At 72.9% G+C, this 55,130-nt stretch carries 54 protein-coding genes and 1 pseudogene (1 of these 55 running past the window's edge); 26 read left to right on the top strand and 29 right to left on the bottom strand.

Features of this window, described 5'->3' with window-relative positions; all coding sequences use genetic code 11:
- Positions 1-333, top strand: partial view of an MFS transporter gene (locus ABZ862_RS25505; RefSeq protein ID WP_360962197.1) — the final stretch only. It extends 1,176 nt beyond the left edge of the window; the window shows 333 of its 1,509 coding nt (coding positions 1,177-1,509); its start codon lies off the left edge, out of view; the stop codon is at positions 331-333.
- A gap of 235 nt (positions 334-568) precedes the next feature.
- Positions 569-1,000, top strand: coding sequence for an STAS domain-containing protein (locus tag ABZ862_RS25500; protein ID WP_360962195.1), 432 nt, complete (start codon positions 569-571; stop codon positions 998-1,000).
- A 667-nt stretch (positions 1,001-1,667) separates the two neighbouring features.
- On the opposite strand, the gene ABZ862_RS25495 is transcribed toward ABZ862_RS25500, so the two are convergent.
- Both ABZ862_RS25495 and ABZ862_RS25490 read right to left on the bottom strand, forming a co-directional pair.
- A complete protein-coding gene (locus ABZ862_RS25495) occupies positions 1,668-2,057 on the bottom strand; it encodes a toxin Doc (protein WP_360962192.1) in 390 nt (129 codons plus the stop codon).
- Positions 2,058-2,060: 3 nt separating this feature from the next.
- Positions 2,061-2,306 carry a hypothetical protein gene (locus ABZ862_RS25490; RefSeq protein WP_360962189.1) on the bottom strand — a complete coding sequence of 82 codons (246 nt, stop codon included), beginning with the start codon at positions 2,304-2,306 and terminating at the stop codon, positions 2,061-2,063.
- Between the two features lie 203 nt (positions 2,307-2,509).
- Here ABZ862_RS25490 and ABZ862_RS25485 point away from each other — a divergent pair, with 203 nt between their 5' ends.
- The 5 genes from ABZ862_RS25485 to ABZ862_RS25465 all read left to right on the top strand — a co-directional run bounded on the left by ABZ862_RS25485 (position 2,510) and on the right by ABZ862_RS25465 (position 8,285).
- Positions 2,510-2,911 carry an SHOCT domain-containing protein gene (locus ABZ862_RS25485; protein WP_360962443.1) on the top strand — a complete coding sequence of 134 codons (402 nt, stop codon included), beginning with the start codon at positions 2,510-2,512 and terminating at the stop codon, positions 2,909-2,911.
- A 116-nt stretch (positions 2,912-3,027) separates the two neighbouring features.
- The gene (locus ABZ862_RS25480) at positions 3,028-5,409 is read left to right on the top strand and encodes a SpoIIE family protein phosphatase (RefSeq protein ID WP_360962186.1); all 2,382 of its coding nucleotides are present in this window, start codon (positions 3,028-3,030) and stop codon (positions 5,407-5,409) included.
- A 345-nt stretch (positions 5,410-5,754) separates the two neighbouring features.
- Positions 5,755-6,471, top strand: a complete 717-nt coding sequence (locus ABZ862_RS25475; protein ID WP_360962184.1) for a DUF4232 domain-containing protein — start codon at positions 5,755-5,757, stop codon at positions 6,469-6,471.
- Positions 6,472-6,526: 55 nt separating this feature from the next.
- On the top strand, positions 6,527-7,783 hold the full coding sequence (locus tag ABZ862_RS25470; protein WP_360962441.1) for an SLC13 family permease: 1,257 nt from the start codon (positions 6,527-6,529) through the stop codon (positions 7,781-7,783).
- Between the two features lie 4 nt (positions 7,784-7,787).
- Positions 7,788-8,285 (top strand): universal stress protein, encoded by a 498-nt coding sequence (locus ABZ862_RS25465; protein ID WP_360962181.1) that lies wholly within the window; start codon positions 7,788-7,790, stop codon positions 8,283-8,285.
- Between the two features lie 106 nt (positions 8,286-8,391).
- Here the strand turns inward: ABZ862_RS25465 and ABZ862_RS25460 are convergent, their stop codons facing one another.
- On the bottom strand, positions 8,392-10,275 hold the full coding sequence (locus ABZ862_RS25460) for a ricin-type beta-trefoil lectin domain protein (RefSeq protein WP_360962178.1): 1,884 nt from the start codon (positions 10,273-10,275) through the stop codon (positions 8,392-8,394).
- Positions 10,276-10,784: 509 nt separating this feature from the next.
- Complete coding sequence (locus ABZ862_RS25455) at positions 10,785-11,756, bottom strand: aldo/keto reductase (protein ID WP_360962175.1); 972 nt, start codon at positions 11,754-11,756, stop codon at positions 10,785-10,787.
- Between the two features lie 204 nt (positions 11,757-11,960).
- Between ABZ862_RS25455 and ABZ862_RS25450 the strand changes: the two genes are divergently transcribed.
- Complete coding sequence (locus ABZ862_RS25450) at positions 11,961-12,953, top strand: endo alpha-1,4 polygalactosaminidase (RefSeq protein ID WP_360962173.1); 993 nt, start codon at positions 11,961-11,963, stop codon at positions 12,951-12,953.
- A 10-nt stretch (positions 12,954-12,963) separates the two neighbouring features.
- Here the strand turns inward: ABZ862_RS25450 and ABZ862_RS25445 are convergent, their stop codons facing one another.
- From ABZ862_RS25445 to ABZ862_RS25435, 3 genes are read right to left on the bottom strand one after another with little or no spacing between them, the layout of a single operon-like run.
- Positions 12,964-13,488: a flavoprotein gene (locus ABZ862_RS25445; protein ID WP_360962170.1), complete on the bottom strand. Its 525-nt coding sequence runs from the start codon at positions 13,486-13,488 to the stop codon at positions 12,964-12,966.
- A gap of 23 nt (positions 13,489-13,511) precedes the next feature.
- The gene (locus ABZ862_RS25440) at positions 13,512-13,724 is read right to left on the bottom strand and encodes a ferredoxin (RefSeq protein WP_360962167.1); all 213 of its coding nucleotides are present in this window, start codon (positions 13,722-13,724) and stop codon (positions 13,512-13,514) included.
- Between the two features lie 11 nt (positions 13,725-13,735).
- Complete coding sequence (locus ABZ862_RS25435; protein ID WP_360962164.1) at positions 13,736-14,944, bottom strand: cytochrome P450; 1,209 nt, start codon at positions 14,942-14,944, stop codon at positions 13,736-13,738.
- A gap of 445 nt (positions 14,945-15,389) precedes the next feature.
- On the opposite strand from ABZ862_RS25435, the gene ABZ862_RS25430 reads away from it, so the two are divergent.
- The gene (locus ABZ862_RS25430; protein ID WP_360962161.1) at positions 15,390-15,839 is read left to right on the top strand and encodes a nitroreductase family deazaflavin-dependent oxidoreductase; all 450 of its coding nucleotides are present in this window, start codon (positions 15,390-15,392) and stop codon (positions 15,837-15,839) included.
- A 125-nt stretch (positions 15,840-15,964) separates the two neighbouring features.
- Here the strand turns inward: ABZ862_RS25430 and ABZ862_RS25425 are convergent.
- Positions 15,965-16,489: pseudogene (locus tag ABZ862_RS25425) on the bottom strand (cation diffusion facilitator family transporter); the annotation flags it as partial.
- Between ABZ862_RS25425 and ABZ862_RS25420 the strand changes: the two are divergent.
- Both ABZ862_RS25420 and ABZ862_RS25415 read left to right on the top strand, forming a co-directional pair.
- Complete coding sequence (locus ABZ862_RS25420; protein ID WP_360962438.1) at positions 16,476-17,498, top strand: glutathione S-transferase C-terminal domain-containing protein; 1,023 nt, start codon at positions 16,476-16,478, stop codon at positions 17,496-17,498. The pseudogene ABZ862_RS25425 and the gene ABZ862_RS25420 overlap by 14 nt on opposite strands.
- A 62-nt stretch (positions 17,499-17,560) precedes the next feature.
- Positions 17,561-17,893 (top strand): DUF4235 domain-containing protein, encoded by a 333-nt coding sequence (locus ABZ862_RS25415; RefSeq protein ID WP_360962158.1) that lies wholly within the window; start codon positions 17,561-17,563, stop codon positions 17,891-17,893.
- A 58-nt stretch (positions 17,894-17,951) separates the two neighbouring features.
- Here ABZ862_RS25415 and ABZ862_RS25410 read toward each other — a convergent pair whose 3' ends face one another.
- Positions 17,952-18,344 carry a VOC family protein gene (locus ABZ862_RS25410; RefSeq protein WP_360962155.1) on the bottom strand — a complete coding sequence of 131 codons (393 nt, stop codon included), beginning with the start codon at positions 18,342-18,344 and terminating at the stop codon, positions 17,952-17,954.
- Between the two features lie 378 nt (positions 18,345-18,722).
- Between ABZ862_RS25410 and ABZ862_RS25405 the strand changes: the two genes are divergently transcribed.
- Complete coding sequence (locus ABZ862_RS25405) at positions 18,723-19,754, top strand: 7-epi-alpha-eudesmol synthase (RefSeq protein WP_360962153.1); 1,032 nt, start codon at positions 18,723-18,725, stop codon at positions 19,752-19,754.
- A 187-nt stretch (positions 19,755-19,941) separates the two neighbouring features.
- Here the strand turns inward: ABZ862_RS25405 and ABZ862_RS25400 are convergent, their stop codons facing one another.
- From ABZ862_RS25400 to ABZ862_RS25380, 5 genes are read right to left on the bottom strand one after another with little or no spacing between them, the layout of a single operon-like run.
- Positions 19,942-21,195 (bottom strand): cytochrome P450, encoded by a 1,254-nt coding sequence (locus ABZ862_RS25400; protein ID WP_360962150.1) that lies wholly within the window; start codon positions 21,193-21,195, stop codon positions 19,942-19,944.
- Positions 21,192-21,806: an ATP/GTP-binding protein gene (locus ABZ862_RS25395; protein ID WP_360962147.1), complete on the bottom strand. Its 615-nt coding sequence runs from the start codon at positions 21,804-21,806 to the stop codon at positions 21,192-21,194. The genes ABZ862_RS25400 and ABZ862_RS25395 overlap by 4 nt, the downstream gene beginning before the upstream one ends.
- Positions 21,787-22,158, bottom strand: a complete 372-nt coding sequence (locus ABZ862_RS25390; RefSeq protein ID WP_360962144.1) for a DUF742 domain-containing protein — start codon at positions 22,156-22,158, stop codon at positions 21,787-21,789. The genes ABZ862_RS25395 and ABZ862_RS25390 overlap by 20 nt, the downstream gene beginning before the upstream one ends.
- Positions 22,155-22,565, bottom strand: coding sequence for a roadblock/LC7 domain-containing protein (locus ABZ862_RS25385; RefSeq protein ID WP_360962141.1), 411 nt, complete (start codon positions 22,563-22,565; stop codon positions 22,155-22,157). The genes ABZ862_RS25390 and ABZ862_RS25385 overlap by 4 nt, the downstream gene beginning before the upstream one ends.
- 5 nt (positions 22,566-22,570) lie before the next feature.
- On the bottom strand, positions 22,571-24,328 hold the full coding sequence (locus ABZ862_RS25380) for an ATP-binding protein (RefSeq protein WP_360962138.1): 1,758 nt from the start codon (positions 24,326-24,328) through the stop codon (positions 22,571-22,573).
- A 433-nt stretch (positions 24,329-24,761) separates the two neighbouring features.
- Between ABZ862_RS25380 and ABZ862_RS25375 the strand changes: the two genes are divergently transcribed.
- From ABZ862_RS25375 to ABZ862_RS25355, 5 genes are all read left to right on the top strand, one after another.
- A complete protein-coding gene (locus ABZ862_RS25375; protein WP_360962135.1) occupies positions 24,762-25,124 on the top strand; it encodes a DUF1304 domain-containing protein in 363 nt (120 codons plus the stop codon).
- Entirely contained in the window at positions 25,121-25,684 is a 564-nt protein-coding gene (locus tag ABZ862_RS25370; RefSeq protein ID WP_360962132.1) for a TetR/AcrR family transcriptional regulator, read from the top strand. The genes ABZ862_RS25375 and ABZ862_RS25370 overlap by 4 nt, the downstream gene beginning before the upstream one ends.
- 310 nt (positions 25,685-25,994) lie before the next feature.
- Entirely contained in the window at positions 25,995-26,381 is a 387-nt protein-coding gene (locus tag ABZ862_RS25365) for an anti-sigma factor antagonist (RefSeq protein WP_360962129.1), read from the top strand.
- A 207-nt stretch (positions 26,382-26,588) separates the two neighbouring features.
- Positions 26,589-27,308 (top strand): DUF4230 domain-containing protein, encoded by a 720-nt coding sequence (locus tag ABZ862_RS25360; RefSeq protein WP_360962126.1) that lies wholly within the window; start codon positions 26,589-26,591, stop codon positions 27,306-27,308.
- Positions 27,309-27,634: 326 nt separating this feature from the next.
- On the top strand, positions 27,635-28,090 hold the full coding sequence (locus ABZ862_RS25355; protein ID WP_360962435.1) for a VanZ family protein: 456 nt from the start codon (positions 27,635-27,637) through the stop codon (positions 28,088-28,090).
- A gap of 83 nt (positions 28,091-28,173) precedes the next feature.
- Here the strand turns inward: ABZ862_RS25355 and ABZ862_RS25350 are convergent, their stop codons facing one another.
- From ABZ862_RS25350 to ABZ862_RS25340, 3 genes are all read right to left on the bottom strand, one after another.
- Complete coding sequence (locus ABZ862_RS25350) at positions 28,174-28,419, bottom strand: hypothetical protein (protein ID WP_360962123.1); 246 nt, start codon at positions 28,417-28,419, stop codon at positions 28,174-28,176.
- Positions 28,420-28,652: 233 nt separating this feature from the next.
- Entirely contained in the window at positions 28,653-29,942 is a 1,290-nt protein-coding gene (locus tag ABZ862_RS25345) for an ROK family transcriptional regulator (protein ID WP_360962121.1), read from the bottom strand.
- Positions 29,943-30,104: 162 nt separating this feature from the next.
- The gene (locus tag ABZ862_RS25340; RefSeq protein WP_360962118.1) at positions 30,105-30,803 is read right to left on the bottom strand and encodes a dienelactone hydrolase family protein; all 699 of its coding nucleotides are present in this window, start codon (positions 30,801-30,803) and stop codon (positions 30,105-30,107) included.
- A 252-nt stretch (positions 30,804-31,055) separates the two neighbouring features.
- On the opposite strand from ABZ862_RS25340, the gene ABZ862_RS25335 reads away from it, so the two are divergent.
- From ABZ862_RS25335 to ABZ862_RS25325, 3 genes are all read left to right on the top strand, one after another.
- Positions 31,056-31,550: an FBP domain-containing protein gene (locus tag ABZ862_RS25335; protein WP_360962115.1), complete on the top strand. Its 495-nt coding sequence runs from the start codon at positions 31,056-31,058 to the stop codon at positions 31,548-31,550.
- Between the two features lie 79 nt (positions 31,551-31,629).
- Positions 31,630-32,916 carry an aromatic acid exporter family protein gene (locus ABZ862_RS25330; RefSeq protein WP_360962112.1) on the top strand — a complete coding sequence of 429 codons (1,287 nt, stop codon included), beginning with the start codon at positions 31,630-31,632 and terminating at the stop codon, positions 32,914-32,916.
- A gap of 120 nt (positions 32,917-33,036) precedes the next feature.
- Entirely contained in the window at positions 33,037-34,119 is a 1,083-nt protein-coding gene (locus ABZ862_RS25325) for a hypothetical protein (RefSeq protein ID WP_360962110.1), read from the top strand.
- A gap of 299 nt (positions 34,120-34,418) precedes the next feature.
- Here ABZ862_RS25325 and ABZ862_RS25320 read toward each other — a convergent pair whose 3' ends face one another.
- From ABZ862_RS25320 to ABZ862_RS25280, 9 genes are all read right to left on the bottom strand, one after another.
- Positions 34,419-35,243, bottom strand: a complete 825-nt coding sequence (locus tag ABZ862_RS25320; protein WP_360962107.1) for a pentapeptide repeat-containing protein — start codon at positions 35,241-35,243, stop codon at positions 34,419-34,421.
- A 42-nt stretch (positions 35,244-35,285) separates the two neighbouring features.
- Positions 35,286-36,590, bottom strand: a complete 1,305-nt coding sequence (locus tag ABZ862_RS25315) for an alpha/beta fold hydrolase (RefSeq protein WP_360962104.1) — start codon at positions 36,588-36,590, stop codon at positions 35,286-35,288.
- Positions 36,591-36,718: 128 nt separating this feature from the next.
- Positions 36,719-37,744, bottom strand: a complete 1,026-nt coding sequence (locus tag ABZ862_RS25310) for a LacI family DNA-binding transcriptional regulator (protein ID WP_360962101.1) — start codon at positions 37,742-37,744, stop codon at positions 36,719-36,721.
- A 73-nt stretch (positions 37,745-37,817) separates the two neighbouring features.
- Positions 37,818-39,230 carry a BNR repeat-containing protein gene (locus tag ABZ862_RS25305; protein ID WP_360962098.1) on the bottom strand — a complete coding sequence of 471 codons (1,413 nt, stop codon included), beginning with the start codon at positions 39,228-39,230 and terminating at the stop codon, positions 37,818-37,820.
- Positions 39,231-39,283: 53 nt separating this feature from the next.
- Entirely contained in the window at positions 39,284-39,604 is a 321-nt protein-coding gene (locus ABZ862_RS25300) for an L-rhamnose mutarotase (RefSeq protein WP_360962096.1), read from the bottom strand.
- A 33-nt stretch (positions 39,605-39,637) separates the two neighbouring features.
- Positions 39,638-40,717 (bottom strand): rhamnose ABC transporter substrate-binding protein, encoded by a 1,080-nt coding sequence (gene rhaS / locus ABZ862_RS25295; protein ID WP_360962093.1) that lies wholly within the window; start codon positions 40,715-40,717, stop codon positions 39,638-39,640.
- Between the two features lie 346 nt (positions 40,718-41,063).
- The gene (locus ABZ862_RS25290; protein WP_360962090.1) at positions 41,064-42,089 is read right to left on the bottom strand and encodes an ABC transporter permease; all 1,026 of its coding nucleotides are present in this window, start codon (positions 42,087-42,089) and stop codon (positions 41,064-41,066) included.
- Positions 42,082-43,182, bottom strand: a complete 1,101-nt coding sequence (locus ABZ862_RS25285; protein WP_360962432.1) for an ABC transporter permease — start codon at positions 43,180-43,182, stop codon at positions 42,082-42,084. The genes ABZ862_RS25290 and ABZ862_RS25285 overlap by 8 nt, the downstream gene beginning before the upstream one ends.
- A gap of 154 nt (positions 43,183-43,336) precedes the next feature.
- Positions 43,337-44,851 (bottom strand): sugar ABC transporter ATP-binding protein, encoded by a 1,515-nt coding sequence (locus ABZ862_RS25280; RefSeq protein WP_360962088.1) that lies wholly within the window; start codon positions 44,849-44,851, stop codon positions 43,337-43,339.
- Between the two features lie 262 nt (positions 44,852-45,113).
- Between ABZ862_RS25280 and rhaI the strand changes: the two genes are divergently transcribed.
- From rhaI to ABZ862_RS25250, 6 genes are all read left to right on the top strand, one after another.
- Positions 45,114-46,274, top strand: a complete 1,161-nt coding sequence (gene rhaI, locus ABZ862_RS25275) for an L-rhamnose isomerase (RefSeq protein WP_360962085.1) — start codon at positions 45,114-45,116, stop codon at positions 46,272-46,274.
- A 424-nt stretch (positions 46,275-46,698) separates the two neighbouring features.
- A complete protein-coding gene (locus ABZ862_RS25270; RefSeq protein WP_360962082.1) occupies positions 46,699-48,738 on the top strand; it encodes a bifunctional aldolase/short-chain dehydrogenase in 2,040 nt (679 codons plus the stop codon).
- A gap of 56 nt (positions 48,739-48,794) precedes the next feature.
- Complete coding sequence (locus tag ABZ862_RS25265) at positions 48,795-50,183, top strand: rhamnulokinase family protein (RefSeq protein WP_360962429.1); 1,389 nt, start codon at positions 48,795-48,797, stop codon at positions 50,181-50,183.
- A 224-nt stretch (positions 50,184-50,407) separates the two neighbouring features.
- Positions 50,408-51,160, top strand: a complete 753-nt coding sequence (locus tag ABZ862_RS25260) for a (Fe-S)-binding protein (protein ID WP_360962079.1) — start codon at positions 50,408-50,410, stop codon at positions 51,158-51,160.
- Positions 51,157-52,635, top strand: coding sequence for a LutB/LldF family L-lactate oxidation iron-sulfur protein (locus ABZ862_RS25255; RefSeq protein ID WP_360962076.1), 1,479 nt, complete (start codon positions 51,157-51,159; stop codon positions 52,633-52,635). Before ABZ862_RS25260 ends, ABZ862_RS25255 begins: the two co-directional genes overlap by 4 nt.
- The gene (locus ABZ862_RS25250; protein WP_360962073.1) at positions 52,632-53,279 is read left to right on the top strand and encodes an LUD domain-containing protein; all 648 of its coding nucleotides are present in this window, start codon (positions 52,632-52,634) and stop codon (positions 53,277-53,279) included. Before ABZ862_RS25255 ends, ABZ862_RS25250 begins: the two co-directional genes overlap by 4 nt.
- Positions 53,280-53,374: 95 nt before the next feature.
- On the opposite strand, the gene ABZ862_RS25245 is transcribed toward ABZ862_RS25250, so the two are convergent.
- The 3 genes from ABZ862_RS25245 to ABZ862_RS25235 form a co-directional block, all read right to left on the bottom strand.
- The gene (locus tag ABZ862_RS25245) at positions 53,375-53,740 is read right to left on the bottom strand and encodes a cupin domain-containing protein (protein WP_360962071.1); all 366 of its coding nucleotides are present in this window, start codon (positions 53,738-53,740) and stop codon (positions 53,375-53,377) included.
- 154 nt (positions 53,741-53,894) lie between these two features.
- Complete coding sequence (locus ABZ862_RS25240) at positions 53,895-54,668, bottom strand: TIGR03943 family protein (RefSeq protein ID WP_360962068.1); 774 nt, start codon at positions 54,666-54,668, stop codon at positions 53,895-53,897.
- A partial coding sequence (locus ABZ862_RS25235) for a permease (protein ID WP_360962065.1) occupies positions 54,665-55,130 on the bottom strand: 466 nt, incomplete at its 5' end. The genes ABZ862_RS25240 and ABZ862_RS25235, both read right to left, overlap by 4 nt.

Below are 55,130 nucleotides of genomic sequence, written 5' to 3'. Positions count from 1 at the left end.
GTGATGCCGCCGGCCATGCAGCTGGCCACCGGCGGGGTCGCCGCCGAGGACGCGGGCGTCGCCTCCGCGACGGTCAACGCCATGCAGCAGGTGGGTGGTTCGATCGGTACGGCGCTGCTGAACACGCTGGCCGCGAGCGCGGCGACCGACTACCTGGCCGGGCGTGACGCGACGAGCGGGGCGGTCCGGGCGCAGGCCACCATCGAGAGCTACACCACCGCGTTCTGGTGGTCGGCGGCGCTCTTCGCCGCCGGCACCCTGATCGCGTTCCTGCTCTACCGGCGGGGCCTGCCGCAGCAGGACGCGACCGCCGCGACGGTCGTCCACATGTGACCGCCGCCACGAGCCGCACGGACCCCGGGGGCCGCCGTCTGCAGGGAGACGGCGGCCCTTCCCGCGCCGAACCGGCCGCACGAATGGCCACCACCAGACCCTTGAGTCAAGCTGAATCCGAGAAGTTCACCGCCACGAGTGAACTAGATCTTGCGGGCCGCCCCGGAGGGATGCCACCGCGTCGAGCGGGGTAGCTTCCGGAACCGAACTCGGCCTCGCCCCAGCTGGAGCGGACATGACTCCGGACACCGACGACCGCGCTCCCCGACCGCCCGGAGGCCCGGCCACCGCGCCTTACCACGGCCTCGGGCCGGCAGCGAACGGCAACGCCCGCACCTACGCGTACGGCCGCTTCACGGTGGTCGAGGCCGCGGGCGAGATCGACCTGGAGAGCGCCGGACGGCTCGCCGAGCACCTGGACGCCGCGACGGCCGGGCCCGGACCTGACGTACTGGTCGATCTGCGTCCCGTCGCCTTCCTGGACTGCTCGGGACTGCGGGTGCTGTGCCGGGCCGAGACCCGGGCCGGCGCGCAGGGCGGCCGGCTGCGGCTGGTCTGCGAGGATCCGCGCGTCCTGCGCCTGCTGCGCGCCTCGGGGCTGCTGAAGCGCTTCCCGCCGCTCCCCGGCATCCCCGGTCCCGGCGGCGGCGCCCGGGAGCGGCGCTGATCGCGGGGGCCGGCAGGGCGGCCCCACTCCGCCCCACCGGCCCCCGGTACGGGATCGCGGGCCCCCGCGGGGAGGCCCGCACTCCCCAGTGGCGGGCTTCCTCCGGCGTACCCGAGGGGCCGTACGATCCCGGTCCGGGACGAGGTGACAGCACCTCGGAGCCGCGGTACCTCACGACCGCGCGTCGTGGCCGCGGCGAGCGCGAGTCTGCCGAGTCCACGCCTGGAACACACATCGGACACACAGGTTTCGGTAACCTTTTGTGTTCAATCAGTGGCGTGAAGTAACAGAAGACGATCGAGTGAGACCCGTAACCAAGCGCTTCCCGATCGCCGGAGTCGGCCAGATGGCCGAATACCCCCTGCTCGGCAATCGTCCTGAAACATGCCGCCCGGGCCCCGGCCCCGCTCCGCCGGGCGGGCGCCCCGTGTGAACCCCGCACCCGCGCCGGTACCACGCGCACGCTCCCCGCGCCGCGGCGGCCGTAGTCCCATGGGAACGGCCCTCTCGGAGGCCCCGCGCGGGACGGCGGCTCTCCCGCGCGAAACGGTCGCCGGCCCAGCTCCTCCCGCCCTGGACCGGCGGCCCGAGAGGCCGCCCCGCCCGAGCCCGCCCTGCTCCCCGCGGGCCCTGAGCTTCCCCCCGGCCGGTCCCCCTACCCGGCCTCTCAGATCTGCCAGGAGCGCAGCCGGTCCGCGGCGCCGTAGACGTCCGCCGTGCCGGACATCAGGTCCCGGGCCAGGTCGACGATCGCGCCGTAGGGCGGGTCGATACCGGCGCCGCTGACGAACATGTACGCCACCGCGGTGGCGCAGGCGAAGCGCGCGTTGGCGGAGGGCAGCGGCTTGAGGAGGGCAAGGGTGTGCAGCAGGGCGGCGGCCCGCCAGGCGGGGTCGGAGTCGACACCGAGCCGGGGCGGATCGACACGGTGCCGGGCCACGGCGGCGACCAGCGCGGAGAAGTCGTTGATCGAGGGCTGCTCCGGCATGACTTCCTCATGGCGCTGCAGCAGCCAGGGCACGTCGATGTGGATGACGGGATGGGAGGCGGGTGACATCGGTCAGACGGCCCGCCCCACACCCTGGGCGGGCGCCTCGTCGTCGGGGAACGCGGCGGCGAACTCGTCGGCGTGGGCGGCGAAGAAGCGCCGGAAGGCCTCCGCCCCCTCCTGCAACGCCCGGTGCCGCGCTATGTCGGCCGCGGCCGCCTCACGCACGAGGGCCTTCATCGACGTACCGCGTTCCTTGGCGATCTGCCGCAGATCCTCCAGCTCGCGGTCACTGAACTCCACGTTGAGGGCTGGCATGGACCAACGTTACCTCGCGGGTACTCACGCGTAAATAGCCGCAGGTCAACAGGTGCGGTACACGGTACCTGGCGGGAGTGCCGGGGCGGTTCTGCCCGCCGTGGGCCGGTCCGGCACCGCCGCGTCACCCGCGCGGGGTGAGGACAGCGGCCGAGGAGGCGGGAGAACCTGGGCGGCGGAACTCCTGTAGAGCGGAGGCAATGATGGACTACCCCCTCCTCGACGTCTTCATGACCATGCTGTGGTTCTTCCTGTGGGTCATGTGGTTCGTGCTGCTGTTCCGCGTGATCACCGATCTCTTCCGGGACGACAGTGTGAACGGCTGGGGCAAGGCCGGCTGGACGGTCTTCGTCTGCGTACTGCCGTTCGTGGGCGTCTTCACCTACCTGATCGCCCGGGGACGGGGCATGGGCGAGCGCGACCGGCGGCAGGCACAGGAGCAGGAGAAGGCGTTCCGGGCGTACGTCCGGGAGACCGCGGCGGGGACGGCTCCGCCGCAGAGCGAGGCCGACGCCCTGGCGAAGCTCGCGGGACTGCACGACCACGGGGACATCACCGACGAGGAGTACGCACGGGCGAAGGCACGGGTACTGACGTCGCACTGACTCCGCCCCGCCGGACGGGGCGCCCCCTCCGGACGCGACGCCGCGTGAGCCACTACTCTGGGACACAGGTGAACGCACCCGCTCACGCTGAGTGTGCGCTTGGAAGTGGTGGCGAGATGACCTCGGTCTACCCGTTCGACGACACGGCGACGGCCAGGGCCGTCATCGGCGCGGACGGCACCCTGGTCGCATGGAACGACGGAGCCCGCCGCCTCCTGGGCCACGCGCCGGCGGACGTCCTGGGCCGCCCGGCGGCGGACCTGCTCGCCGACGACGCCACCCCGCGCGTACCGGACGCCCCCCGCTGGGACGGAACCCTCCCCCTGCGGCACCGGGACGGCCGCACCGTCGAGGTCTGGCTGCTGGCCCACCACCGCCCCTCGCACGACGGCGCGCCCGGCGACTGGCTGGTCGTCACCCCGCTGAACAGGGCCGGCCGGCGTCCCGTCGTCGACGACCCGGTCGTCTCCGCCGGGCTCGTCCAGTCCCCCTGCGCCACCGCCGTCTACGACCAGACCCTGCGGCTGCGCCGGATCAACGACGCGATGGAACACCTCCTCGGCCTCCCGGAGGAGCGGATCCGCGGACTGCGGCTCTCCGAGATCGGCGGCAAGCCGGAGAGCGAGGACGCCGAACGGCATCTGCTGAAGGTGCTGACCAGCGGCGAGCCGCAGGACGTACGGTCGTTCATGCGGGCCGGTGCCGAGGAGCGCGCGCACGCCTGGCTGCTGCGGATGTCCCCGGTGACCGACGGCCGGGGCACCGTGCGGGGCGTCTGCGTGGCCGCGCACGACTTCACCGACAACTACCTGGCCCGCGAGCGCCTCCAGATCGTCAACGAGGCCAGCGTCCGGATCGGCACCAGCCTCGACGTCGCCCGGACGGCCCAGGAGCTCGCCGACGTCTGCGTCCCGGCGTTCGCGGACTTCGTGAGCGTCGACCTGCTGGACCCGCAGGCGTACGGCGGTGAGCCCCCGTCCCGGGTCGGGCCCCCCGTCCGCCTGCGGCGCGCCGCGCACCGCTCCCGCAGCACGGACGCCCCGGAGGCGCTGGTCACACCCGGCGAGTTCCTGACCTACCCGCCCGGTTCCCCACAGGCGGACTCGCTGACCGTGGGCCGCACCATCATCGCCTCGGTGCCGGCCGGGGACCTGGACAAGTGGCTGGCCTGGGACCGGCGGCGCGCCGAGCAGGTCAGGCAGTTCGGCATCCACGCGATGATGTCGGTGCCGATCCAGGCCCGCGGTCTCACGCTCGGGGTCGCGGTGCTCAGCAGGCACCGCCGCAGGGATCCGTTCACCCCGGACGACGCGCTGCTCGCCGAGGAGATCACCGCGCGTGCCGCCGTCTGCATCGACAACGCCCGCCGGTACTCCCGCGAGCGCGAGACCGCCCTCGCCCTCCAGCGCAGCCTGCTGCCCCGCACACTGCCGCGCACGGCGGCGCTGGAGGCGGCGTCCCGCTATCTGCCCGCGGCGCGGGCCGGGGTGGGCGGCGACTGGTTCGACGTGATCCCGCTGTCCGGGATGCGGGTGGCGATGGTCGTGGGCGACGTCGTGGGGCACGGGGTGCAGGCGTCGGCGACGATGGGCCGGCTGCGTACCGCCGTCCGCACCCTCGCCGACATCGACCTGGCCCCGGACGAACTCCTCACGCACCTCGACGACCTGGTGCTCCGGCTGTCCGCCGAGTCCGACGGCGACGGCGGCAGCGGCGAGGTCGGCGCCACCTGTCTGTACGCGGTCTACGACCCGGTGTCCCGGCGCTGCACACTGGCCCGCGCCGGTCACGTGCCCCCGGTGCTGATCCGGCCGGGCGCCGCTCCCGAGCTGGTCGAGCTGCCGGCCGGTCCGCCGCTGGGTCTGGGCGGCCTGCCCTTCGAGTCCGCCGAGCTGGACCTCCCCGAGGGCACCGTGCTCTCGCTCCACACCGACGGTCTGGTCGAGAGCCGGGACCGGGACGTCGACGCCAGCCACACGCTGCTGTGCACGGCCCTCGCCCGTGACTCCGGCTCCCTGGAGGAGACCTGCGACCGCGTCCTGCACGCCCTGCTGCCGCCGGGCGGAGCCGCGGACGACGTGGCCCTGCTGCTCGCCCGGACCCAGGGCCTGCCGGCCGGGGAGGTGGCGACCTGGGACATCCCGGCCGACCCCGCACTCGTCGCCCCGATCCGCAAGCAGGTCGTGGAGCAGCTGGAGCACTGGGACCTCAACGAGGCGTCGTTCACCACCGAACTGGTGGTCAGCGAGCTGGTCACCAACGCGATCCGGTACGGCTCCCACCCCATCCGGCTGCGGCTGATCCACGGCGTGACCACGCTGACCTGCGAGGTGTCCGACACCAGTCACACGGCGCCGCATCTGCGCCGCGCCAAGACCTGGGACGAGGGCGGACGCGGGCTGCTGCTGGTCGCCCAGCTCACCGAGCGGTGGGGCAGCCGGTACACCCCCGAGGGCAAGACCATCTGGGCGGAACTGGGCCTGCAACAGCTGGAGTGAGCCACCGGCTCTCCGCCCCGCCGGGTCACCGCCCGGCCGGTGCCGTACCCGCCGGCCCGGACCGACGCATACTCCGCGCGCCGCGGGTTACCTGACCCATCGGCCCCTGCCGCACCCGCGGCCCACCCGCCCACGTCAACCGCGACCGCCTGCACCCCACCCACGACATACGACCGCCCGCCCGCGACACGCCCCCGCTGACCTGCGGCAGACCCCCGACTGAAGAAATTCGCGCGATTCGCGAACCTTTTCCGCCTTTCGCGCATCGGACACTCATGAACGGCGCACAAGGCGCCGTGCGCACCAGGCCACCGCGCAGACGGTGAACTCCCAGGAGTGTGAATGATGGCGTACACGTCCCAGTCGTCCTCGTACCGGGCGGCGGCGCTCCTCGCGGGCACGGTCGCCGTGCTGGGTCTGCTGACCGCCTGCGGCAGCGGCGGTGGCCCGGCCGGCTCCCCGTCGAAGGTGTCCGGCACGACCGGGCCCGCGACCGGGAACACCGGTGCCTCGTCGTCCGACGGTACGAACGGCGGTGCCTCGCTGCCGGCGGCGGCGAAGTCCTCGTCGGGCACGTCGGCCTCGTCCGGGTCGTCCACCACCTCCGCGGCGAAGCAGTCGTCGGGCACCGGCACCTCGGCGGGCGGCCGCTGTCACACCTCCGAGCTCAGGGCGAGCGTCGGGCGCAACGACCCGGGGGCCGGTCAGGAGAACTTCCCCGTCGTCCTCACCAACGACTCCGGCCGCACCTGCACGGTGCGCGGCTACCCGGGCGCCGCGTTCACGGACGCGGCGGGCAAGCAGCTCGGTCCCGACCCCAGGCGGTCCGCGGGGACGCCCGTCACGGTGACGCTGAAGCCCGGCGGCAGCGCCTGGTCGGGGCTGACCTTCTCCAACCCGGAGATCAGCGGCGCGGCCTCGGCGACCCCGGCCACACTGATCGTCACCCCGCCCGACGAGCGCGACTCGCTGAGGGTGGGGTGGACGGGCGGGAAGGTGCCGGTGTCGGGCAACTCGTCGTCCGTGTTCCTGACCGTGTTCAGCCCGGGCACCGCTCCCTGATCCCCCTTCACCACGCGGGCGGCCACCGCGTGACCGTCCGCCGGAGGTACCCGTCCTGAACACCCCGCTCGCCGAGGCCCTGTCCGCGTTCCTGCTCGCCGCCGTACTGGCCTGGGCCGTCGTCCGCCCGTTCGGATGGCCGGAGGCGGCCCTGGCCGTGCCGGCCGCCGTGGTCGCCGTGGCGAGCGGGGCCATCTCACTCGATCACGCGCGGGAGGAGACCGCCCGGCTGGGCCCGGTGGTGGGATTCCTGGCGGCGGTGCTGGTCCTCGCCCACTTCTGCGACGTCGAGGGGCTGTTCCGGGCCTGCGGGGCGTGGACGGCACGCTGGGCGGCGGGACGGCCGGTACGGCTGCTGACGGCGGTGTTCGCGCTGGCGTCGGTGATCACGGCCGTGCTGAGTCTGGACGCCACGGTGGTCCTGCTGACGCCGGTGGTGTTCGCCACGGCGAGCCGGTCGGGGGTGCGGGCCGGACCGCATGTCTACGCGTGCACCCATCTGTCCAACACCGCCTCGCTGCTGCTGCCGGTGTCCAACCTGACCAATCTGCTGGCGTTCACGGCGAGCGGTCTCGGCTTCACCCGGTTCGCGGCGCTGATGGCGGTGCCATGGCTGCTGGCCGTCGGCGTGGAGTACCTGGTGTTCCGGCGGTTCTTCGCGCGCGACCTGGCGGCCGCCGCTCCCCCGCCGGACTCCGCAAAGGCGCCGCCGGTGCCGGTGTTCGCGCTGGTCACCGTGGGGTGCACGCTGGCCGGGTTCGTGGTGGGGTCCGCGGTGGGGGTGGATCCGGCGTGGGCGGCGCTGGCGGGTGCGCTGGTGCTGGCCGTACGGTCCCTGGTGCGGCGGCAGGCCGGCTGGCTCACGGTGCTGAAGGCGGCGGCGCCCGCCTTCCTGGTGTTCGTGCCGGCGCTGGGCATCGTGGTGCGGGCGGTGGTGGACAACGGGCTCGCCGACGCGCTCGGGCAGGTGCTGCCGGCCGGTACCGGGCTCGCGGCACTGCTCGGCACCGCCGCCGTGGCCGCCGTACTGGCCAATCTGATCAACAACCTGCCCGCGGTGCTGGTCCTGCTGCCGCTGGCCGTGCCGTCCGGGGCGGGTGCGGTGCTGGCGGTGCTGCTCGGGGTGAACATCGGGCCGAACCTGACGTACGCCGGTTCGCTGGCCACCCTGCTGTGGCGGCGCATCGTGCGGCAGCACGACCACGGCACGGACCTCGGGGAGTTCACCCGGCTGGGGCTGCTCACCGTGCCGCCCGCGCTGGGGGTCGCGGTGGTGGCACTGTGGGGGTCCCTGCGGGTGATGGGAGGCTGACGGGATGCGTGTGATCGCGTGGGTGGTCGAGGGCACCTGGCCCGCGTGCGTGGACGCCGTCCGCGCCCACGCGCCCGACGGCGCCGAGATCGTGCTGCTGCATGTCAGCGGGCCGGACGTGCCGGGCCTCGCCCACGGGGCGTTCGCCGGGCTGCTCGGCCGGGGGCGCTCCGAGCCCGATCCCGGGCCGCGGCTGCGCGACCTCGGCGGCCGGTCGGCGGCGGAGCTCCTGCGGGCCGCGGCGGACCGGCTGGGGCGGCCGTGCGTCCGGGAGGAGCGCGGCGGGCGGGTCGAGCGGGAGGTGGTGGCCGCGGCGGAGGACGCCGGGCTGCTGGTGCTGGCCAGGGACGGCGACCGGGCGCGGCTCGGGCCGCACAGCCTGGGTCCCGCGGCGCGGTTCGTCGTGGACCACGCGCCGTGCCCGGTGCTGCTGGTGTGGCCGGAGGCGGCCCCGGACCTGACCACGATCCCCCCGCCCCCACCGTCACCGCCCCGCCACTGAGCACCCGCGCCCCCGCCCGGTGGTGAGGGCCGTCGGCGTGTCCGCCGCCGGAAACCGCCGCACACGGCGGGAGGGCGCTCCGGCGTTTCCCGTTCGGTGGACGGGGTCAGCGGGCCGTGCGGCCGGTTCCCCCGCCGTTGCCGCCCCGGCCGCCCGGACCGGTGCCGAAGTCGCCGCCGCAGCCGGACCCGGGGGCGGGACAGGACGGGGTGTCCGGGACCGTCGCGCCGGCCTCGGGGCGCGGGACGGCGGTGCCCGTCGGGGCCGGGGCGGCGGCCGAGCGGAGCCGCGGCGTCGTGGGCGCGGCGGACAGCGGGGCGGCGGAGGGGACCGGGGCCGGGGTGCTGTCGGCGTCCCAGTTGACCTCCTTCATCTGGCTGTCCGGCGTCGAGGTGTCGATCACCCAGCGCTGGCTGGTGGCGTCGGTGCGGGTCTTGAGGACCAGGGCGCCGGCGTCGTCGGTGGCGGCCGGGGTCAGTGCCAGGTTCTGGTTCCAGCGCGGCACCAGGACGCCGGGGAGCGTGAAGTCGTAGCGCACGTTCCTGTCCGCCGCGTCCGTGCAGGACTCCAGCTGTACGGAGTAGGCGAGATGGGAGTCCAGGCACAGGCCGGGGTCCGCGCCGCTGCGCAGCAGTCCGTCGCTCTCGTACGACCACTGCTGGGTCACGGCGCCCGAGCAGCCGGCGAGTTCGGCCTCGGCGTCCTTGAGTGCCTTCCCTCCGGTGACGGCGATGCACAGACCGGACGCGACATTGTGCAGCCGCCCGCGCAGGGCGCCCTTGGACGCCGCCCCGGAGCCGATCCAGGACGGTTTCGACGACGGCTTCGCCGCCTTGCCCTCCACGCCGGAGGCGTCGGTGGAGCCGTGACCGGAGCCGAGCGCGCCCCACAGCACCAGGGGGACGACGACGAGGCCGCCGACCGCCGCCACGGCCAGGGCGAGGTTGCGGCGGCGGGCGCGCCGGGCGGCCCGGTGGGCGGTGCGCCGGGAGGTACGGCGGCTCGCGGGGACCGGCAGGTTCGCCGGGGCGGGGGCGGACCGCGGCGCGGCCGTCTCGAACGGCTCGCCGCCCGCGAGGACGGACTCGGCCGACGGCGGCGCCGCCTCGGCCGGGGCCGCCTCCTCACGCGTGGTGTCCAGCCGGGACTCGCAGTAGGCGCGCCCGCCCCAGCCGAGCACCGCCTCGGCGATGGCGACACCGAGCAGGCCGGCGTCGAACTGGCGCAACTGGTCGGCGGTCTCCCGGCACTGGGTGCAGCGGGCCAGGTGCTCCCGCAGGTCCGGATCGACGTCGACCGCGCCGCGCCGGTAGGTGACGTCCAGCATCCGCGTGTAGCTGCGGCACTCCTGCTCGGGGGCCAGCTCGCGGTGCACCTGGAGGCACTCGTCGCGCAACCGCTCCCGGGCGCGCCCGAGTTCGGTGCGGGCGGTGTCGTCGGACAGCCCGAGCAGCGCGGCCGGTACGGCGAGGGGCTCGGCCTCGACCTCGCTGTGCCACAGCAGGGCGCGGGCGGCCTGCGGGAGCCGGTGGAACGCGCGGGACAGCAGGCGCCGTTCGGGCGGCGGCAGCAGCCGGGCCGCGAGGCGTTCGCCGGTGCCGGAGCGCAGTTCGGGGTGGAGCAGTTCCCGTTGTCCGTCGGTGTCCCATTCGGCGGCGACCCGGCGCACGGTCACCAGCAGATGGGGCCGCCAGCCGGAGGTGGGGCCGGCCTGGCGGATCGACTCGCCGAAGATACGGGTGAACGCGGCGGTGGTGAGCATCCCGGCGGCGCGGGGGCCGTCGGTGCACAGCCGCGCGTAGGCGAACGCCGCTTCCCAGTGCCGGTCGAGGAGTTCGCCGACGGGATGGAGCGCGGGTGCCGTTCCCGTCCAGTTCTTCAGCTCGGCACTGAGCTCCGCGTCCGGTACGTCGAACAGGGGGGCCGACACAAAGGGGGTCGGGCCGCCACGGCCCGACCCGGGGGAATTCGGCATGCGTGCGTCTCTCATGGCTGCATTCCTCCAGACGCAACACGGAAAATAGTACGTACTTTTGGGCGTGCGGGCCGCTGGGGGCACGACCGGGCGCACCACCCGTTCAGGATTCGGCCCCTCGAACACCCACCCCCGGCAGCATTTGCTGAAGCGTGGGGGACGTACGGAGCAGCCTCGTGCGCGCAGTTGGGGGAAATCATCGCGACCGCACGCCGACAACGCACACCTTTGCACAGCCCAGCACAGGCGAACAAGTGATCCTTACGGTTTTCCGCCGACTCCGGGACCCTGCGGGATATTGACGAAACGTCAATCGGCTTCATCCAAGTCCCCCTCTTGCGGGATTTAATTCGCACCGCTTTTCGCGCCGCTCCCCCGGCGCCGGACCCCTGACCCTCGCACAACCTGCACAACTTCTCCCCACACGCCCCGGGAGGACGCCGGACCGCCCCCGGACGGGGTACGGTCCGGCGTCCCGCACCGGTGAGGCCGTGCCCCGGCCGGAAACCGCCCGGCGGGGTCCGTCAGGAGTGGCCGCTGATCGCGTGCGGGGTGTAGGGCCGCTCCAGTTCCGCCGACTCCTCCTCGCCGAGGACGAGTTCCACGGCGGCCACGGCGTCCTCCAGGTGCCCGGGCCGGGCGACGCCGACGACGGGGGCCGCCACGGTGTCCTGGTGCAGCAGCCAGGCCAGCGCCACCTGGGCGCGCGGGACCCCGCGGGCGCCGGCGACCCGGGTGACGGCGTCGACCACGGCGCGGTCGCCCTCCAGGTAGAGGCGGCTCCCGTAGGCGTCGTTCGCGCTGCGCCCGGTGACGGTGTCCCAGTCCCGGGTGAGCCGGCCCCGCGCCAGCGGGCTCCAGGGCAGCACACCGACGCCCTGGTCGGCGCAGAGCGGCAGCATCTCGCGCTCCTCCTCGCGGTAGAGGAGGTTGTAGTGGTTCTGCATGGAGACGAACCGGGTCCAGCCGTGCCGCTCGGCCGTGTACTGCGCCTTGGAGAACTCCCAGGCGAACATCGAACTCGCCCCGATGTAGCGCACCTTCCCCGCCTTCACCAGGTCGTGGAGCGCCTCCATCGTCTCCTCCACGGGCGTGGCCCGGTCGTAGCGGTGGATCTGGTAGAGGTCCACGTGGTCCGTGCCGAGGCGGCGCAGGCTGTGGTCGATCTCCGTCATGATCGCCTTGCGGGACAGTCCGGCGCCGTTGGGTCCGGGCCGGGTCCGGCCGTGCACCTTGGTGGCCAGCACGATCTCGTCGCGGCGCGCGAAGTCCCTCAGGGCCCGGCCGACGATCTCCTCGCTGGTGCCGTCGGAGTAGACGTTCGCGGTGTCGAAGAAATTGACCCCGGCCTCCAGTGCCTGCCGGATCAGCGGACGGGACGCCTCCTCGTCGAGCGTCCACTCGTGCGGGCCCCGGCCGGGAAGGCCGTAGGTCATACAGCCCACACAGATCCGCGACACGTCCAGGCCCGACGAACCGAGCTTCACGTACTGCATCGTTGCTGCCCCTGTCTTCCGAACGGCCACCGTGCGACGACCGGCCCGGCCGTCGCGGCGGACGGCGTGGATCGCCGCCCTCCGGGAGCGTACGACGCCGTGACCGGCTCGATCCGCCCCGTCCCGCGCCGACTTGACTGGGGGTGTTTGGCAACGCTTTGATCCTCTGCGTACCGGTCGTCCCCCTGGTGGTTGGAGTGTGACGTGCCCGTCGAGGGTGGAGCAGGTACGCGGGGCCCGCGTCGCGCGGCCGCGGTCGCCGTGATCGCGGTGACCGCGGCGATGACGCTGGCGGCCTGCGGAGGCGGCGGCAAGGACGCGTCGGCCGATCAGCGGCCGGCCCGGCCGAGCGCGGCGTCCGACGTGGGCACGGCGACCTCGAAGACGTCCCGGCCCGCCGGGTCGCCCAGCCCCGGCCCGGACACGCCGGCCCGGTCGGCGTCGGCGGCCCCGGCCGGGTCGTCCTCCTCGGCCGCCCCGTCCACGGGGGTGCGGCTGCCCCCGAGGCACGCCGGGTTCGACTACCAGATCGGCGGCGCCTACTCCCCGCCCGCCGGGGTCCGTGTCGTCTCCCGCGACCGCTCGTCCTCCCCGGCGCCCGGTCTGTACAACGTCTGCTACGTCAACGCCTTCCAGGCGCAGCCCGAGGAACGCGCGTCCTGGCCCGCCGATCTGCTGCTGCGCGGCGCGGACGGCAAGGTCGTCATCGACGAGGACTGGAACGAGGCGCTGCTCGACATCCGCACCCCCGCGAAGCGGGCACGGATCGCCGAGCGCGTCGACGGCTGGATCGACGGGTGCGCCGCCAAGGGCTTCGACGCGATCGAGCCGGACAACTACGACAGCTACACCCGCTCGCACGGTCTGCTGACAGCCGGCGACGCGACCGCGTTCATCACCCTGCTCTCCCGCCACGCGCACAGCCGCCATCTGGCCATCGGGCAGAAGAACGCCGCCGAACTGGCCGGGCTGCGCAAGAGGACCGGGCTGGACTTCGCGGTGGCGGAGGAGTGCGGTCAGTACGACGAATGCGGGGTGTACGCCAAGGCGTTCGACGACCGCGTGCTGGTGATCGAGTACACGGAATCCGGGCTGCGCAAGGCGCTCGAGGGCTACGGAACCCGGCTGAGCATCGTCCGGCGGGACGTCGATGTGTCGACTCCCGGCAGCAAGGGCTATGTGCGCGAGGTGGGCTGACCCGCCCGTCTCAGCCCGGCTCCACCAGATCCAGCGCCCGCTGCCACCCGAAGTCCGTCCGCCCGCCGTCCGGCCCCGGCTCACCGCTGTACGGCTCGCCGAAGCGGACGCCCATCTCCCGCAGCCGCCGCAGGCTGCTCCCGTAGGCGGGGTGGGAGGCCAGGGCGCCTGTGACACAGGGCAGCGCCGCGATCGGGACACCCAGACCGGCCGCCTCGCACAGGGTGCCCAGCGCCAGGGTGTCGGCGATGCCCGCCGCCCATTTGTTGATCGTGTTGAAGGTGGCGGGCGCGACCACCACGGCGTCCGGCGGCGGGAACGGACGCGGGTCCGCCGGGGTGCGCCAGGCGGAGCGGACGGGGCGCCCGGTCAGGGCCGTCGCGGCCGCGGTGTCGAAGAAGCCGTTCATGGCGGCCGGGGTCGCGATGACCCCGGCCGCCCAGCCCCGCTCCCGCGCCGCGCCGATCAGTTCACCGACTCCCGCCGCGACTCCGGCGGCGCACACCACGACGTACAGGAAGGGCTGTTCGCTCACCCGGGCACCCTACTGGACGGCGCTCAGCCGCCGTCCGGGCCGGTGACCGTGATGGCACCCACCGGGCAGGCGCGGGCCGCCTCCCGGACCATCGGGTCGGCCGCGCCGTCCTCGCGGCCCGGGAGAAGGGTGCTGTAGCCGTCGTCGTCCTGGGTGAACACCTTCGGTGCGGCCAGGGCGCACTGGCCCGCGCCGATGCACAGACCCGTGTCGATGCCGATGTGCTGCGTCGCCATGGCGGTGCCTCTCACCAGGTCACGGGGAGTTCCAGCATCCCCTGGACGGTGTCGCCGGGTTTGAACGGGATCTCCTCGGCCGGGGCCGCGAGAGCGAGCCCGGGAAGCCGGGCGAGCAGCTCGCCGAGGGCGATCTCCAGTTCGGCGCGGGCCAGGTTCTGGCCGAGGCACTGGTGGATGCCGAAGCCGAAGGCGACGTGATGGCGGGCCGGGCGGTGCCAGTCCAGGGTGTCGGGCCCGGCGTAGACGGACTCGTCGCGGTTGATGACGGAGGTCGCGAAGAGCACGCCCTCCCCGGCCCGGATCACGGTGTCGCCGACATCGATGTCGGCGACGGCCATGCGCTGCAACCCTTCCGCGATGGACAGCATGCGCATCAGTTCCTCGACCGCGGCGGGCAGCAGGGCCGGGTCGGCCCGCAGCTCCGCCAGCCGCTCGGGATGCCGCAGCAGGGTGAAGGTGCCGAGCGAGATCATGTTGGCGGTGGTCTCGTGCCCGGCGACCAGCAGGATGATGCCCAGCGCGATCAGGTCCGCGCGTTCCGGGGTGCCGTCCCGGCGCTGCCTGGCGACCAGTTCGTCCAGGATGCCGTCACCGGGCTCCCGTAGCTTGCGGTCGACGAGGTCGCCGAGGTACTCCTCGAGCCGGTCCCGCGCGTCCAGGGTGTCGGCGGGACCGGGGCCGCGCAGCAGCCGGCGGGACTGGGCCTCGAAGAACTCGTGGTCGGCGTACGGCACACCGAGCAGGGCGCAGATCACCATGGACGGCACGGGCAGGGCGAAGGCGCTCACCAGCTCGGCGGGCGGTCCCTGGGCGATCATCGCGTCGAGCCGCCCGGTCACGATCTCCCGGATGCGCGGCCTCAGTTCGGTGGCACGCCGCACGGTGAACTCGGGGATCATCATGCGCCGCTGGTCGCGGTGCCGCGGGTCGTCGACGCCCAGCAGGGCGGTCCTGCGGTGGCGTACGGCGGCGAGGCGGGGCGTGGGGACCGGGAAGCCGGGCCGGGTGCGGTCGCTGGAGAGCCGGGGGTCGGCGAGCAGCCGCCGGGCGAGGGTGTGGCCGGTGACCAGCCAGACGGAGCGGCCGTCGAACAGGGTGACGCGGGCCAGCGGGCGGTCGGCGCGCAGCGGGTCGTAGGCGGTCGGCGGGTGGTAGGGGCAGGAGCGGTCCTGCGGGAAGGCGACGGCCCGGCGGGCGGGGCCGGCGGTGGCTGTCACGGTGCCCGCGGACAGGGTGGGGGGCGGGGTGGGCCGGGTGGGTGGGGTCGTTTCCGTCGGTGTGGTCGATTCCGTCATGGAGACCTCGAGACCTCGCAGCCGAAGGGCGTGCTTCGTACCGATCTTTCCTGGTCTCATTAGATGCCTGGGGCACCTACCTTGCGACGAGAAGTTCGGCCAGATGGGTGAGAGACGGCTTCTGGCCGAAGCCGGTACCGCGCGGCGGCGGGCCGTTCGGCGGATTCCGAGGCCAGGGCGCGTCACCCCCGCCGGGCGGGCCCGCGCGCCCGGACCCGCGCTGGCCGGTCCGGCCCGCCCCGGACCGCCGGGGGCTGTCCGGGGGGCGCGCGTTCCCGAAGAGGTGAACGTGATGGATGACACGGGCGGCTGCCGGTGTTGAATCGAGGTGCAGCAAGCCGCGAGACCGACGATTGGGACACAAGCCATGCCTCTCGAAGGTGAGTACGAACCGAGCCCGGCGCAGTGGGTACGGGAGCAGGTCGAGCTGTACGAGAGCTCGGGCGGCACCGAGGGGACGACCCTGCGGGACACCGGACTGCCCGTCATCCTGCTGACGACGCGGGGCGCGCGGAGCGGCAAGATCCGCAAGACGCCGCTGATGCGGGTGGAGCACGACGGGCGCTACGCCGTGGTCGCCTCGCAGGGCGGCGCCCCCAAGCACCCGGTGTGGTACTTCAACATCAGGGCGGACCCGCGGGTCGAGCTCCGGGACGGCCCGGAGCGGCAGGACATGACGGCCCGGGAGCTGACCGGCGCGGAGAAGGCCGAGTGGTGGGAGCGGGCGGTGGCGGCGTTCCCGCCGTACGCCGACTACCAGAAGAAGACCTCCCGGGAGATCCCGGTGTTCGTGCTCGAACCGGCCGGCGGCCGGTGAGGTGAGGGCCGCGCCCGGAGCCGGCGGACGGCGTTCCGTCCGGTCCGCGGGATGCCGTTCCGCGGACCGCGGACGAAATTCCGGTCCCGGATGCATAAATCCATCCGGGACCGGGCAACCGTGGGTCAGGCCCCGCCGCGTTCCCCCGTCGCGGCGGGGCTCTCCCGTGCCTCCTGAGCGGTCCGGTCCGTGACATCGAGGAAGATCTGGTCGGCCTCGGGCACGGTGTGCGCGACGGAGCGCTTGATGCGCACGGCGACCTCCTCGACCCGCTCGCTGTCCATGCCCGGCGCCAGATCGATGCGCGCGGCCACCAGCGTCGAGTCGAGCCCCAGTTTCATGGTGAACAGGGCCTCCACGCTGTCGATCTCCGGCTGTGCCGCCAGCAGGGCCCGGATCCGGCCGCTCAGCTCGGGATCGGCGGCCTCCCCGATGAGCTGGTCACGGGCCTCCCGCCCGAGCTGGTAGGCGACGAGGACGAGCAGCACGCCGATGCCGAGCGAGGCGGACGCCTCCCAGACGACCTGCCCGGTCACCATGTGCAGCGCCATGCCCGCCATGGCCAGGGTCACCCCGAGGACCGCCGTGCCGTCCTCGGCGACGACGGTGCGCAGCGCGGGATCGCGCAGCCCCCGGCTGCCGCCCTGCCGAGGGAACAACGGGCTCGGCCGCCGTCCGTTCGCACGGTCGCGGGCCCGTTTCCGGGACCGGATCACGGCGGACGGCGAGGGCGGCCGGCCGGTGGAGGCGGGGCGCTACCGTCTCGTGGTGAGCCGCGCCTGTCCGTGGGCGAGCCGGGCGCTGGTCTCGCGGCGGCTGCTCGGCCTGGAGGACGCGATCTCGCTGGCCGTCACCGACCCGGTCCAGGACGACCGCAGTTGGCGCTTCACCCTCGACCCCGGCGGCAGGGACCCGGTGCTCGGCATCCGGTTCCTGAGCGAGGCGTACGACCGGCGGGAGCCGGACAGTCCGGGCGGGGTGAGCGTGCCGGCGATCGTCGACGTCCGCAGCGGCGCGCTCGTCACCAACGACTACCAGCGGATCACCCTCGACTTCGCCACGGAGTGGACGGCCCTGCACCGCCCCGGGGCCCCCGATCTGTACCCCGCGCCTCTGCGCGCGGAGATCGACGAGGTGATGGACAATGTCTACGAGGACGTCAACAACGGTGTGTACCGGGCCGGGTTCGCCACCCACCAGGCGGAGTACGAGCGGGCGTACGAGGCGCTCTTCGCCCGGCTGGACGCGCTGGGCGAGCGGCTCGCGGGACGGCGTTACCTGGTCGGTGAGACGATCACCGAGGCGGACATCCGGCTGTTCACGACCCTGGTCCGGTTCGACGCCGTCTATCACGGCCACTTCAAGTGCAACCGGTGGAAGCTCATGGAGAACCAGGTGCTGTGGGCGTACGCCCGCGATCTGTACCAGACGCCCGGCTTCGGCGACACGGTCGACTTCGACCACATCAAGCGGCACTACTACCAGGTGCACGGCGGGATCAACCCGACCCGTATCGTGCCCCTCGGCCCGGATCTCTCGGAATGGCTCACCCCGCACCACCGGGAGGAGCTCGGCGGACGCCCGTTCGGCGACGGGACCCCGCCGGGTCCGGTGCCCGCGGCGGAGGCGGTACCGCCCCTCGCCGCGTACCGCTCCTGACCCGCCCGAGCCCGACCGTCCGACCGCCGCCACCGTGTCAGCACCGTCCGAAGGAGGCCGCCATGGCCAGGACCAAGAAGAAGCAGCTCCTCCTCGTCTACCGTCCCGTCGGCATCGTGCTCGGCTGGACGGGCGGCGCGCTGGCGGGGCTCGCGTTCCGCAGGACGCTCCAGGCGATCCGGCGGGACGACGACGTCCCGGACGCGCTCGACCCCGACCGCGGCTGGGGGGAGATCCTGCTGGCGGCGGCGCTGCAGGGCGCGATCTTCGCGGTGGTGCAGAGCGCGGTGAACCGGGGCGGGGCGAAGGCGATCGCGCACTCGACAGGGGCGTGGCCCGTGAAGGAACCGGCCCCCGGGAAGAGCGCCGGAAAGACCACCGGGGAGAAGGTCTGAGCCCTGCTCCCCCCGGCTTCCCCGGCCGTACGCGGGCTCTCCCCCCGGCTTTCTCCTCTCAGCCCTCCTTGGGCCCCGAGGGCACCGTCACGCACAGGGTGAAGGAGTGGCCGGCCGGGTCGGCGTAGCCGCGCTCCTCGAACGGGCCGCTCGTGTCCCTGATCTCCAGGGGCCGCCCGCCGAGCGCGATCACCCGGCGCTCGGCCTCGTCCAGGTCGTCGACCAGGAAGTCGAGATGGGCCTGGAAGGAGTTCTCCGGCCGGGGCCAGCTCGGCGGGGTGACGTTGGCGTCGCGGCGGAAGGCCAGCCGCAGTCCGTCGGCCCGCCCGATCTCCACCCGGTCGGGGCTGGTGCCCGTCTCCTCGGCGTCCAGCAACTCCTTGTAGAACAGGGCCAGTTTTTCGGGCTCGGCGCAGTCGAGCACCACAACGCCCGCGTTCACCAGTGACATCGGATCCTCCGTGGGGACGGCGGCAGTGGATGTGAGGGGCAGACCGTTTCCGGCCGCCCGCCTCCCTGTGCGGATGTCCCGTCCCCGCGATTTCAGTCGGCCCTCGCCCCGACCACCGCAGCAGGTCGGAGTGTTGTGCGAGGGCACCCTGAGCGCCCATTGAGGGACGCAGAGTGTACAGGGCCCAACTGGCTTGAACAGTAACCCATATCACGACCAGGTCACGGTGTAGATCATTTAGGCTCTGGGCAGGCTCGTACCGCTTCTCGGCTCGACTTCCGTCACTCGAAGCATTCTTCGAGCCCATGGACGGCCGCAGGAAGCCGTCCGCTCGCAGGGCCCGGGGGACTCTGCGCTCCGTCTCCCGAAAGGAAGCTCATGCCTCAGGACGTCCGGTTCGACCTGCCCTTCGGCACACCCGTCAGCGAGCATCTGGAGTACGCGCGAGCCCGCCATCTGCGCTGGATCTGGGACATGGGACTGATACGCAGCCTGGCCGGGTTCGAGGAGTACAAATCCTGGGACCTGCCGCAGGCGGCCGCCCGGACCTACCCGTACGCCTCGGCGGACGACATGGTCGTGCTGATGAACTGGTTCTCACTGGCCTTCCTCTTCGACGACCAGTTCGACGCCAACCAGCCCGACCGGGCCGGCCGGATAGCGGAGGTGGCGCGCGAGCTGATCGTGACCCCGCTGCGCCCGGCCGGTACCCGGCCGCGGGTGGTGTGTCCCATCACCCTGGCCTGGGCCGAGGTCTGGGAACATCTCTCCGCTGGCATGAGCCTGACATGGCAGACGCGGTTCGCGGCCTCCTGGGGCCGTTTCCTCGTCGCGCACTGCGAGGAGGTCGACCTGGCCGCGCGCGGTCTCGCCGGGACACTGAGCCTCGACGAGTACGCCGCCTTCCGCCGCCGCACGGTCGGCATCCACCACAGCATCGACGCCGGTGAGCGCAGCCGCGGCTTCGAGGTGCCCTCCCAGGTGATGGCCCATCCGCTGATGGAACGGATGCGTGATCTGGCCGCGGACACCATCGGGTTCATGAACGACATCCACTCCTTCGAGCGCGAGCGGCGACGCGGCGACGGCCACAACCTGATCGCCGTACTGCACCGGGAGCGCGGCTGCGGCTGGCAGCAGGCCGCGGACGAGGCGTACCGGATGACGACCGCCTGTCTCGACGAGTACCTCGAACTCGAGGCGCGCGTCCCGCGGATGTGCGACGAACTGGGCCTGGACGAGGAGGAGCGGGCCCGGGTGCGGATGGGGGTGGAGGCCATCCAGCACTGGATCGAGGGCAACTACGAGTGGGCGCTGACGTCCGGCCGCTACGCGGCGGGCAAGGAGGGTCCGGCGGCCACCGCCGAACTCGCCGGCAGGGGTTCGGTGGACGACCTGCTGGCGGTCTGAACCCGCCTCCCGGGACCGCTGTCCGGACCGCCCGCCGGGCCCGCTTCCCGGACCCGTGTTCCGACACCGCCCGCAGAACCCACTTGTGGAACAAGGCCGCTGCCCGGTGCAGCGGGCAGCGGCCTTGTGGCACAAGCGGAGTGGTACGGCCGTCGTCCGGCGGACGCCCGGCCGTACCCGGTTCGGTTCAGACGGGGAACTCCACGGGCAGGCTGTCCAGCCGGGACTCCCAGGTGGACGCCGTGGAGCTGAGCTCCCCCGCCGGCACCGCGAGCCGCAGCCCCGGCAGCCGGTGCAGCAGCACGTCCACCGCGACCTCGATGATGCCCAGGCCGAGGTTCTGCCCGGGGCACTCGTGCGCTCCCGAACTGAACGCCAGATGCGACTGGTTGCCCTGTACGGACACCCCCGTGTCGGGCCGCACCTCGGGGTCGCGGTTGCCCGCGTTGAGGCCGAGGACCAGCAGGTCGCCCTCCTGGATGTGGTGACCGCCGAGTTCCAGGTCCGAGGTGGCGAACCGGCCCGGCAGGACCGCGAGCGGCGGCGAGTCCCACATCACCTCCTCGATCACCCCGGTGATGTTCAGCTCGCCGCTGATCAGGCCCGACAGCCGGGCCGAGTCGGTGAGGACCAGCTGGAGCACCCGGGCCAGCAGGTTGCTGGTGGTGGTGTGCCCGGCGATCAGCACCAGACGCAGATGGCTGACGATCTCGGCCTCGTCCAGCCCGGCCCCGTGGGCGATCAGGCCGCTGGTGAAGTCGGAGCCGGGCTCGGACCGCTTGCGCTCGGCCAGTTCGGCGAGGATCTCCATGATGCGTTTGTCGTGCAGCACGGCGTCCTCACCGCCCTTGAGGACCTGGGCGCTGGACTCGGCGAGCTCCCGCCCCTCCGCCTCGGCGAGACCGAGGACCCGGGTGAGGACGAGCATCGGCAGATACTCCGCGTAGTCCATCACCAGGTCGGCCCGGCCGGTGGCCGCGAACGCGTCGATCTGCTTGTTCGCGAAGTGCGTCGCGTGCCGCCGGATACCGCGCCCCGCGGCGGCCAGCAGATTGTCGGTGACCGCGCCGCGCAGCCTGCGGTGGGGCTCACCGTCCTGCGAGACACAGTCCGGGCGCCAGCCGAGCATGGGGATCAGCGGCGACATCTCCTCGATGTGCCCCTCCCGCCAGTCCCGCCAGATACGGGCGTCCCGGGTGAACTGCCGCGGGTTGTCCAGCACCCGCCGGTTGTCCCGGTAGCCGAGCACCAGCCACGCCGCGACGTCGCCCTCGAGCAGGACCGGTGCCACCGGCCCGTGCTCGTCGCGCAGCCGCTCGTACACCCCGACGGGGTCGGTCGCCGCGTCCGGGCCGAACAGCCGGCGCGGCCCCTCCCCGTGGCCGAACGGGCAGCCGCCCGCCGCCCCGGGGCCGGGGTCGTTGAGGGGCTGGGCGTTCATCGGGTCTCCAGTGCTACGGGTGCGACGGTGGAACGCTCCTTCAGATGCCGGATCAGCGCGATCAGCACGTCACGGCTGGAGTTCCGGTCGCGGGCGTCGCATTCCACGACCGGGGTGTGCGGGGAGATGTCCAGGGCGTCCCGGATCTCGTCGACCGGGTGCTCCTTGGAGTCGGGGAACTTGTTCAGGGCGATGACGAACGGCACGTCCTGCCGCTCCATCTCCTCTATGGCCCGGAAGCTGGACGCGAGCCTGCGGGTGTCGACCAGCACGATCGCTCCCAGCGCGCCCTTGAACAGGCCGTTCCACAGGAACCAGAACCGCTCCTGTCCGGGTGTGCCGAACAGGTAGAGGATCAGGTCGTCGTTGATGGCTATCTTGCCGAAGTCCAGGCTGACGGTGGTCTCCGTCTTGTCGGCGACACCGATCAGATGGTCGACGTCGGCACTGGCCTGGGTGAGGGTCTCCTCGGTGGTGAGCGGCTTGATGTCGCTGACCGAGCGGACCATGGTGGTCTTCCCGGTACCGAAGCCGCCGGCGATCATCACCTTCACCGAGCGGGTGCTTCCGGCGCCCGGCCTGCCGGATTGGTCAAAGCCGTTGAAGTCCACTGAGTACCTCCTCAAGGAGCGCGAGGTCGGGCCCGCGCCCGGCGTCGTGCGCCGGGATGGGGTCACGGGCTTCGATACGGCCTGCCTCCAGCAGATCCGCCAGCAGCACCGCGAGAATGTTGAAGGGCAGTCCGAGGTGTGCGCCGAGTTCGGCCACCGCGAGCGGATCGCGGCAGCGCCGGAGGATCTCCTCGTGCTCGTGCTGCATCCCGGGGACCGGGGCGGTGCGGGAGACGATCAGGGTCGCCACGTCGAGGCTCGATGCCGAGCCGCCCGGCCCGCTGCGTCCTCCGGTGAGGACGTAGTAGCGCTCGAGACCGGACGGATCGTGGGGCCGGCGGGGAGCACTCATCCAGAGTGCTCCTCCAGGCGGGGGGTGGTACCCAGCAACTCACCCATTCTGCGGGCGAGATCCCTCATCTGGTGCCCCAGCAGCCCTTGGTCGAGACCCTCGCGGGCGAGCACGCCGAGATAGGTCTCGACGCCCGCCCGTACGACGAAGAGGTGACCGCCGTCGACCTCGATCATGGCGAGCCGCAGCTGCCCCGCGTACTTGGGGAACTGTTCGGCGACCGGCTGGGCCAGCGCCTGCAGTCCGGCCACCACGGCCGCGAAGCGGTCCACGTCGTCGGGGTCCTCGGCGCCGAAGGCGGTGATGGCCTTGCCGTCGCTGGAGGCCACGAGGGCGAAGCGGATCTCCGGGATGCTCTCCACCAGATCGCGGAGCGCCCAGCTCACGTCGGTTCCCTGTTGAGTCATGGGGACTAGTCGCTCTCTTCCGTACGGGGCTCGGTGGACTGTCGTCCGGCGGGCGGCTCGTGGTCGTCGACCGGCGAGTCCGCCTCGGTGAACTCGCGTCCGGCGGTGGCGAACGCGGCCAGACCGGCGAAGGACGCGTCCGGCGGGACGGCGGAGACCGTCGTCTCCTCACCGCGTGCGGCACGTCCGAGGGGGCGCTCCGGCTCGGACTCGCGCCGCCTGCTGCGCCGCCGGGGCAGCCCGCCGGGCGTGGTGTCCACGGCGTCGGCCTCGTCGGCGGCCGGGACGGCCGGGGCCAGCGGCTCACGGACCCCGGTGAACACCGGCAGATCGGCGAACGGGTCCTCGGCCGGGAGGACCGGCTCCGCCGGGACGGCGGCGGGGGTGGCCGTCGGCAGCGGGCTGAAGTACTTGTGCGGGACCACGACGACCACCGAGGTTCCCAGCCACGGGGAGTCGGCGAAGGTGACGCGGATGCCGTAGCGGCGGGCGAGCATCCCGACCACCCGCAGACCGATGCTGGCGTCCTCGGCGATGCCGCCGAGGCCCGGGCCCGCCGCGGTGCCGGCGAGGGAGTGCTCCGCCTCGCGCTTCTTCTCCTCGCTCAGGCCCTTGCCCGAGTCCTGGATCTCGATGCCGACGCCGTTCGGGACCTCCTTGCCGGACACGACGACCGGCTCGGTGGGCGGCGAGTACCGGGCGGCGTTGTCGAGGAGGTGCGCGAAGATCAGCGTGAGGTGGTCCACCAGACCGCCGTCCACGCCGAGTTCGGGCAGATGCCGCACCTCGACGCGGTGGAAGTCCTTGATCCGGCCGATGCCGCCGCGGACCACGCTGAGCAGGCGCTGCGGCTCCTGCCACTGGCGGCCGGGCCGGTCGGAGCCGCCGAGCACACCGATGCTCGCGGCCAGCGAGTCGGCGGGGCCGAGCTCCTGGTCCAGCTCCATCAGACCGCGCGCGACGGCCGGCAGCCGGCCGTGCTCGCCCTGCATCTCGTGCAGCCGGCCGCGCAGCTTGCTGGTCAGGACGTGGATACGGTTGCCGATGCTGATCACGGCCTGCTCGGCGGAGGTGGAGCGGTCGATCTCCTCCTCGATGCCCATGAGGGCGGTACGCAGCACCCGGCGCAGCTCGGCGTGCAGTTCGGCACTGACGCCCTCGCCGCGCTCCAGGACGGGCAGCACGTCGTCGATGGAGTCGCCGTCCTGCAGCCGCCTCAGGGCCTCGGGCAGCTGCTCCTTGGCCAGCCGGGCCACGGCGGCCCGCTGGAGGGCGAGCTGCTCCTGGGAGGCCCTCGTCAGCTCGGTGATCCTGGCGTCGTAGGACGCCGTGCGCTCCGTCTCCTGGGTGTCGGAGGCGGTGCTCAGCTTGGCGAGCCGGGCCTCGTACTCCTTGACCTGCCCGGCGAGCTGTGCCTCGTAGGCACGGGCCTGCTCGGCGAGCTCGGTCTCATGGGCGGACCGCTCGGCGGTGAACTTCCTTTCCAGGCCGCCGACATGGTGCTGCCACTGCTGGGAGTGCTCGGCCTGCGCGGAGCGGAAGCCCTCCTCGGCGCCGCGCAGTTGCTTCTGCGAGCGGACCAGCAGTCGTACGCACACCGAGGAAGCCGCCGTGGCGGCCGCCCCGGCCACGCCGGCGGCTATGTGCTCGGAGCTCATGAAAGTGGCGGCAACCGTTCCGCCTCCCAAGGCAAGCGGCATCAGCCACCAGCTGTACCAGGCGACAGGGGCCCGCGCCGCCGGCGGCGGAGTGGCGAGTTCCATCTGCATCCTTACGAAAGCAACACGCTCGAACAGTGAGTGTTCCGGGTTTCCGCACTCGTGGGTGCGCACCGCGGGCGGGGCCACTGAGGGCCCCGGCAACTTGCGGTACCTCAGGGGAGCTTATCGGGTCCGCAGGCAAAAGGATCAACCTCAGGGGGTGACGGAAGTGAGGGTTCCGTCACGGTCCGTCAGGCGGCTGCAAATCCCCCGATACGCCCATCTGCCGGGGCACTTGACCCACAGCGACGGCAGAGAACGGCGAGACGAAACGTGCCTGCGGGGGCGCGCGAGGGGCGCACGTCCGACGTCCACGCCTCTTCCTGGACACACGTCCAGTTATCGTGGACACTCGTCCAGGACGTGAGAAAGACGTGGGAAAGACGTGACGGAGGCCGCCCGGAGGGGCGTCCTCGAGACAGAGGGGGTGCCGCTCATGGAGACGGCCGCGAACGTGCTCGTCGGTCTGGTCGCCGCGCTGCACGGTTACATCCTGGTGCTGGAGATGTTCCTGTGGGAGAAGAAGCCGGGCAGGTCGCTGCACGGCCTCGGTCCGGAGATGGCCCGCGCGACCGTGCCGCTCGCCGCCAACCAGGGTCTGTACAACGGTTTTCTGGCGGCGGGGCTCGTCTGGGGACTGATCGCCGCCGACCCGACCGGCTTCCGCGTCCAGGTCTTCTTCCTGTGCTGCGTGGTCGTCGCGGGTCTGTACGGCGCGGCCACCGCCAACCGCCGCATCCTGGTCGCGCAGGCGCTGCCCGGTGCCGTCGCCCTGGCCGCCGTCCTCGTCGCCCGGTGAACCGGGGCATCGCGCAGGACCCGCGCAGCGCCCGCACCCGGGCCCGGCTGCGCGGGGCCCTGCTCGCCGAGTGCGCCGAGCGCCCGCTGGAGGAGGTCGGCGTGGCCGCGCTGGTGCGCCGGGCGGGCGTCGGCCGGGCGACCTTCTACCTCCACTACGACGGTCTGGAGGCCCTCGCCGTCGACGCCTGCGCGGACGTCGTGCGGGAGGCGGTGGAGGCGCTGCACGCCTGGCGCGGCCGGCCCGACCCGGTGCACGCGCCGCCCGCGCTCACGGAGTTCTTCACCTCGCTCGCCCCGCACGCCGGGCTGTACCGGTCCCTGCTCGCACCCGGCGGGGGCGGTCCGCTGGGCCGGGTCCTCAGCCGGGACCTGCGCGCCTACAGCCTGCGCGAACGCGCCCTCGCCGGTGCCCCGGACGCCGCCCTGGTGGCCTCGGCCGTCGCGGCCACGTTCACCGGGATCCTGGGCGACTGGCTGCACGGACTGCTGGAGGCGGCGCCGGGGGAGATGGCGGATCAGGTGTGGCAGCTGCTGGTGGCACTGCACCGGAGCCGGTGAGGCGGTGAGGCGGTGAGGCGGTGAGGCGGTGAGGCGGTGGGCGCGCTTTCCTGGCCAGGCGGTGGTTCAAACCTGAGGGGATGTCACTTCGCTGTCGCGTACGCCACACCGATTGCCCGGCCGAAGTCCAAGACATATGTCAATCGAACATGCTCAAATTCACTCCATCGAGGGTAACTTGCAGGGCGGGGAACGTTTTTGCGTTCACTCGGGGCCGGACGGCACGGCCACACCCGCAGCACCACGTCACCCCGATCCCCCGGTGATCCGCGATCCCGCCGCTCAAGGGCAGGGTGGAGGCGATGTCGTCGTGCAGCAGGAACCCGCGCCGTTCACCAGGCATCTGCGGGTCCATCACGACCGCGGTCACACGGTGCTGGAGCTGCGCGGTGAGATCGACATCGCCGCGGCGGCCGAGGTGGCCCCGCATCTGGACCGGGTGACGTCCCGGCCGGGCGCCCGGATCGTCATCGATCTGCGCCGGGTCGAGTTCTTCGACTGCTCGGGGCTGCGTCTGCTCTACCGGGCCCGGCAGCGGGTGCTGGAACGGGACGGACGGCTCCAGCTCGTCTGCACCCATCCCCTGACCCTGCGCGTCCTGCGGGTGACCGGTCTGTCCCGGCTGCTGCCGCCGCGTCCCACACTGGAGGCGGCCCTGGCCCGCCCGGAGCCCGCCTCCGGGACGCCCGGGGTGTGACGGGCCCGAGGCGGTCCGGTCCGGCTGCCGGACCTGATGCCCCGCCGGGCGGGGTGCCCGCGGCGGGCGCGCCTGGCGGTGTGCCACGACCGGGGCTCCCGCGCCCCTGCGCCCCCGGTGCTCCTCTCCGCTCCGCCGACCGGTCAATCCGCGTGTCTGTCACGGGATTTGGCGGGCATCCGGGGAACAGGAAAGGAGGGCCGTCGCATGACGACTTCACTCAGCGGCCTGTCCGGCCGCCTCCCCCGGCGTATGCCCGGCTGGGCGAAGGCGCTCACCGCCGTCGTCGTGGTGCTCGCCGTGCTGTTCGCCGGGGTCCGGCTGGCCGTGCTCTCCGGGCTGCGGGATCTCTTCGGCACGGAGAGCCAGGACCGTTCGGGTCCCGCCCTGCTCAAGTCGATCCAGGACATGAGCCGTTACGACGCGGCCTCCGGCAACTTCCAGGTCGTCGTGGACCTGGAGAAGAACGCGAAGTACCTGCCCGACGCGATCCGCGGCACCCGCACCCTGTACGTCGGCGCGGGCACCGTGGAGGCCTATGTCGACCTGGGCCGGCTCGGCAAGGACGACATCGCGGTCGACGCCGGCCGCACGACCGCCACGCTCCGCCTGCCGCACGCCCGGCTGGGCAAGCCGGCGCTCGACGCCGACCACTCCTACGCGGTCTCCAAGCAGCGCGGCCTGCTGGACCGGCTCGGCGACCTGTTCTCCGACAACCCCAACAGCGAGCAGGCCGTACAGCGCCTCGCGGTCAAGCACATCGCCACGGCCGCCGAGGACAGCGGGCTGACCGCCCGGGCCGAGAGCAACACCACCGACATGCTGGAGGGACTCCTGCACTCCCTCGGCTTCAAGGACGTGTCGGTGTCGTACGGGTCGTCCGGGCCGTCCACGTCGTCGGGGCCGTCCGTATCCGGTTCGTCCTGACCTCCCGGCTTCGGCACGGGGGCCGCACACGGGTCCGGGCGCCGGGCCGGCGCATCAGAAGCGCATCAGAAGACCGAAGACCGAGAACCGAGAAAGTGGAGGACCGCATGGCCCGGGCACTGCCACGCACACTGACGGCGTTCCGTCCGCGTGCCGACAAGACCGAGACTCCCGGCACCGCGACGGCGAGGACGGGACGCCCGGGCAGGGGGAGGAACCGCGGCGGCAAGGGGAGAAAAGGCAACGGCGGCACCCGTGACGCCGCGCGCGGGACCGCGCCGGCCGCCAGGGCCGGGCGGGCCGCCGAGCCCACCGGACGCCGCCCCCTGCCCCTGCCCCTGCGGCTCCTCGCGTCGCTGTGCGCCTTCGTGTTCATGGTGGCGTTCGCCGTCGTCCTCGCCCACCTCACCCTGCGGCCCTCGCCGGCGTCGGTGTCGATGGCCCACACCAATCTGCATCCCGGCACGACCCTCAAGGCGTACCTGGACCAGCCCGCGCTGCGGGACGCCGTCAAGCAGATCGGCGGGAACCTGCTGCTCGGCGTGCCGTTCGGGGTGCTGGTCCCGGTGCTGGCGCCGGGAGCCCGCAGCATGCTGAGGGTGGCCGGGCTGACGGCGATCGTCATGCTCCTGGTGGAGTTCGCCCAGGGCGCGCTGATCACCGGGCGCGCCTTCGACATCGACGACGTCATCCTCAACACCGCGGGCGCCCTGCTGGGTCACCTGCTGCTGGGACGGCGGCTGGGGCGGGCGGTGCACGCCCGGAAGACACGGGAGAAGTGACGGCAGGGGCGTGACGGCGGGGAGCGCTGCCGGGCGGCGTCCCCCGGGAGGGGGCGCCGCCCCGGACGGTGGGGCGGCATCCGTCAGCGCGTTCCCCAGGTGTAGCGGTCTCCGCCCACCCAGCAGACCCAGTCCGGGTCGTCCAGATCCTCCACCGTGACGCCGTACGCCGCCGCGGCCTCCAGGACCTCGGTCACCGTCGTCGCCCGGCCGGCCACCTCGCCGTCGACCTCGACGATCCGGAACGGCCGCGTGCCCGGTCCGCCCGGCTGCACCCCGAGCACCAGGATCCGCGGGTGTGTGATGTGAGGGCTCGCGATTTCCGTCATGCATTCGAGCGTAAGACGAACGGCGGAAAACGTCACCAATGCGTCCCTGCATCAACAAACAGGGCAATCTGCTGGAATGACCACCGCTCCCGTCGAGGCACCGGAGCGGATCGCCTTCCTGCTGGAGCGGTCCCTGGCGCCGACGTACCGGGCCCGCGCCTTCCGCACCGGCCCCGCTCACCTGAGCCGATGGGTACCGTGCGTCCCCTCCGGCCCGGTCCGCCGGACAGGGCTCAGCGCGGTTCGCGTTCGCGGAGGGCCGTGCGCCAGGCGGGGGCCGGGGCCTGCGGGGCCGGTTCGGGGCGGCGGCCGCCGCGGGCGAAGAAGTCCGCCAGCGGGAGGATGGCCGCCCCGACGGTGACCGCGTCGGGGCCGAGGCGGCCCAGGTCGACGGTGACCTGTTCGGCGGGATGGCGCAGCGCGTACGCCGTGGCGTGCCGGCGTACGGCGGGCAGGAAGCGGGCACCGAGCTGGAGCCCTGCCCAGCCGCCGATCAGGATGCGTTCCGGCTGGAAGAGGTTGATCAGGTCGGAGAGCCCGGCGCCCAGGTACTCGGCGGTCTCCTCCAGGACGGCCAGCGCCACGGGGTCGGGAGCGGTGCCCTCGGCCGGATAGGCGGCGGCGAGCATCGCGGTCAGCGCGGTCTCCTCGTCGGTGCCCTCCGGCGGACGGCCGCCCTCCTCGCGCCAGCGTGCCAGCAGGGACTCCGCCCCGGCGTATGCCTCCAGACAGCCGAGGGCCCCGCAGCGGCACCGGCGCCCCCTGACCCGTACCGTCAGATGTCCCCACTCGACGGCGCGGCCGTTCTCCACCTCGGGAGTGACCAGGCAGGCTCCGACGCCGGAGCCGAACAGGACCACGACCGCGTTGCGCGCGCCGCGCCCCGCGCCGAACCACATCTCCGCCTGACCCAGCGTCCTGGCCCCGTTGTCGATGAAGTACGGGACGGACTCCGGGAGCCGGGTTCCCAGCCGGAGCAGCGCCTCCAGCGGTACGGCGTCCCAGCCGATCGTCTGACCGTGCACCACGGCGCCGCGCTCGGTGGTGTGTTCGACAATGCCGGGGACGCCGACGCCCACGCCCAGCAGGTGCTCGGGGGCGATGTCCGCGGCGGCCAGCACCTCGGCCATGGCGTCGCGGATGTGTCCGGTGATGACGTCGACGTCGTACCGGTGATGCTCCAGGGGGCGCTCGGCGCGGGCCAGTTCGGTGAGCGTGAGGTCGAACAGCTCGACGCGCACCCGGGTCTCGCCGACGTCGACGCCGATCATGTGGCCGCTGTGCGGGGCCACGCGCAACAGGGTGCGGGGGCGGCCGCCGTCGGAGTCGACGCTGCCGGCCTCCTCCACCAGGCCGTCCGCCACCAGGTCCGCGACGACATTGCTGACCGAGCCCGAGCTCAGACCGGTGGCCGGGCCCAGCTCGAAGCGGCTGAGGGGTCCGTCGAAGTAGAGCCGCTGCAGCACGGCCGTGCGGTTGGCCCGTCTGAGGTCGCGTACCGTGCGCCCGTTCCGCCCCGCCATATGGCTCCTCCAAACCCTGTCCGACCTGCAACATACCCTGGCGGACGGGCCTGGCGCGAGATTATCGCAACCCTTAGTTCACGTTGTGAGCTAAGTACGGACCAAGAGCGGGTCATGAACCCGTGTCAGGGGCCCCGCACCCCCGCCCGGCCCCGCCCCCGCTCAGCCGCCCCGGGCCGCCTCACCGGCGAGGCGGAGCCGCTCCTCGCACCACTGCCGGGTCAGATCCGTGGCCCGGTCCCGTGCCCCCGGTTCGGCGAGCAGCGCTCCCTCACCCGGCACCACGCGGACCGCGCACGGCACGGTCAACTGCCGCCCCGCATGCTCCGTCAGTCCCAGCAGGTCCGGATCCCGGTCGCCGGTCACCAGCAGCACCGGCACCCGCAGCCGCCGCAACGCGTCGCCCGCGCGATCGGGCCTGCCGCCCCACACGACCGCGGTCAGCACCTGGTCGGGCAGTTCGGCGGCGGCCTCGAGCACCGCGGCGGCCCCGGCGCCCGCACCGAAGAGGATCACCGGCCGGGACCGGATACCGGGCTGGATCTTGAGCCAGTCCACCCCCGCCACCGCCCTGCGACCGAGCAGACGGACGTCGAATCCCAGGTCACCGGCCTGGCCACCGGCCCGGTCACCGCCCTGTTCGCGGACCGCGCGTTCCTCGTGCTCGCTGAGCAGGTCCAGCGACAGCGTCGCGTACCCGGCCGCGTTCAGCCCGGCGGCCACGGCCCGGCTGCCCGGGTCGCGGCGGGAACTGTCGAGGCCGTGCGCGCACAGCGCCGTCGCCCGCTCCTCCGGCGGTACGACGAGGTCCCCGCTCAGCGTCACACGGTCGGCGGGCACCGACACCAGCTGGGAGATCATGGGCTTCACCTGTTCCCTTGCGCGGGACACCGGCTCACGGGACCGCGCCTCGAAGGGGCTCCGTCGGCCCCTTCAGTCTCGGCCGACGGGTACGGGGCGGCAATTCGGTTTCCCCGGGGGCCCGGACTGATTAATGTAGGCGGCTGCCTAGAAGCCCTAGGTTTTTCATCGCAAAGCATCCCGGACATCACGGTGCGTACCGATCCGTACCGCCGCATGACCTTCCACCGCCAGACCGCCAGGAGCCCTCCCGTGCGACCGCTCACCGAACAGGACATCCGCGCCTCCTTCGTCAACTGCTCGAAGGGCGAGGCCAAGCGCCTGCCGATGCCCCGCGACCTCGATCTGCGGCCCTGGGACCAGCTGGACTTCCTGGGCTGGCGGGACCCGGGGGCACCGGACCGGGGCTATCTGGTGACCGAGCGGGAGGGCCGGCCCGTGGGTGTGGCGCTGCGCCATCCGACGTCACAGCGCGGCTTCCTGCACCGCAGCATGTGCTCGCTGTGCCTGACGACCCATCCCGGCGGGGGTGTCTCCCTGATGACGGCGCGCAAGGCGGGAGCGGCGGGGCGCGAGGGCAACTCCGTCGGCGTGTACATGTGCACCGACCTGGCCTGTTCCCTCTATGTGCGCGGCCGGAGGATCCCGGAGTCCGGCATCCGGATCGAGGAGAGCCTCACCGTCGAGGAGCAGATCGCCCGGACCACGGGCAACCTGGCCGCCTTCCTGGACAAGCTCTGCTCCTGACCTCCTCGGGCGTCCGCTCCGGGCCCGGTCCGGAATTCCCCTCCGTTCGAACACCCGTCGACCGGGAACACAGGAAGGAATGCAAGACCGACAGCCTCAGCACCATGTACGCCAGGCCACCACGACCCTGCTGGATCCGTTCCGCACGCTCGGCCGCCACCGCAGCCCCGTCGTCGTCCAGGCGGTGCGGTCCACGGTCGCGGCGACCATCGCGTACGTCGTCGCCCTGCGCCTGAGTCCCGAACCCGCGCCGCTGACGGCTCCGCTGACCGCGCTGCTGGTCGTCCAGGTGACGCTCTACGCCACCCTCACCACCGGCGTGCGCCGGGTGAACTCGGTGGTGGCGGGGGTCCTGGTGGCCGTCGCGTTCAGTCTGCTCGTCGGCCTGACCTGGTGGAGCCTCGCGCTGGTGATCCTCGCCTCGCTGGCCGTGGGGCATCTGGTCCGGGTGGACGAGTTCGTGCCCGAGGTCGCGATCAGCGCGATGCTGGTCCTCGGGGTCACCACGGTCGGCGACACGGCGTGGGCGCGGGTGGTGGAGACACTGATCGGCGCGGGTGTCGGGCTCGGCTGCAATCTGGTGTTCCCTCCCCCGGTGTGGGTGGGCGAGGCGGGCGAGTCGATCGAGGATCTGGCGCGCCGGGTACGGCGGCTGATGCTGCGGATGGGCGAGGAGGCGGCGGACCGCACGTCCGGGGAGCGGACCGGGACACCGCTGCCCCAGCTGGCCACCGAGCGGCTGTACGAGGCTCGCCGTCTCGACCACGACATCGCCGGGGTGGACGCGGCCCTGCGGCAGGCCGAGGACAGCCTGCGGCTCAATCCGCGGGTCCGGGAGGGGCTGCTGCACCGGATCGTGCTGCGGACCGGCCTCGACACCCTGGAGATCTGCACCGTGGTGCTGCGGGTGCTCGCCCGCACCCTCACCGACCTGGCCAAGGAGCGCGATCCCGGGCCGCTGTTCGCGCCGGCCACGGGCGCCCTGGTGGAGCAGCTGCTGTCGGAGATCGCCGACGCCGTGGTCAGCTTCGCGGTGCTGGTGACCACCGATGTCAGCCGGAGCGCCGAGTCGGCGGAGGCACGGCTGGCCGCCGGGCTGCGGCAGGCGGCGGCCACCAGGGACAAGCTGGCGCTCGCGCTGTTCGACGAGGTGCGGCACGACAGCCGTCAGTGGCAGCTGCGCGGCGCGGTGCTCACCGAGGTCAACCGGATCGTGGACGAGCTCGACACCGAGCACCGTGCGCGGCGGCTGTTCGAGGAACTCGACCGGGTCGCCACCGCGCGGGGCGAGCGCATGCCCCGGCTGACCGGGCTCCGGGACCGGTGGGGCCGGGGCGGGGCGACGGTGGCGGACAGGCGGTCGTAGGAACCCGCGGGAACCGGGTGGCGGCCGGGGAGCGTTCTCTGTGAAGGTGAGGAGATCAGTGCTCTCACGGGGCCGCCGGGCGCCCGTGGACCGTGCGGGAAGCAGAGGGGGGACGGTCGTATGGCCGGATCGAAGGTGCGCATCGACGGGAACACGCTGTGGCTGCCGGGCGGGGTGACGGTGCGGTTCATCCGTACCCTGCGGCTGCCGGAGTCGGGCACGCACGCGCTGCCGCCGGGGCTCGGCGAGTTCCCGGTGCGCAGTGTGGCGGACTGTCCGGACACGGTGCCGGAGGAGTGGCGGGCGCGCGGCGGTGTGATGCTGCCGGTGTATCTGCGTGAGGCGATGTGGCTGAGTTTCGGCGCGGCGGAACCGGCCGCCCTGCAGGTCGGGGTGGGCAAGGTGTGCGCGGTGTCGGGTAAGCCGTGGCGCGGCCGGCTGGCGCGCGGGCCGCAGAACTACGTCGTGCTGCCGCGTCAGCCCTGGCTGGACGGCATCAACTCGGGCAAGGGAACGGTCCGCCAGTTCGTCGCCGTGCCGCTGGGGCTCGGGGCGACGGTCGAGGGCCAGGTCACCGGCGAGGAGGTGTGGGGCGGCGTACAGCTCCAGTCGTTCCGGCTGGGCGAGCGCGCGCTGGTCAGGTGGCGTGAGGACGAGCGGCGGCGGCAGCGGTCGGTGACCCTCCTGAGCAAGTCGGCGGGCCCCGCGTACGGCGCACCGCCCATGATGCCGATGGCCGCGCCGGCCCCCGGCGGGATGCCGGCTCCCGGTGGGGCGCCCGTCGCCTCGGGCGCCGCGCCCGGCGGTCCGCCCCGGTCCGCGCCCGCGATGGGACTCGGCGTCGGCGGCTCGATGCACCAGGAGGTCTACGCCGACGACCGGCCGCTGGACGACTGGGCCGAGGAGCCCGCCGGCCGTGTCTTCGTGCATCTGGTGACGCCCCCGGAGTGGCGGCGCATCACGGGTGAGGCACCGCCGCCGTCACCGGTGGACCGGGCGGCGTACAACCGGGCGGGGCTGCCCTGGTTCGACTACTACGACGAGGGCGCCGCCGATCTCGCCCCCACCGACACCCTCGCCGCCGTCAAGCCGGTCGGTGACTGGCTCGGCGACGACCACGAGCCCTGGCTGCCGCCGGCCCCCGGCCAGATCGTGCCGCTGGGGGACGCACCGGGCAAACCGGTCACGGACGGGGAGTGGTGACGGCCCCGCAGGTGTCCGGGACCGGGCGGCGCGCGGCGGGAGACCGCCGTCCGCCGCCGGTCGGACCGTGACGCGGTGCCCCTCGGCCAGGTCGTCGGGGAGCACCGGCCCGGTGGGCCGCCGACCCAGGCGGTCCCGGGTCGAGGGGCTCGACGCCGGGCTGCCCATGATGACGAACCGGGCGAGCCGGCCGTAGCGCCCGGTCGCCGCCCGCGCGAGACCCACCACGCCGCCCGGCGCCGGAAGCCGCCGCCGGCTCGCTCCGCCGGCAGGGGACGGTGGGCGGGTGAGGGCCGGGGTCATGCCGTCCAGCGGTCCGGGCGGCGGACGGTGCCGGGCAGCCGGGTTCCGGTGCTGCCCCTGGCGGCGTTCAGCTGGGGCTGGGTCAGGAAGAACGCGCCGGTCAGATCGGCGTCCGTGAGGTCGGCGTCCCGCAGGTCGGCGCCGATCAGATCGGTGTGCCGCAGATCGGCACCGGTGAGGTCGGCCGCGATGAGGTACGCGCCCCGCAGACTCGCCCCGCGCAGATCGGCCCCCTTCAGCCGGGCGCCCATCAGATCGGCGCCCCGGCGGTCCCGCTTCCTGCCCCGGACCCCGGCGCGCGCCAGCTCGCTCGTGCGCAGCAGCAGCTCGTTGACCTGCGCCCGGTGTGCGGCGACATCGAGGGCGGCCAGTTCCGCGGGGGTGCCGAGGGTGAGCCGCTCGGTCGACTCCAGGGCGGCGCGCAGCGCGGGGCCGAGCGGCCGGGCGGCGGGCAGGTCGAGGGCCTCGGTCAGGTACCAGAGCAGTTCGTGCAACTGCCGTACGACGGGGAAGACCTCGGACATCAGCCGGGCGTCCCGGGCCGTCCCGGTGCGCCGGTCCCGCCCGCCGAAGGTGATCTGCGCGACCTTCTGGCCCGCGCCGAAGCAGTCGTAGACCGTGCAGCCGGCGAAGCCCCGCTCGCGCAGCCGGTCGTGGATGCCGCAGCGGTGGTCGTCGAGCAGGTTCACGCAGGGGCGGCCCGCGGGCTTGTCGACGGCGAAGTCCGCCGAGCGGGAGAAGGGCAGCGCGACGCAGCACAGTCCGAAGCACCGGGCGCAGTCGGCGCGCAGCTCGGACCGGCCGCCTGTTCGATCGTCCATGGCATCAGCCTACGAGCCCGCGGGCGCTGCCCTCACCGGCGTTCACACCTCGTCGCGGGCCAGGGCGAGCAGGCGGTCCAGGACGCGGGGGCCGCCGGCGCGCAGTCCGTCGTGCTCGAACTCGTCGGTGACCCAGGTGCGCAGGCCGCGGATCGCGCGGGCGGTGGTCAGGGCGTGCGCGGTGTCGACGTACATGTCGTCGTGGTAGACGGCGGCGGCGACCGGGACCTCGTTGGCGGCCAGGCGCGCGGGGTCGTAGAGCGGGCGCCAGCCGGTGTGCGCGGCGAGGGCCTCGGCGGTGTCGCGGAGCGGGCGCAGTGCCGGGTCGCAGTCGAAGGTCCAGGGGTGCACGGACTCGCCGGTGAACAGCGGCGGGCCGTCGCCGGTCAGGGTCTTGGCGGCGTCGAACTGCGGGAACTCGGCGCGGACGCGTTCGGCGGACCAGGCGGTGGGGCGCTCGTCCTGGCCGTAGACCGACTCGTGGACGAGGGCGTAGAGGGGGTGGCCGGCGTAGGAGAGGAGGGAGCGGACCTCCTCCTGGAAGGCGTCCGTGAGGGCGGGGCCCTGCGGGGTGCCGGTGAAGGCGTGTTCCAGGAGGTGGTGGAGGCGGTGGCTGCCCTCGCCGGTGCCCAGCATCAGGCCCAGCGACTGGAACGCCTCGACGGTCAGGCGGTGGCCGCCGGGGAGGGTGACCTCGGTGTTCAGGAGGTGGTCGGCGATGCGGCGGGCGCGCTCGACGTCCTGGGGGTAACGCGCGTAGTGGGACGCGACCTTGCGTTCGATACGCGGGTAGGCGGCGCGGTACACGTCGTCGGCGTGGGCGTCGAGGGAGGGCAGGCCGCCGGTGATCAGCGCGGTGGCCAGGCCTTCGGGGGCCAGGGAGAGATAGGTGACCGTGCAGAAGCCGCCGAAGCTCTGGCCGAGGACCGTCCAGGGGGCGCCGCCGGTGAGCCGCGGGCGGATCGTCTCGCAGTCGCGGACGATCGAGTCGGCGCGGAAGTGCGTGAGGTACGCGGCCTGCCGGTCCGGGGTGCCGCGCAGCGGGAGGGTCTGGCGGGTCGCCGGGGTGGAGTGGCCGGTGCCGCGCTGGTCGAGGAGCAGGACGCGGTACTCCTCCAGGGCCCGGCCGAGCCAGGCCTGCCTGCCGACGAAACGGTTCGCCCCGAAGCCCGGGCCGCCCTGGAGGTAGAGGAGCCAGGGCAGGTCGTCCTGGTGCGCCCTGTCGCTGGCGACGGCCTCACGGGCGTAGAGCTCGATGGTCTCGCCGGTGGGGTCGTCGTGGTCGAGGGGCACGGTGAAGCGGTGGTCGGTGAGGACGACGCCGGGCTGGCGGTAACTGACGGTCAACGGATCTCCCGGGACGGACGGATGCGGCCGGCACTTCTTCGGGCCGCGTCCAGTTCAGCACACGGACGTCCGCCGGAACCCCCGCCGATCATGAAATCGTGCCGAAAACCGTTGCCGGCGCCGCCGGTTCACCGTGGGGTCAGGCTGGAGCGGCGCACCACGAGTTCCGGCTGGAGCACCACCCGGCGGTGCTGGTGGGGTGCGGCTCCGTCGCGGGCCTCGGTCTCCTCCAGCAGCAGTTCCGCGGCCAGCGCACCCATGGTGACGGCGGGCTGGCGCACGGAGGTGAGCGGTACGGCGGCCGCCGCGGCGAACTCGATGTCGTCGTAGCCGACGATCGCGAGGTCGTCGGGGACGGTGACCCCGGCCGCGTACATGGCCTGAAGGACGCCGAGGGCGAGCAGGTCGTTGGCGCAGAACACGGCGGTGGGGCGGTCGGCGAGGCCGAGCAGCCGGGCGCCCGCGTCGCGTCCCGCGGCCACGTCGAGCCGTTCGGTGGGCACCTCCCGCAGCACGTCGGGCGGGAGGCCGGCCTCGGCGAGCGCGTTCAGTGCGCCGGTGCGGCGGTCGCGGACCTGGTTGAGGCCGGGCGGCCCGCTGACGTACGCGATGGAGCGGTGGCCGCCCTCCACGAGATGGTGGACGGCGAGGGCGCCGCCCGCGACGTCGTCGACCGAGACCGAGCATTCGGTGGCGCCCTCGGCGACCCGGTCGACCAGGACGAACGGTATGCCGTGCCGGCGGAACGAGGCGATGTTGCGGCCCGTCGCGTCGGTCGGGGTGAGCAGCACCCCGCGCACCCGCTGTTCGGCGAACAGCGCGAGGTACTCGGCCTCTTCGCTGACGTGCTGTGCGCTGTTGCAGACCATCACGCCGAGGCCGGCGTCGCGGGCGGCCCGCTCGGCGCCGCGGGCGACGTCGACGAAGAACGGGTTGCCCATGTCGAGGACGAGCAGCCCCATGATCCGGCTGCGGCCCGCGCGCAGCTGGCGCGCGGACTCGCTGCGGACGTACCCGAGCCGGTCGATCGCGGACTGCACGCGCGCGCGGGTCTCCGTCGCGACACTGTCCGGACGGTTGATGACGTTCGAGACCGTTCCGACCGACACTCCGGCGGCGCGGGCGACGTCCTTGATACCCACCGACTGGGCCATCAGGGCGGAACCTCCAGGGGGAACGAGGGGCGGGCCCCTCACTTATGCGTCATCTCACCACACGACGGGCCGGTCAGGCCGGTAATGCGAAGTCGACGACGTGGAGCGCCGAGGGGGTCGTTCCGCTCGACTTCTCCTGATACATGAACGACAGCACGTTGTCCGCCGCGACGCGTGTCTCGTCGATCACCACCTCGCCGAAGGCGTTGAGGCCGGCGCCGTCGTACAGCAGGGTCCAGTCGGTGTGGCCGGAGGACTTGGAGGCGGCGGCGATCCGGCCGTAGGGGAGGACGGCGTAGGCGTTGTCGTACCGGTCCAGGACGAGTTTGGTGCGCTGGCTGGAGTTCAGGGGCACGGGGATCTCGGTCTTCTGCCAGGCGCCGGTGGAGAGCTTGCGGAGGTGGAAGGCGCGGCCGTTCGCGGTGCGGTCGGCGACGTAGTCCGTGGTGCACTGGCCGAAGCGGCCGGGGACGTAGCTGATGACCGCGTGGGGCAGGCCGGCGGAGTCGGTGGCCTGGCTCTCCTGGTTCATCAGGGAGTGGTCGGGGTTCAGGGCGTCGACGACCAGGCCGGGGTCGGTGACGGCGACGGTGTCCGTGGTGCCGGTGGTCGCGACGAGGGCTCCGGCGTCGTTGCGCCAGGTGCGGCCGCGGTCGGTGGAGTACACGTAGCCGGTGTCGTGGTTGGTGATGCCGCCGCTGCTGCACATCACGGCGGCGTTCTGCTCGCGCCAGGTGAAGAAGGCGTGCAGCGTGCCGCCGCGGTCGTAGTCGATGCCGTGCAGATACATGTTGCGAGCGGTGCTGGAGCCGTGCGAGCTGGTGTAGGTACCGGTGGCGCTGCTCCACTCCCCCAGCGCCGTCCAGGCCGAACCATCATACTCCGCGAGTGCGTTACGGCCGTTCCCGGAGACTCCGGCGCGGTAGCTCAGCTGCAGCCTGCCCTCGGGGGTGGCGACGAACTGCGGGTAGGTGAACTGCGAAGTGAGGGCGAGGCCGTCGAGAGTGGTCTGTACGGTGCCGAAGGCGGCCGCCGTCCACGCGGTGGCGGCGGGGCTGTCGAGGAGTCCCGCGGCGGACCTGACGTAGAAGAAGCCGTCGCTGTGGGAGTCCATGTTGACGTGGAGGCGGCCGTCGAGCCTGGAGACGCCCAGGGAGATGACGTCGTGCGAGTCGTCGGCCTTGAGCCGGTGGGCCAGGGTGAGCGTGGACCAGGTGCTCGCGCCGAGCGCGCGGCGGCCGAGCACCGCGGAGCGGTCGGCGGTGTACCAGGCGGCGTACTGGTAGCCCTTGTAGGTGAACAGGCCGTTCTTCTGGAACGAGTTGTTGTTGACCAGGCCGTCGTAGGAGACGAAGTAGACCGCCTGGGCGTCGAGTCGGGTGGTGCCCTGCTGGGTGACGGAGGGGCCGGGAGCGGCGGCCGCGGCCTTCCCCTGGGCCGCCACCGTGGCGAGCAGAGCGGTTGTCAGCACCGTGCGTCGTTTCATGGGGCGGCTCCAGGGTGGGGAGGTGGCGTGCGGACAGGGTTGCGGAGGGCGGGTCAGGCGAGGTGGAACACCTCGGTGAGGGGCTTCATCGCCTCGTCGGGACGGGCGCCGTCCAGCGACTCGAAGAACGGCGCCATCTCCTTCTGCCAGCGGGCGTTGACCTCGGTCGCCTCCATGCCGGCCCGGGCGGCCTCGAAGTCCTCCGTCTCGAGATAGCCCACGAGCAGGCCGTCGTCACGCAGGAACAGCGAGTAGTTGTGCCATCCGGTGGCCGAGAGCGCCTCGCGCATCTCGGGCCACACGGCGGCGTGCCGCTCGCGGTACTCGTCGAGGCGGTCCGCCCTGACCTTGAGGAGGAAACACACGCGTCGCATCAACGCCCCTTCCGGCGTACGGGAACGGACCGGTCAGAAGTTGAACTGGTCGATGTTCTTGGCGTCGAAGACGGTGGGCTTGCCCAGGCTGACCACGCCGTCCTTGCCGATGGTGTACGTGGTGTCGCCGGCCTTGAAGGTCTCGCCCTCCTTGCCGGAGATCTGACCGGAGGCCAGCGCGACGGCGGCACGGGCGGCCAGGTCGCCGAGCTTCGCCGGGTCCCACAGCTCGAAGCCCTCGACGGTGCCGTTCTTGACGTACTTGCGCATGTCGTTGGGGGTGCCGAGGCCGGTCAGCTTGACCTTGCCCTTGTACTTCGAGCCGGACAGGTACTGGGCGGCGGCCTTGATGCCGACGGTGGTCGGGGAGATGATCCCCTTCAGGTTCGGGTGCTCCTGTAGAAGGCCCTGGGTCTGCTGGAAGGACTGCTGCGCGTCGTCGTTGCCGTAGGCGACCTTGACGAGCTTGACGTCCTTGTACTTCGGGTCCTTGAGCTCGTCCTTCATGTAGCCGATCCAGGTGTTCTGGTTCGTCGCGGTCTGTGCGGCGGACAGGATCGCGATCTCGCCCTTGTAGCCGATCTGCTCGGCGAGCAGCTGCACCTCGGTGCGGCCGAGGTCCTCGGCGCTGGCCTGCGAGATGAAGACGTTGCGGCAGTCGGCCTTGGTGTCGGAGTCGTAGGTGACGACCTTGATGCCGTTGCTCATGGCCTGCTTGAGCGCGGTGCACAGCGCGCCCGGGTCCTGCGCGGACACGGCCATCGCGTCGACCTGCTGCTGGGTCAGGGTGTTGACGTAGGAGACCTGGCCGGAGGTGTCGGTGGCGCTGTTGGGGCCGACCTCCTTGTACTTCTCGCCCAGCTCCTCCAGGGCCTTCTTGCCGCCGTTGTCGGAGGTGGTGAAGTACGGGTTGTTGACCTGCTTGGGGAGGAAGCCGACCGTGAGGCCCTTCTTCAGCGCGGCGTTCGGGTCCGCCTTGCCCGTGCTCGCGGCCGAGCTGCCGGAGTCCTTGACGTCGTTCTTCGTGGTGCCCCCGCACGCGGTGGCGGCCAGGGCGAGGGAGGTGGCGACGGCGAGTGCCGCTCCGGTACGACGGAGGGTGGACTTGCGCATGGCAGGATTCCTTTGGTGGAAGTGGGTGCGACTCGCCCCGAGGGGCCGTGGGGGTCTGGGGTGCGCCGGTGAGGGCGCGGTGCGGGCCCGCGGCTCGGGCCCTGCGGGGCTGCGGGCCGGGGACGGCTCGCAGGGGTCTGCGGCGGTGAGGGGCCCGTGGGGTCCGTGGCCGTGAACGGATCGCGGGGGGGCGGGGCCTGGAGGCGTGGACGGCGCGTGGGGTCTGCGGGCGGGCGGCCGGCGGGAGAGGCCGCCCCGGGGACGGGGCCGGTGGGAGAGGCCGGCCCGGGGAGGAGGCCGGTGGGACCGGCCGCCTGGGGCCAGGAGCTGCGGAGAGACTGCGGGTCTATCCGTCGGCGCCGGCCGCTCCCGCCGGTCCGGGGGTCTTCGTCACGGCCCTGCCGTGGGACCCCGCCGCCCTGGCGAGGGCGATCTGGCGGGCGACGCGCGGGCCGAGCACCGAGACGACGAGCAGGACGCCGGTGACGACGATCTGCGACTGGGCGGAGACGTTCAGCAGGCTCATCACGTTCTGCAGCGCGCCGAGCAGGAACACACCGGCGATCGCACCGCCGAGGGTGCCCTTGCCGCCGTCGAAGTCGATGCCGCCGAGCAGGACGGCCGCGACGACCGACAGTTCGAGTCCGGTGGCGTTGTCGTAGCGGGCGCTGGCGTAGTGCAGCGCCCAGAACACACCGGTGAGGGAGGCCATCAGGCCGGTCATGGTGAACAGGACCAGCTTGGCCCGCCTGACGCGGATGCCGGCGAACCGGGCGGCCTCCTCGCTGGCGCCGATCGCGAACAGCGAGCGGCCGAACGGGGTGGCGTGCAGCACGACGACGGCGACGGCGAGCAGCACCAGGAAGGGCAGGAACGCCTGCGGCAGGAACGAGTTCCCGAGCCGGCCGGCCGCGAAGTCCAGGTACTGGCCGGGGAAGTCGGTCACCGCGTCGGAGCCGAGCACGATCTGCGCGATGCCGCGGTAGGCGGCGAGGGTGCCGATGGTGACGGCGAGGGACGGCAGTCCGAGGCGGGTGACCAGCAGACCGTTGATCAGCCCGCACACCACGCCGAGCAGCAGGCACAGCGGGATGATCATCTCGATGGACAGGCCGTTGTTCCAGAGCCAGCCCATCACCGCGCCGGACAGACCGGCGGTGGAGGCGACCGACAGATCGATCTCACCGGCCACCACGAGCATGGTCATCGGCAGGGCGATCAGGGCGATCGGCAGGGTGTTGCCGAGCAGGAAGGACAGGTTCAGCGCGTTGCCGAAGCCGTCCACGGAGCCGAAGGACAGCAGGATCAGCACGACGAGGAGGGCGCCGACGACCGTGTCCCAGCGGACCGCGCGTGTCAAGGAGTCAGGCATGGGGGTTCCCCTTCTCGGCCTTCCGCGTGTCCCGGGCGGCGGCCTTCTCCTGGGACGATTTCTTCAGCGCCGACTTCTGCAGCGCGGCGGCCACCCGCAGGGCGACGACCCGGTCGACGGCGATGGCGAGGAGCAGCAGCACGCCGTTGATGGCGAGCACCCACACGGAGCTGACACCGAGGGCGGGCAGCACGCTGTTGATGGAGGTCAGCAGCAGGGCGCCGAGCGCCGCGCCGTAGACGCTGCCGGAGCCGCCGGTGAAGACCACGCCGCCGACCACGACGGCGCTGACGACGGTGAGTTCGTAGCCGTTGCCGGTGCTGGAGTCGACGTTGCCGAACCGGGCGAGGTACATCGCCCCGGCGAGGCCGGCGAGGCCGCCGCAGAAGGTGTACGCGGCGAGGATCCGCTTGCGCACCGGGATGCCGGCGAGGCGGGCGGCCTCCGGGTTGGAGCCGAGCGCGTACAGCTCGCGGCCGCTGCCGTAGTGCTTGAGGTAGTACGCGGTGGCGATCAGCACGGCCAGCGCGATCAGCGCGAGGTACGGCACGGCGGACAGGCCGCCGGAGCCGAAGTCGACGAACCCGCCGGGCAGGTCGGCCGCGGTGATCTGGCGTGAGCCGACCCAGATGGAGTCGATGCCCCGGATGATGTAGAGGGTGCCGAGGGTCACCACCAGGGCGGGCACCTGACCGAGGCTGACGAGCAGGCCGTTGACGAGGCCGCAGCCGATGCCCAGGAGCATCGCCAGCGCGATCGCCACGACCGGGTTGCCGCCGCCCTGGAGGTACGTACCGGCCGCGAAGGCGGTGATGCCGAGGGTGGAGCCGACGGACAGGTCGACGTTGCGGGTGATGACGACCAGGGACTGGCCGGTGGCGACCAGCACCAGGATGGTCGCGTTGAGCAGGAGGTCCTTGATGCCCTGTTCGGAGAGGAACTGGCTGTTGCCGGCCTGGGTGACGGCGATCATCACCAGGAACACGGCGAGGATGGCGAGTTCGCGCATCCTGAAGACGCGGTCGACGAGCCGGGTGCCGCTGGAGCGGGGCACGTCGGCGACGGGCGTCTCGTCCGGGGTGGTCACCGTCATCATGCCGTGCCGCCTTCGGTGGTGCTCGGGCACGTCACGCCGGGGGTTCCCGTGCGGTCACCCGTACGGGGCAGGGGGGCGGGGGTCGGGGCGGTCCGCGGCGTGGCAGGGCCCGGGCGGGTCTGCGGCGCGGCGGCGGCCGCGCGGGGGTGGTTCACGCGGCCCTCCCGGTGGCTGCGGCCATCACGGTTTCCTCGGTGGCTTCGGAGCGCGGGATCTCGGCGCTGATCCGGCCCTCGTGCATCACCAGCACGCGGTCGGCCATGCCGAGGATCTCGGGCAGGTCGGAGGAGATCATCAGGACGGCGACACCGTCGGCGGCGAGCTGGCTCAGCAGGCGATGCACCTCGGCCTTGGTGCCGACGTCGATGCCGCGGGTGGGCTCGTCGACGATCAGCACCTTGGGGCCGGTGGCCAGCCACTTGGCGAGGACGACCTTCTGCTGGTTGCCGCCCGACAGGGTGTTGACGCTGTCGGCGATCCGGGCGTACTTCACCTGGAGCCTGACCGCCCAGTCCAGGGAGCGGCTGCGCTCGGCGCCGCGGTCCACCAGACCGGCGCGGACGGTGGTCCGCAGGCCGGTGAGGCCGATGTTGCGCTCGATGGACATGTCCATCACCAGGCCCTGGGCGCGGCGGTCCTCGGGGACGAGCGCGAGTCCGGCGGACATGGCGGTGGAGGGGGCGCCGTTGGTGAGTGCCCTGCCGTCCACCTCGACCTCGCCCGCGTCCCAGCGGTCGACGCCGAACACGGCGCGGGCGACCTCGGTGCGGCCGGCTCCGACGAGCCCGGCCAGGCCGACGATCTCGCCGCGCCGCACCTCGAAGGAGACGTCGGTGAAGACGCCCTCACGGGTCAGCCGGCGGACGCTGAGCGCGACGTCGCCGGGGGTGACGTCCTGCTTGGGGTACAGCTCGTCGAGGTCGCGGCCCACCATGCGGCGCACCAGGTCGTCCTCGGTCATCCCGGAGACGGGCTCGCTGGCGATCCAGGCACCGTCGCGCAGGGTGGTCACCTGCTCGCAGATCTGGAAGATCTCCTCGAGCCGGTGGGAGATGAACAGCACGGCGGCGCCCTGTTCGCGCAGGGTGCGCACGACGCCGAAGAGGCGGGCGACCTCGCTGCCGGTCAGGGCGGCGGTCGGCTCGTCCATGATCAGCACACGGGCGTCGAACGAGATCGCCTTGGCGATCTCGACGATCTGCTGGTCGGCGATGGACAGGCCGCTGGCCGGCCGGTCGGGGTCGAGCTCGACGCCGAGGCGGCGCATCAGCGCCAGCGTCGCGTCGTGGGTCGCCCGGTGGTCGATCCGGCCGAGGGCGCGCCGCGGCTGGCGGCCCATGAAGATGTTCTCGGCGATCGACAGGTCGGGGAAGAGGGTCGGCTCCTGGTAGATCACGGCGATGCCCGCGTCGCGGGCGTCACCGGGGCCGTTGAAGGTCACCGGCCGTCCGGCGAGCAGCACCTGACCGGTGTCGGGTCGGTGCACCCCGGCGAGCGTCTTGATCAGGGTGGACTTGCCCGCGCCGTTCTCGCCGGCGAGTGCGTGCACGTCACCGGCGTTCAGCTCGAGCGACACGTTCCGCAGGGCACGGACCGCGCCGAAGGACTTCGAGACGTCCCTGAGCGCCAGCACCGGGACGGGGCCCGTGTCGGACGGATGGGTCATGGAGGCTCCTCGACGACAGCGGCGGGATGACCCTCACCGCGTCGTGAAAGGTTTCAACTGGGTTGCCCGGAAGTTAGACACGGCAGGCATGTCACGTCAATGGGTACGAGTCGAAAAACTTTCGATACACAAAGGTCACGAGCAAGTCACGGAAAAGAGTCTTGACGTCCCTTCTTGACAGCCATTCGGCCCCCTCGTACGTTGCGGTCCTGAATCGTTTCACAGCGTCGCTGTCGCGACCGATGCCTCCAGGAGCCCTGCAGTGACCGACATCGCCGCGGTGAAGGCCGCGCTCAAGACCCAGGCCGTCGAGACGCCGTCGTGGGGGTACGGGAACTCCGGGACCCGCTTCAAGGTGTTCGCCCAGCCCGGCGTGCCCCGCACCCCGCAGGAGAAGATCGACGACGCGGCCCAGGTCCACGCCTTCACGGGCGTCGCCCCGACCGTGTCCCTGCACATCCCGTGGGACAAGGTCGGCGACTACGCGGCGCTGGCGAAACACGCCGAGGAGCGCGGGGTGAGGCTCGGCGCGATCAACTCCAACACCTTCCAGGACGACGACTACAAGCTCGGCAGCATCTGCCACCCGGACGCCGCGGTGCGGCGCAAGGCCGTGGACCATCTGCTGGAGTGCGTCGACATCATGGACGCGACCGGCTCCGCGGACCTCAAGCTGTGGTTCGCCGACGGCACCAACTACCCCGGCCAGGACGACGTGCGGGGCCGCCAGGACCGGCTCGCCGAGGGCCTCGCCCAGGTGTACGAGCGGCTCGGCGACGGGCAGCGGATGCTGCTGGAGTACAAGTTCTTCGAGCCGGCGTTCTACACGACGGACGTCCCGGACTGGGGCACCGCCTACGCCCACTGCCTCAAGCTCGGCCCCAAGGCGCAGGTCGTCGTCGACACCGGCCACCACGCACCGGGCACCAACATCGAGTTCATCGTCGCCACGCTGCTGCGCGAGGGGAAGCTCGGCGGGTTCGACTTCAACTCGCGCTTCTACGCGGACGACGACCTGATGGTCGGCGCGGCGGACCCCTTCCAGCTCTTCCGCATCATGTACGAGGTGGTGCGCGGCGGCGGCCTCACCTCCGACGTCGCGTTCATGCTCGACCAGTGCCACAACATCGAGGCGAAGATCCCGGCGATCATCCGCTCCGTGATGAACGTGCAGGAGGCCACGGCCAAGGCGCTGCTCATCGACCGTACGGCTCTGGCGGCGGCACAGGTCTCCGGCGACGTGCTGGAGGCGAACGCGGTGCTGATGGACGCGTACAACACGGACGTACGGCCGCTGCTGGCGTCGGTGCGGGAGGAGATGGGGCTCGACGCCGACCCGGTCGCCGCGTACCGCCGCTCCGGCTGGGCCGAGCAGATCACCGCCGAGCGGGTGGGCGGCGAACAGGCGGGCTGGGGCGCGTAAGCCCTCCGGGCGGGACGGGGTCGTCGGCGGGGGCCCCACGGGGGTGCCTCGCCGGCCACACGACCCGGCACCACGGGGGTTGCCGCCCACGCCGGGGTTGCGCAGCCCGGCGCCGGGGGGTGCCGCCTGCGCCCACCCGTGCCGCCCCAGCGGCACGACTGCCCGCAGGCTGCGTAGGGCCCCCGCCCGACCGCGGGCAATCGTGCCGCAGGGCGGCACGGGTGGGCGCGGCCGGCAACCCGCCGGCGCCGGGCTGCGCAACCCCGGCCCCAGCCCCCACCGCCCCGCACCGCATCCCGCCCCGCACCCGCACCCGCACCCGCACAGCCCCGCCCCGCCCCGCCTCGCCTCGCAGAGAACCCGCAGAGAACCCGCAGAGAACCCGCAGAGAATCCCTCCCTCCCCGAAAGAGGACCCGCACGCCATGGCAACGCATCCCGAAGCCGCCGCCCTGCTCGCCCGGTCGCACCGGCTCGGTGCCGACCCCCGCAACACCAACTACGCCGGAGGCAACACCTCGGCCAAGGGCCGGGAGACCGACCCGGTCACCGGTACCGACATCGAGCTGATGTGGGTCAAGGGCTCCGGCGGCGACCTCGGCACCCTCACCGAGGCCGGCCTCGCCGTGCTCCGTCTGGACCGGCTCCGCGCCCTGACCGGCGTCTACCCCGGTGTCGAGCGCGAGGACGAGATGGTCGCCGCGTTCGACTACTGCCTGCACGGCAAGGGCGGTGCCGCCCCGTCCATCGACACCGCGATGCACGGCCTCGTGGACGCCGCGCACGTGGACCACCTGCACCCCGACTCCGGCATCGCCCTGGCCTGCGCCGCCGACGGCGAGAAGCTGACCGCCGAGTGCTTCGGCGACACGGTCGTGTGGGTGCCGTGGCGCCGCCCCGGTTTCCAGCTCGGCCTGGACATCGCGGCCGTGAAGGAGGCCAACCCGCAGGCGATCGGCTGTGTGCTCGGCGGCCACGGCGTGACCGCGTGGGGCGACACCGCCGAGGAGTGCGAGCGCAACTCGCTCCACATCATCCGCACCGCCGAGGCCTTCCTCCAGGAGCGCGGCAAGGCGGAGCCCTTCGGCCCGGTGCTCGACGGCTACGCGGCGCTCCCCGAGGCCGAGCGCCGCGAGCGCGCCGCCGCTCTCGCGCCGTACGTCCGGGCGATCGCCTCGCAGGACCGCCCTCAGGTCGGCCACTTCACCGACTCCGACGTCGTCCTCGACTTCACCGCCCGCGCCGAGCGCCCCCGCCTCGCCGCCCTCGGCACCTCCTGCCCCGACCACTTCCTGCGCACCAAGGTCCGCCCGCTGGTCCTCGACCTGCCGCCCACCGCGCCCCTCGACGAGGCGATCGCGCGGCTGAAGGAGCTGCACGCCGGGTACCGCGAGGAGTACGCCGCCTACTACGCGCGGCACGCCCTGCCGGACTCCCCCGCGATGCGCGGCGCCGATCCGGCGATCGTGCTGGTGCCCGGCGTCGGCATGTTCTCCTTCGGCAAGGACAAGCAGACCGCCCGCGTCGCCGGCGAGTTCTACGTCAACGCGATCAACGTGATGCGCGGTGCCGAGGCGGTGTCGGTGTACGCGCCGATCGAGGAGTCGGAGAAGTTCCGCATCGAGTACTGGGCGCTGGAGGAGGCCAAGCTCCGGCGGATGCCGAGGCCGAAGGCGCTGGCGACCCGGGTCGCCCTGGTGACCGGCGCGGGCAGCGGCATCGGCAGGGCCACCGCCGAGCGGCTGGTCGCGGAGGGCGCGTGCGTGGTCGTCGCCGATCTGAACGCCGAGAACGCCGCCGCCGTCGCCGAGGAGCTGGGCGGCCCCGACAAGGCGGTCGCGGTGACCGTGGACGTCACCTCCGAGGAGCAGATCGCCGAGGCGTTCAGGGCCGCGCTGCTCGCCTTCGGCGGTGTGGACCTGGTCGTCAACAACGCCGGTATCTCCATCTCCAAGCCGCTGCTTCAGACCACGGCACGGGACTGGGACCTCCAGCACGACATCATGGCGCGCGGTTCCTTCCTGGTCTCCCGGGAGGCGGCCCGTGTGATGATCGCGCAGGGTCTCGGCGGCGACATCGTCTACATCGCCTCCAAGAACGCCGTCTTCGCCGGTCCCAACAACGTCGCCTACTCCGCGACCAAGGCCGACCAGGCCCACCAGGTCCGGCTGCTGGCGGCCGAGCTCGGTGAGCACGGCATCCGCGTCAACGGCGTCAACCCGGACGGCGTGGTGCGCGGCTCCGGCATCTTCGCCGGCGGCTGGGGCGCCCAGCGGGCGGCCACCTACGGGGTGGACGAGGAGAAGCTGGGCGAGTTCTACGCACAGCGGACCATCCTCAAGCGCGAGGTGCTGCCCGCGCACGTGGCCAACGCCGTCTTCGCCCTCACCGGCGGCGAGCTGACCCACACCACCGGTCTGCACATCCCGGTCGACGCCGGCGTCGCCGCCGCGTTCCTGCGGTGACGGCTGTGCCTCACTCGTACGCCGCGGTCGACCTCGGCGCGTCCAGCGGACGCGTCATGGTCGGCCGCGTCGGCCCCGGCAGCCTGGAGCTGACCGAGGCCCACCGCTTCCCCAACCGTCCCGTCCGCGTCCCGGAGGGGCTGCGCTGGGACGTCCTCGGCCTCTACGCCGGAGTCCTCGACGGCCTCAGGGCGGCAGGGCAGGTCGACTCGGTCGGCGTCGACAGCTGGGCCGTGGACCACGGCCTGCTCGACGCCGACGGCGCCCTGCTCGGCAACCCGGTGCACTACCGCGACCCCCGCACCGAGGGCGTCCCGGAGAAGGTGTGGGCGACCCTGCCCGCGGCGGAGCTGTACGCGGCGACCGGTCTCCAGTACGCGCCCTTCAACACCCTGTACCAGCTGGCCGCCGCCCGCTCCACCGCCCAGTTCGCCCACGCCCGGCGGCTGCTGCTGATCCCGGACCTGCTGTCGTACTGGCTGACCGGCGAGCAGGGCACCGAGCTGACCAACGCCTCCACCACCCAGCTGATCGACCCGCGCACCCGCGACTGGTCCTACGACGTCGCCGCCCGCCTGGGCATCGACCTCGGCCTCTTCGCGCCGCTGCGCAGGCCCGGGGACCCGGCGGGGCTGCTGCGCCCGGAGGTGCTGGACGAGACCGGGCTGAGCGGCCCGGTGCCGGTGACCGCGGTCGGCTCGCACGACACCGCCTCCGCGGTGGCCGCCGTGCCCGCGACGGGCGAGCGGTTCGCGTACATCTGCACCGGCACCTGGTCGCTGGCCGGTCTGGAGCTGGACGCGCCCGTGCTCACCGAGGAGAGCCGCGCGGCGAACTTCACCAACGAGCTGGGCCTGGACGGCACGGTCCGCTATCTGCGCAACATCATGGGCCTGTGGCTGCTCCAGGAGTGCGTACGCGCCTGGGGCGGCCCCGATCTGGGCGACCTGCTGCGTCAGGCGGCGGCCGTACCGGCGCTGCGGTCCGTGGTGGACGCCGGCGACGCGGTGTTCCTGGCGCCGGGCCATATGCCGGAGCGGATCGCCGAGGCGTGCCGGGAGACCGGGCAGCCGGTACCGGCCGGTCCGGGCGAGATCACCCGGTGCATCCTCGACTCCCTCGCCCTGGCCCACCGCCGGGCCGTGGAGGACGCCCAGCGGCTCGCCGGGCATCCGGTGGACGTGGTGCACATCGTCGGCGGCGGCACCCGCAACACCCTGCTGTGCCAGCTCACCGCGGACGCGTGCGGGCTGCCCGTCGTCGCCGGTCCGGCGGAGGCGGCGGCGCTGGGCAACGTCCTCGTGCAGGCACGGTCGCACGGTCTCGGCGGCGACCACGCCCAGCTGCGGGAGCTGCTCGTCCGCACCCAGCCGCTGACCCGCTACGAGCCGCGGGGCGACCCGGCGGCCTGGCGGGCGGCCGAGGCCCGGCTCGCCGTACGGTGAGCGGGGGCAGGCCGGGTGCGGCCCGGATCCCGGCCGCGGTCCCGCACCGGCGCCCGCCCGGCGAGCCGTACCCGGGCCCCGGCCACCCGCCGTCCCTGGGCCGGCCCTGATCCCGGCCGCCGTCCCGCACGGGGCGCCGCGACGGTCCCGACCCTGGTCCTCTCCACTGCCCCCTCCACCCACTAGGCTGCATTCACCCGATGACCGACCCCCGAGGAGCCGCGATGCGTGTCGCTCTGTTCCTGACCTGTGTCAACGACACGCTCTATCCGGACACCGGCCGCGCGGTGGTGAAACTGCTGACCAGGCTGGGTGTCGAGGTGGACTTCCCGATGGCGCAGACCTGTTGCGGGCAGGCCCACTACAACACCGGTTACCGGCACGAGGCCGAGCCGCTCGCCCGGCATTTCTCCGAGGTCTTCCGGGACTACGACGCGATCGTCACCCCGTCCGGGTCGTGCGGGGCGATGGTGCGGGAGCTGTACCCCCGGATGGGCGAGCGGGCCCGCGCCGAGGGCCGGGGCGACAGCCTGGCGAAGGCACTGGCGCCGGTGGTGCCGAAGACGTACGAGCTCACCGAGTTCCTGGTGGACGTGCTGGGGGTGACGGACGTCGGCGCGTACTACCCGCACAAGGTGACCTACCACCCCACCTGTCACGGGCTGCGGGGCCTGGGCCTCGGCGAGCGGCCCCGGAGGCTGCTCGAGGCGGTGCGGGGACTCGAACTGGTCGAGCTGCCGGGCGCGGAGGAGTGCTGCGGGTTCGGCGGCACGTTCGCGCTGAAGAACTCCGCCGTGTCGGGCGCGATGGGCACGGACAAGGTCCGCAACGCCGAGTCGACGGGCGCCGAGGTGCTGTGCGCGGCCGACAACTCCTGTCTGATGCACATCGGGGGCACCATGACGCGGCTGGAGTCGGACATGCGGCCCGTGCACATCGCGGAGATCCTGGCGGGTACCGAGGAGGAGGCCGTATGAGCGGCACGTTCGTGGGGATGCCGCCCTTTCCCGAGGCGGCGCGTGAGGCGGTCGGCAACAGCACCCTGCGGGGCAATCTGCGGCACGCCACCCACACCATCCGCGCCAAGCGGGCCGCGGCGGTCGCCGAGGTGTCCGACTGGGCCGCGCTGCGGGAGGCCGGCAAGCGGATCAAGGATCATACGCTGCGCCATCTCGACCGCTACCTGGAACAGGTGGAGGAGTCGGTCACGGCGGCCGGCGGTGTCGTGCACTGGGCGGCGGACGCGGCCGAGGCGAACCGGATCGTCACCGAACTGGTCAGGGCGACCGGCGAGTCGGAGGTCGTGAAGGTCAAGTCGATGGCCACGCAGGAGATCGGGCTCAACGAGGCGCTGGAGGCCGCGGGCATCCACGCCTACGAGACCGACCTCGCCGAACTGATCGTCCAGCTGGGCAAGGACCGCCCCTCGCACATCCTGGTCCCGGCGATCCACCGCAACCGGGGCGAGATCCGCGACATCTTCCGCTCCGAGATGGGCGAGTGGGGCCGCCCGGCCCCCGAGGGGCTCACCGACACACCGGCCGAACTGGCCGAGGCGGCACGGCTCCATCTGCGGGAGAAGTTCCTGCGCGCCAAGGTCGGCGTCTCCGGCGCCAACTTCGTCGTCGCCGACACCGGCACCCTGGTGGTCGTCGAGTCGGAGGGCAACGGACGGATGTGTCTGACCCTGCCCGAGACGCTGATCTCGGTCGTCGGCATCGAGAAGATCGTGCCGACCTGGCAGGACCTCGAGGTGTTCCTCCAGACCCTGCCGCGCTCCTCCACGGCCGAGCGCATGAACCCGTACACCAGCATGTGGACCGGCACCACCGACGAGGACGGCCCGCGCGCCTTCCATCTGGTGCTGCTGGACAACGGCCGCACCGACACCCTCGCCGACGAGGTGGGCCGCCAGGCACTGCGCTGCATCCGCTGCTCGGCGTGCCTGAACGTCTGCCCGGTCTACGAGCGGGCGGGCGGCCACGCCTACGGCTCGGTGTACCCGGGCCCGATCGGCGCGATCCTCAGCCCCCAGCTGCGCGGCACGGCCAGCGGGATCGACGCCTCGCTGCCGTACGCGTCGTCACTGTGCGGCGCCTGCTACGAGGTGTGCCCGGTCGCCATCGACATCCCCGAGGTGCTGGTGCACCTGCGCGAGCGGGTGGTGCAGGGCGGTCCGGCGGTGCGGGAGGGCAACAAGGTGGTGCTCAGGCCCGCGAAGGGGCATGCCGCCGAGCGGGCCGCGATGCGTGCGGCGCGCTGGGCGTTCGCTCACCCGGGCGCGCTGCGCACCGGCCAGCGGCTCGCCTCCCGCACCCGGCGCCTGCATCCCCGTACGCTGCCGGGCCCCGGCAAGGCGTGGAGCGGCAGCCGGGATCTGCCCGCCGTGCCCGCGGAGCCGTTCCGCGACTGGTGGCAGCGCACCCACGGAGGAAAGGACACGCAGCGGTGAACAGCAGGGACCGGATCCTGGGCCGGGTGCGGCGCGCGCTCGCGGACGTACCGCCGGACGACACCCCCTACGCGCAGGCCGTGGAGCGCGGCTATCTGCGCGAGCACGGTACGCGGAGCACCGCCGAGACGGTGGAACTGCTCGCCGAGAACCTCGCCGACTACCGCGCGGTGGTGCACCGCTGCGCGCCGGGCGAGCTGGCCGCCGTGGTGGCCCGGTTGCTGGCGGAGCACGGGTCGGGGTCGGTGGTGGTGCCGCCGGGTCTCGAACCCGGGTGGCTGTCGGAGACGGCGGCGGACGTCGCACGGGTGCCGGACACGGCGGACGGCACGGCCGGTGAACTGGACCGGGTCGACAGTGTGGTCACCGCGTGCGCGGTGGCCGTCGCCGAGACCGGCACCCTCGTCCTCGACGGCTCGCCCGACCAGGGGCGCCGCCGTATCACCCTGGTCCCCGACCACCACATCTGCGTGGTGCGGGTGCCGGACCAGGTCGTCTCCTCCGTCCCGCAGGCCCTCGGACGGCTGGACCCCGTCCGCCCGTCGACCTGGATCTCCGGCCCGTCGGCGACCAGCGACATCGAGCTGGACCGGGTGGAGGGAGTGCACGGACCGCGCACGCTGGAGGTCGTGCTGGTGGGGTGAGGGCTTCCGGTCCCCGCCCCGGCCCTCGGACCGGCGGTCGGCACCCCGCCCCGGCCGCCGGTCCGCCCGCGCCGGGGACCCGTCCGCCGTGGCGGTCACGCCTCCGTGGACCTCGCGTAGTCCGTCGCCATGGACCCGGCGAAGTCGTACAGGATGACCTGCTCGTCCCCCACGACCCAGGCGTCGTGGCCCGGCGGGCAGACGAAGACGTCGCCGGGGCCGACCTCGCCCTCGGCGCCGTCGTCCATGCGCAGCCGCATACGTCCCTGGAGGACGTAGCCGTTGTGGTGGATCCGGCAGCTCTCCGTGCCCGCTATCGGTCCCACGGACTCCGACCAGCGCCAGCCCGGTTCGAAGGTGCCCACGGCGAAGTCGAGACCCGTGAGGTGGACCGCCTCCAGGTGCCCGCGCGGGAAATCGCGCCGCTCGTCGGGCTTGTCGACCGTCTTCACTTCCAGCATGACGATGCCTCCTTTCCCACCCCGCCCCGCCCTCCGGACCACACCATCGTGCGCTCCGCAACCCGGGGCCGCCATTCGGGTGACATCGGGCACTCCGGGCGGGCGGCGGGAGTTCTGCATTCAGGAGGGGCCGGGAAGCGGACAGGAGCAGGATTCAGGAGGGGGTGAGGGGAAGGTCGTCGGTGAAGGCGTTCACCGGCTGCGCGACGGGCGTGGTCGTCCCGGCGTCGAGCGCGGCCTCGGCCGAGCGTGTGCCGAGGACGCCGCGCGGATGCCAGGTGCCGGTCACGGCGAGCCAGGTGTTCGCGGGCGGGGCCGGGGTGCCGTAGACGCGGATCCTGACGGTCTGGGCGTCGGCGGCGCAGCAGGTGAAGATGATCCGGGTCAGGTACCAGCCGCCGCCGTGCCCGGCCGGGGTGACGAAGCCGGTGAGCCGCACACCTCGGCCCCGGACGGTGTGCGCGGGGTCCTGCTGGACGCGGGTCGTGAAGTCGGTGAGGGTCATGGGGAGGGGTGAGCCCGCGGGCAGCGGGGCGAAACGCTGCCGGTGCTCGACCGCCCCGGGGTTCGAGCGGGCGGCGGTGTAGGCGCCCAGCGCGGGCGGCGCGTAGAGCAGCAGGCTGAGAGCGGGGAGGAGGAGCAGCCAGGCGACCCGGGGGCCGGCGGAGTGGTCGTGGCCGTGGCCGTGGTCCTCGTGGGGAGCGCCGTGGTGGGGGGCGCCGTGGTCCTCGTGACGGGGGTGGCCGTGGTCCTTCGCGCCCGCCGCGGCGCTCGCCAGGCCCAGCAGGGTGAGCAGGATCCCCGAGGCGACGAGCGGCAGGCGCAGGCCCTCCTTGACGTAGCGGAGGTAGTCGTCCGAGAGAAGGGTGGCGCGCAGCAGGCCGGTGCCGGTCAGAAGCAGGAGGAGGGCCGGGAGGACGCGTCTCACAGCAGTACGCCTCCGATCGCGGCGCTCACCAGGACGGCGACGAGGGCCGTCGCGGAGGAGAACCGGACCGCGAACGCCCGCCCGAACGTACCCGCCTGCAACGCGATCAGCTTCAGATCCACCATCGGACCCACCACCATGAACACCAACCGCGCCACCGGCGAGAACCCCGCCAACGACGCCGCCACGAACGCATCCGCCTCCGAACACACCGCCAGCACCACCGCAAGCCCCGCCAGAAACACCACCGACAACCACGCCGAACCCGAGAACACATCCAGCACCGTCCGCGGCACCGCCACATTGAACGTCGCCGCAGCCATCGCCCCCAGCACCAGAAAACCACCCGCCTGAAGAAAATCATGCCGGAAACCGGCCCGGAACTCCCCCCACCGACTCCCACCCACCACATGACCCCCACCCCGCACCCCCGGACGCAACCACTCCGCCCGACCCCACCAC

Origin of the sequence: Streptomyces sp. NPDC047000 (assembly GCF_040644295.1) — a bacterium.
GTDB lineage: Bacteria > Actinomycetota > Actinomycetes > Streptomycetales > Streptomycetaceae > Streptomyces.
Note: the sequence above shows the minus strand (reverse complement) of the source record. Positions and strands in the feature narration are given on the sequence as shown.

What these genes read in the sequence shown, in the direction of transcription:
- ABZ862_RS25415 (WP_360962158.1), top strand. Translation starts at nt 17,561, where the DNA reads ATGGCCAGGACCAAGAAGAAGCAGCTCCTCCTCGTCTACCGTCCCGTC.
- ABZ862_RS25400 (WP_360962150.1), bottom strand. Translation starts at nt 21,195, where the DNA reads ATGAACGCCCAGCCCCTCAACGACCCCGGCCCCGGGGCGGCGGGCGGC.
- ABZ862_RS25380 (WP_360962138.1), bottom strand. Translation starts at nt 24,328, where the DNA reads ATGGAACTCGCCACTCCGCCGCCGGCGGCGCGGGCCCCTGTCGCCTGG.
- ABZ862_RS25460 (WP_360962178.1), bottom strand. Translation starts at nt 10,275, where the DNA reads ATGAGAGACGCACGCATGCCGAATTCCCCCGGGTCGGGCCGTGGCGGC.
- ABZ862_RS25305 (WP_360962098.1), bottom strand. Translation starts at nt 39,230, where the DNA reads ATGAAACGACGCACGGTGCTGACAACCGCTCTGCTCGCCACGGTGGCG.
- ABZ862_RS25345 (WP_360962121.1), bottom strand. Translation starts at nt 29,942, where the DNA reads ATGGCGGGGCGGAACGGGCGCACGGTACGCGACCTCAGACGGGCCAAC.
- ABZ862_RS25265 (WP_360962429.1), top strand. Translation starts at nt 48,795, where the DNA reads ATGGTCGGCCGCGTCGGCCCCGGCAGCCTGGAGCTGACCGAGGCCCAC.
- rhaS (WP_360962093.1), bottom strand. Translation starts at nt 40,717, where the DNA reads ATGCGCAAGTCCACCCTCCGTCGTACCGGAGCGGCACTCGCCGTCGCC.
- ABZ862_RS25330 (WP_360962112.1), top strand. Translation starts at nt 31,630, where the DNA reads ATGCAAGACCGACAGCCTCAGCACCATGTACGCCAGGCCACCACGACC.
- ABZ862_RS25360 (WP_360962126.1), top strand. Translation starts at nt 26,589, where the DNA reads ATGACGACTTCACTCAGCGGCCTGTCCGGCCGCCTCCCCCGGCGTATG.
- ABZ862_RS25485 (WP_360962443.1), top strand. Translation starts at nt 2,510, where the DNA reads ATGGACTACCCCCTCCTCGACGTCTTCATGACCATGCTGTGGTTCTTC.
- ABZ862_RS25475 (WP_360962184.1), top strand. Translation starts at nt 5,755, where the DNA reads ATGGCGTACACGTCCCAGTCGTCCTCGTACCGGGCGGCGGCGCTCCTC.
- ABZ862_RS25490 (WP_360962189.1), bottom strand. Translation starts at nt 2,306, where the DNA reads ATGCCAGCCCTCAACGTGGAGTTCAGTGACCGCGAGCTGGAGGATCTG.
- ABZ862_RS25440 (WP_360962167.1), bottom strand. Translation starts at nt 13,724, where the DNA reads ATGGCGACGCAGCACATCGGCATCGACACGGGTCTGTGCATCGGCGCG.
- ABZ862_RS25290 (WP_360962090.1), bottom strand. Translation starts at nt 42,089, where the DNA reads ATGCCTGACTCCTTGACACGCGCGGTCCGCTGGGACACGGTCGTCGGC.
- ABZ862_RS25405 (WP_360962153.1), top strand. Translation starts at nt 18,723, where the DNA reads ATGCCTCAGGACGTCCGGTTCGACCTGCCCTTCGGCACACCCGTCAGC.
- ABZ862_RS25300 (WP_360962096.1), bottom strand. Translation starts at nt 39,604, where the DNA reads ATGCGACGCGTGTGTTTCCTCCTCAAGGTCAGGGCGGACCGCCTCGAC.
- ABZ862_RS25310 (WP_360962101.1), bottom strand. Translation starts at nt 37,744, where the DNA reads ATGGCCCAGTCGGTGGGTATCAAGGACGTCGCCCGCGCCGCCGGAGTG.
- ABZ862_RS25255 (WP_360962076.1), top strand. Translation starts at nt 51,157, where the DNA reads ATGAGCGGCACGTTCGTGGGGATGCCGCCCTTTCCCGAGGCGGCGCGT.
- ABZ862_RS25340 (WP_360962118.1), bottom strand. Translation starts at nt 30,803, where the DNA reads ATGATCTCCCAGCTGGTGTCGGTGCCCGCCGACCGTGTGACGCTGAGC.
- ABZ862_RS25320 (WP_360962107.1), bottom strand. Translation starts at nt 35,243, where the DNA reads ATGGACGATCGAACAGGCGGCCGGTCCGAGCTGCGCGCCGACTGCGCC.
- ABZ862_RS25390 (WP_360962144.1), bottom strand. Translation starts at nt 22,158, where the DNA reads ATGAGTGCTCCCCGCCGGCCCCACGATCCGTCCGGTCTCGAGCGCTAC.
- ABZ862_RS25480 (WP_360962186.1), top strand. Translation starts at nt 3,028, where the DNA reads ATGACCTCGGTCTACCCGTTCGACGACACGGCGACGGCCAGGGCCGTC.
- ABZ862_RS25270 (WP_360962082.1), top strand. Translation starts at nt 46,699, where the DNA reads ATGGCAACGCATCCCGAAGCCGCCGCCCTGCTCGCCCGGTCGCACCGG.
- ABZ862_RS25495 (WP_360962192.1), bottom strand. Translation starts at nt 2,057, where the DNA reads ATGTCACCCGCCTCCCATCCCGTCATCCACATCGACGTGCCCTGGCTG.
- ABZ862_RS25385 (WP_360962141.1), bottom strand. Translation starts at nt 22,565, where the DNA reads ATGACTCAACAGGGAACCGACGTGAGCTGGGCGCTCCGCGATCTGGTG.
- ABZ862_RS25325 (WP_360962110.1), top strand. Translation starts at nt 33,037, where the DNA reads ATGGCCGGATCGAAGGTGCGCATCGACGGGAACACGCTGTGGCTGCCG.
- ABZ862_RS25375 (WP_360962135.1), top strand. Translation starts at nt 24,762, where the DNA reads ATGGAGACGGCCGCGAACGTGCTCGTCGGTCTGGTCGCCGCGCTGCAC.
- ABZ862_RS25350 (WP_360962123.1), bottom strand. Translation starts at nt 28,419, where the DNA reads ATGACGGAAATCGCGAGCCCTCACATCACACACCCGCGGATCCTGGTG.
- ABZ862_RS25430 (WP_360962161.1), top strand. Translation starts at nt 15,390, where the DNA reads ATGCCTCTCGAAGGTGAGTACGAACCGAGCCCGGCGCAGTGGGTACGG.
- ABZ862_RS25260 (WP_360962079.1), top strand. Translation starts at nt 50,408, where the DNA reads ATGCGTGTCGCTCTGTTCCTGACCTGTGTCAACGACACGCTCTATCCG.
- ABZ862_RS25280 (WP_360962088.1), bottom strand. Translation starts at nt 44,851, where the DNA reads ATGACCCATCCGTCCGACACGGGCCCCGTCCCGGTGCTGGCGCTCAGG.
- ABZ862_RS25245 (WP_360962071.1), bottom strand. Translation starts at nt 53,740, where the DNA reads ATGCTGGAAGTGAAGACGGTCGACAAGCCCGACGAGCGGCGCGATTTC.
- ABZ862_RS25500 (WP_360962195.1), top strand. Translation starts at nt 569, where the DNA reads ATGACTCCGGACACCGACGACCGCGCTCCCCGACCGCCCGGAGGCCCG.
- ABZ862_RS25410 (WP_360962155.1), bottom strand. Translation starts at nt 18,344, where the DNA reads ATGTCACTGGTGAACGCGGGCGTTGTGGTGCTCGACTGCGCCGAGCCC.
- ABZ862_RS25455 (WP_360962175.1), bottom strand. Translation starts at nt 11,756, where the DNA reads ATGCAGTACGTGAAGCTCGGTTCGTCGGGCCTGGACGTGTCGCGGATC.
- ABZ862_RS25465 (WP_360962181.1), top strand. Translation starts at nt 7,788, where the DNA reads ATGCGTGTGATCGCGTGGGTGGTCGAGGGCACCTGGCCCGCGTGCGTG.
- ABZ862_RS25285 (WP_360962432.1), bottom strand. Translation starts at nt 43,182, where the DNA reads ATGACGGTGACCACCCCGGACGAGACGCCCGTCGCCGACGTGCCCCGC.